Annotated in this window: 53 protein-coding genes and 1 tRNA gene (1 of these 54 running past the window's edge); 25 read left to right on the top strand and 29 right to left on the bottom strand. The window is 58.6% G+C overall.

All coding sequences use genetic code 11. The annotated features are described in order from the left end of the window. Positions 1-192: 192 nt before the first annotated feature. From QE435_RS16825 to chrA, 3 genes are all read right to left on the bottom strand, one after another. A complete protein-coding gene (locus QE435_RS16825; RefSeq protein WP_306931236.1) occupies positions 193-1,173 on the bottom strand; it encodes a bifunctional riboflavin kinase/FAD synthetase in 981 nt (326 codons plus the stop codon). Between the two features lie 10 nt (positions 1,174-1,183). After that, positions 1,184-2,032 (bottom strand): TIGR01459 family HAD-type hydrolase, encoded by an 849-nt coding sequence (locus QE435_RS16820; RefSeq protein ID WP_306931234.1) that lies wholly within the window; start codon positions 2,030-2,032, stop codon positions 1,184-1,186. A 103-nt stretch (positions 2,033-2,135) separates the two neighbouring features. Next, the gene (chrA, locus tag QE435_RS16815; protein WP_349042060.1) at positions 2,136-3,455 is read right to left on the bottom strand and encodes a chromate efflux transporter; all 1,320 of its coding nucleotides are present in this window, start codon (positions 3,453-3,455) and stop codon (positions 2,136-2,138) included. Between the two features lie 170 nt (positions 3,456-3,625). Here chrA and groES point away from each other — a divergent pair, with 170 nt between their 5' ends. The 3 genes from groES (at position 3,626) to QE435_RS16800 (ending at position 6,219) form a co-directional block, all read left to right on the top strand. Continuing rightward, positions 3,626-3,922, top strand: coding sequence for a co-chaperone GroES (gene groES, locus QE435_RS16810; protein ID WP_062425989.1), 297 nt, complete (start codon positions 3,626-3,628; stop codon positions 3,920-3,922). Positions 3,923-3,997: 75 nt separating this feature from the next. Beyond that, entirely contained in the window at positions 3,998-5,632 is a 1,635-nt protein-coding gene (gene groL / locus QE435_RS16805; RefSeq protein WP_296016884.1) for a chaperonin GroEL, read from the top strand. 227 nt (positions 5,633-5,859) lie between these two features. Further along, positions 5,860-6,219, top strand: a complete 360-nt coding sequence (locus tag QE435_RS16800) for a nuclear transport factor 2 family protein (protein ID WP_349042059.1) — start codon at positions 5,860-5,862, stop codon at positions 6,217-6,219. A gap of 58 nt (positions 6,220-6,277) precedes the next feature. On the opposite strand, the gene aac(6') is transcribed toward QE435_RS16800, so the two are convergent. Then, positions 6,278-6,730, bottom strand: coding sequence for an aminoglycoside 6'-N-acetyltransferase (gene aac(6'), locus QE435_RS16795; RefSeq protein WP_349042058.1), 453 nt, complete (start codon positions 6,728-6,730; stop codon positions 6,278-6,280). Positions 6,731-6,935: 205 nt separating this feature from the next. Between aac(6') and QE435_RS16790 the strand changes: the two genes are divergently transcribed. Next, positions 6,936-7,382 carry a DoxX family protein gene (locus tag QE435_RS16790; RefSeq protein WP_306931223.1) on the top strand — a complete coding sequence of 149 codons (447 nt, stop codon included), beginning with the start codon at positions 6,936-6,938 and terminating at the stop codon, positions 7,380-7,382. Between the two features lie 48 nt (positions 7,383-7,430). Here the strand turns inward: QE435_RS16790 and QE435_RS16785 are convergent, their stop codons facing one another. The 5 genes from QE435_RS16785 to hisS are packed head-to-tail and all read right to left on the bottom strand — an operon-like array spanning position 7,431 to position 11,607. Beyond that, positions 7,431-7,838 (bottom strand): GFA family protein, encoded by a 408-nt coding sequence (locus tag QE435_RS16785; protein WP_349042057.1) that lies wholly within the window; start codon positions 7,836-7,838, stop codon positions 7,431-7,433. Positions 7,839-7,882: 44 nt separating this feature from the next. Next, entirely contained in the window at positions 7,883-8,581 is a 699-nt protein-coding gene (gene hisG, locus QE435_RS16780) for an ATP phosphoribosyltransferase (RefSeq protein ID WP_349042056.1), read from the bottom strand. Then, positions 8,578-9,699 carry an ATP phosphoribosyltransferase regulatory subunit gene (locus QE435_RS16775; protein WP_309772477.1) on the bottom strand — a complete coding sequence of 374 codons (1,122 nt, stop codon included), beginning with the start codon at positions 9,697-9,699 and terminating at the stop codon, positions 8,578-8,580. Before QE435_RS16775 ends, hisG begins: the two co-directional genes overlap by 4 nt. Before the next feature lie 16 nt (positions 9,700-9,715). Continuing rightward, positions 9,716-10,084: a VOC family protein gene (locus tag QE435_RS16770; RefSeq protein WP_349042055.1), complete on the bottom strand. Its 369-nt coding sequence runs from the start codon at positions 10,082-10,084 to the stop codon at positions 9,716-9,718. A gap of 5 nt (positions 10,085-10,089) precedes the next feature. After that, entirely contained in the window at positions 10,090-11,607 is a 1,518-nt protein-coding gene (gene hisS, locus QE435_RS16765) for a histidine--tRNA ligase (protein WP_349042054.1), read from the bottom strand. A 152-nt stretch (positions 11,608-11,759) separates the two neighbouring features. Here hisS and QE435_RS16760 point away from each other — a divergent pair, with 152 nt between their 5' ends. The 6 genes from QE435_RS16760 to QE435_RS16735 all read left to right on the top strand — a co-directional run bounded on the left by QE435_RS16760 (position 11,760) and on the right by QE435_RS16735 (position 14,333). Then, positions 11,760-11,987 (top strand): DUF6290 family protein, encoded by a 228-nt coding sequence (locus QE435_RS16760; protein ID WP_309772471.1) that lies wholly within the window; start codon positions 11,760-11,762, stop codon positions 11,985-11,987. Next, entirely contained in the window at positions 11,971-12,234 is a 264-nt protein-coding gene (locus tag QE435_RS16755) for a type II toxin-antitoxin system RelE/ParE family toxin (RefSeq protein ID WP_349042053.1), read from the top strand. Before QE435_RS16760 ends, QE435_RS16755 begins: the two co-directional genes overlap by 17 nt. Positions 12,235-12,421: 187 nt before the next feature. Next, entirely contained in the window at positions 12,422-12,667 is a 246-nt protein-coding gene (locus QE435_RS16750; protein ID WP_309772468.1) for a DUF2798 domain-containing protein, read from the top strand. Between the two features lie 70 nt (positions 12,668-12,737). Next, a complete protein-coding gene (locus QE435_RS16745; RefSeq protein ID WP_349042052.1) occupies positions 12,738-13,502 on the top strand; it encodes a hypothetical protein in 765 nt (254 codons plus the stop codon). Between the two features lie 41 nt (positions 13,503-13,543). Next, positions 13,544-13,906: a hypothetical protein gene (locus tag QE435_RS16740; protein ID WP_349042051.1), complete on the top strand. Its 363-nt coding sequence runs from the start codon at positions 13,544-13,546 to the stop codon at positions 13,904-13,906. 52 nt (positions 13,907-13,958) lie between these two features. After that, a complete protein-coding gene (locus QE435_RS16735; protein WP_349042050.1) occupies positions 13,959-14,333 on the top strand; it encodes a DUF305 domain-containing protein in 375 nt (124 codons plus the stop codon). 47 nt (positions 14,334-14,380) lie between these two features. Here the strand turns inward: QE435_RS16735 and QE435_RS16730 are convergent, their stop codons facing one another. After that, positions 14,381-15,295 (bottom strand): LysR family transcriptional regulator, encoded by a 915-nt coding sequence (locus tag QE435_RS16730; protein WP_349042049.1) that lies wholly within the window; start codon positions 15,293-15,295, stop codon positions 14,381-14,383. An 81-nt stretch (positions 15,296-15,376) separates the two neighbouring features. On the opposite strand from QE435_RS16730, the gene QE435_RS16725 reads away from it, so the two are divergent. Continuing rightward, positions 15,377-16,414, top strand: coding sequence for a putative sulfate exporter family transporter (locus QE435_RS16725; protein WP_349042048.1), 1,038 nt, complete (start codon positions 15,377-15,379; stop codon positions 16,412-16,414). A 5-nt stretch (positions 16,415-16,419) separates the two neighbouring features. Here QE435_RS16725 and QE435_RS16720 read toward each other — a convergent pair whose 3' ends face one another. Together QE435_RS16720 and QE435_RS16715 are read right to left on the bottom strand one after the other, a co-directional pair. Beyond that, positions 16,420-16,863, bottom strand: a complete 444-nt coding sequence (locus tag QE435_RS16720) for a hypothetical protein (RefSeq protein ID WP_306931201.1) — start codon at positions 16,861-16,863, stop codon at positions 16,420-16,422. After that, entirely contained in the window at positions 16,860-17,489 is a 630-nt protein-coding gene (locus QE435_RS16715; RefSeq protein WP_349042047.1) for a DNA-3-methyladenine glycosylase I, read from the bottom strand. The genes QE435_RS16720 and QE435_RS16715 overlap by 4 nt, the downstream gene beginning before the upstream one ends. Positions 17,490-17,671: 182 nt before the next feature. Between QE435_RS16715 and QE435_RS16710 the strand changes: the two genes are divergently transcribed. Beyond that, entirely contained in the window at positions 17,672-18,394 is a 723-nt protein-coding gene (locus QE435_RS16710) for a L,D-transpeptidase (RefSeq protein WP_349042046.1), read from the top strand. 163 nt (positions 18,395-18,557) lie between these two features. Here QE435_RS16710 and glcF read toward each other — a convergent pair whose 3' ends face one another. The 3 genes from glcF to QE435_RS16695 are packed head-to-tail and all read right to left on the bottom strand — an operon-like array spanning position 18,558 to position 22,521. Then, positions 18,558-19,871 (bottom strand): glycolate oxidase subunit GlcF, encoded by a 1,314-nt coding sequence (gene glcF / locus QE435_RS16705; RefSeq protein WP_349042045.1) that lies wholly within the window; start codon positions 19,869-19,871, stop codon positions 18,558-18,560. Positions 19,872-19,873: 2 nt separating this feature from the next. Then, the gene (locus QE435_RS16700; protein ID WP_349042886.1) at positions 19,874-21,088 is read right to left on the bottom strand and encodes an FAD-binding protein; all 1,215 of its coding nucleotides are present in this window, start codon (positions 21,086-21,088) and stop codon (positions 19,874-19,876) included. Then, on the bottom strand, positions 21,088-22,521 hold the full coding sequence (locus tag QE435_RS16695; protein WP_349042044.1) for an FAD-linked oxidase C-terminal domain-containing protein: 1,434 nt from the start codon (positions 22,519-22,521) through the stop codon (positions 21,088-21,090). Before QE435_RS16695 ends, QE435_RS16700 begins: the two co-directional genes overlap by 1 nt. A gap of 112 nt (positions 22,522-22,633) precedes the next feature. Between QE435_RS16695 and QE435_RS16690 the strand changes: the two genes are divergently transcribed. Then, positions 22,634-23,545 carry a LysR family transcriptional regulator gene (locus tag QE435_RS16690; protein WP_349042043.1) on the top strand — a complete coding sequence of 304 codons (912 nt, stop codon included), beginning with the start codon at positions 22,634-22,636 and terminating at the stop codon, positions 23,543-23,545. 23 nt (positions 23,546-23,568) lie between these two features. Here QE435_RS16690 and QE435_RS16685 read toward each other — a convergent pair whose 3' ends face one another. Continuing rightward, on the bottom strand, positions 23,569-24,843 hold the full coding sequence (locus QE435_RS16685; protein ID WP_306931191.1) for a DUF3422 family protein: 1,275 nt from the start codon (positions 24,841-24,843) through the stop codon (positions 23,569-23,571). Between the two features lie 221 nt (positions 24,844-25,064). Between QE435_RS16685 and QE435_RS16680 the strand changes: the two genes are divergently transcribed. The 6 genes from QE435_RS16680 to QE435_RS16655 all read left to right on the top strand — a co-directional run bounded on the left by QE435_RS16680 (position 25,065) and on the right by QE435_RS16655 (position 31,754). Beyond that, complete coding sequence (locus tag QE435_RS16680; RefSeq protein ID WP_309772451.1) at positions 25,065-26,402, top strand: glycosyltransferase family 1 protein; 1,338 nt, start codon at positions 25,065-25,067, stop codon at positions 26,400-26,402. Further along, positions 26,399-27,154 carry an HAD-IIB family hydrolase gene (locus QE435_RS16675; protein WP_349042042.1) on the top strand — a complete coding sequence of 252 codons (756 nt, stop codon included), beginning with the start codon at positions 26,399-26,401 and terminating at the stop codon, positions 27,152-27,154. The genes QE435_RS16680 and QE435_RS16675 overlap by 4 nt, the downstream gene beginning before the upstream one ends. Positions 27,155-27,323: 169 nt before the next feature. Then, positions 27,324-27,797: an NUDIX hydrolase gene (locus tag QE435_RS16670; protein ID WP_349042885.1), complete on the top strand. Its 474-nt coding sequence runs from the start codon at positions 27,324-27,326 to the stop codon at positions 27,795-27,797. Between the two features lie 163 nt (positions 27,798-27,960). After that, complete coding sequence (locus tag QE435_RS16665; RefSeq protein WP_349042041.1) at positions 27,961-29,469, top strand: inorganic phosphate transporter; 1,509 nt, start codon at positions 27,961-27,963, stop codon at positions 29,467-29,469. Positions 29,470-29,502: 33 nt separating this feature from the next. Further along, on the top strand, positions 29,503-30,240 hold the full coding sequence (locus QE435_RS16660; protein ID WP_349042040.1) for a 16S rRNA (uracil(1498)-N(3))-methyltransferase: 738 nt from the start codon (positions 29,503-29,505) through the stop codon (positions 30,238-30,240). A 140-nt stretch (positions 30,241-30,380) separates the two neighbouring features. Beyond that, positions 30,381-31,754 carry a glutamate--cysteine ligase gene (locus QE435_RS16655; protein ID WP_306931182.1) on the top strand — a complete coding sequence of 458 codons (1,374 nt, stop codon included), beginning with the start codon at positions 30,381-30,383 and terminating at the stop codon, positions 31,752-31,754. Between the two features lie 183 nt (positions 31,755-31,937). Here the strand turns inward: QE435_RS16655 and QE435_RS16650 are convergent, their stop codons facing one another. Beyond that, a complete protein-coding gene (locus QE435_RS16650) occupies positions 31,938-32,234 on the bottom strand; it encodes a DUF1127 domain-containing protein (RefSeq protein ID WP_309772446.1) in 297 nt (98 codons plus the stop codon). Positions 32,235-32,433: 199 nt separating this feature from the next. Between QE435_RS16650 and QE435_RS16645 the strand changes: the two genes are divergently transcribed. Together QE435_RS16645 and QE435_RS16640 are read left to right on the top strand one after the other, a co-directional pair. Then, positions 32,434-33,384 carry a LysR substrate-binding domain-containing protein gene (locus QE435_RS16645; protein ID WP_306931178.1) on the top strand — a complete coding sequence of 317 codons (951 nt, stop codon included), beginning with the start codon at positions 32,434-32,436 and terminating at the stop codon, positions 33,382-33,384. A 72-nt stretch (positions 33,385-33,456) separates the two neighbouring features. Continuing rightward, entirely contained in the window at positions 33,457-34,344 is an 888-nt protein-coding gene (locus QE435_RS16640; RefSeq protein WP_349042039.1) for a LysR substrate-binding domain-containing protein, read from the top strand. A 12-nt stretch (positions 34,345-34,356) separates the two neighbouring features. Here the strand turns inward: QE435_RS16640 and QE435_RS16635 are convergent, their stop codons facing one another. From QE435_RS16635 to QE435_RS16625, 3 genes are all read right to left on the bottom strand, one after another. Next, positions 34,357-34,758: an MAPEG family protein gene (locus QE435_RS16635; RefSeq protein WP_349042884.1), complete on the bottom strand. Its 402-nt coding sequence runs from the start codon at positions 34,756-34,758 to the stop codon at positions 34,357-34,359. A gap of 111 nt (positions 34,759-34,869) precedes the next feature. Continuing rightward, entirely contained in the window at positions 34,870-36,375 is a 1,506-nt protein-coding gene (gene guaB / locus QE435_RS16630; RefSeq protein WP_306931174.1) for an IMP dehydrogenase, read from the bottom strand. Between the two features lie 216 nt (positions 36,376-36,591). Then, on the bottom strand, positions 36,592-37,590 hold the full coding sequence (locus QE435_RS16625; protein WP_349042038.1) for an MBL fold metallo-hydrolase: 999 nt from the start codon (positions 37,588-37,590) through the stop codon (positions 36,592-36,594). 193 nt (positions 37,591-37,783) lie between these two features. Here QE435_RS16625 and QE435_RS16620 point away from each other — a divergent pair, with 193 nt between their 5' ends. After that, positions 37,784-39,181 (top strand): MDR family MFS transporter, encoded by a 1,398-nt coding sequence (locus tag QE435_RS16620; RefSeq protein ID WP_349042037.1) that lies wholly within the window; start codon positions 37,784-37,786, stop codon positions 39,179-39,181. Positions 39,182-39,196: 15 nt separating this feature from the next. On the opposite strand, the gene QE435_RS16615 is transcribed toward QE435_RS16620, so the two are convergent. The 3 genes from QE435_RS16615 to QE435_RS16605 all read right to left on the bottom strand — a co-directional run bounded on the left by QE435_RS16615 (position 39,197) and on the right by QE435_RS16605 (position 41,768). After that, positions 39,197-39,919 carry an RlmE family RNA methyltransferase gene (locus tag QE435_RS16615; protein ID WP_306931169.1) on the bottom strand — a complete coding sequence of 241 codons (723 nt, stop codon included), beginning with the start codon at positions 39,917-39,919 and terminating at the stop codon, positions 39,197-39,199. A 1-nt stretch (position 39,920) separates the two neighbouring features. Continuing rightward, positions 39,921-41,468, bottom strand: a complete 1,548-nt coding sequence (locus QE435_RS16610) for a Ppx/GppA phosphatase family protein (protein WP_349042036.1) — start codon at positions 41,466-41,468, stop codon at positions 39,921-39,923. Positions 41,469-41,691: 223 nt separating this feature from the next. Next, positions 41,692-41,768: transfer RNA gene (locus tag QE435_RS16605), tRNA-His, on the bottom strand. 313 nt (positions 41,769-42,081) lie between these two features. Here QE435_RS16605 and QE435_RS16600 point away from each other — a divergent pair. Both QE435_RS16600 and QE435_RS16595 read left to right on the top strand, forming a co-directional pair. Continuing rightward, positions 42,082-45,936 (top strand): ATP-binding protein, encoded by a 3,855-nt coding sequence (locus tag QE435_RS16600; RefSeq protein ID WP_349042035.1) that lies wholly within the window; start codon positions 42,082-42,084, stop codon positions 45,934-45,936. 94 nt (positions 45,937-46,030) lie between these two features. Then, the gene (locus QE435_RS16595) at positions 46,031-47,671 is read left to right on the top strand and encodes an iron ABC transporter permease (protein ID WP_349042883.1); all 1,641 of its coding nucleotides are present in this window, start codon (positions 46,031-46,033) and stop codon (positions 47,669-47,671) included. A 256-nt stretch (positions 47,672-47,927) separates the two neighbouring features. Here QE435_RS16595 and QE435_RS16590 read toward each other — a convergent pair whose 3' ends face one another. From QE435_RS16590 to QE435_RS16565, 6 genes are all read right to left on the bottom strand, one after another. Continuing rightward, a complete protein-coding gene (locus QE435_RS16590; protein WP_349042034.1) occupies positions 47,928-49,880 on the bottom strand; it encodes an acetoacetate--CoA ligase in 1,953 nt (650 codons plus the stop codon). A gap of 27 nt (positions 49,881-49,907) precedes the next feature. Then, positions 49,908-50,720, bottom strand: a complete 813-nt coding sequence (locus QE435_RS16585) for an ABC transporter permease subunit (RefSeq protein ID WP_306931160.1) — start codon at positions 50,718-50,720, stop codon at positions 49,908-49,910. A 3-nt stretch (positions 50,721-50,723) separates the two neighbouring features. Continuing rightward, entirely contained in the window at positions 50,724-51,632 is a 909-nt protein-coding gene (locus QE435_RS16580; RefSeq protein ID WP_309772436.1) for an ABC transporter permease subunit, read from the bottom strand. An 11-nt stretch (positions 51,633-51,643) separates the two neighbouring features. Next, complete coding sequence (locus QE435_RS16575; RefSeq protein WP_349042033.1) at positions 51,644-52,801, bottom strand: ABC transporter ATP-binding protein; 1,158 nt, start codon at positions 52,799-52,801, stop codon at positions 51,644-51,646. Between the two features lie 76 nt (positions 52,802-52,877). After that, a complete protein-coding gene (locus tag QE435_RS16570) occupies positions 52,878-53,975 on the bottom strand; it encodes a polyamine ABC transporter substrate-binding protein (RefSeq protein WP_306931153.1) in 1,098 nt (365 codons plus the stop codon). 185 nt (positions 53,976-54,160) lie between these two features. After that, positions 54,161-55,579, bottom strand: a complete 1,419-nt coding sequence (locus QE435_RS16565) for a short-chain fatty acyl-CoA regulator family protein (protein WP_309772433.1) — start codon at positions 55,577-55,579, stop codon at positions 54,161-54,163. Positions 55,580-55,819: 240 nt separating this feature from the next. Between QE435_RS16565 and aceA the strand changes: the two genes are divergently transcribed. Beyond that, positions 55,820-56,737 carry the 5' portion of an isocitrate lyase gene (gene aceA / locus QE435_RS16560; protein WP_349042032.1) on the top strand. 372 nt of this gene lie beyond the right edge of the window, so the window shows 918 of its 1,290 coding nt (coding positions 1-918); it begins with the start codon at positions 55,820-55,822; the stop codon falls past the right edge of the window.

Here is a 56,737-nt window from a genome sequence, read left to right as displayed (position 1 = left end):
GTCTGACGCATGTCAGGACGACATGCTTGAGACAAGCGCCAAAATCCCGGACCTTCCGGCTCTCAGAGCGGGCGGAAGGCCGGGCCAATAATTCGGGATATGAACGTCGACCGAAATTGGTTCATGGGCGGTTGTTTAGGACGTTTCAGCCTGTTTGAAAAGGGAATAGATCGCAAAGCGCAGCTCGCCCGCTCAAAAAGTAATCTTGGCATCCACGTCGCTGAGCGGCGTCACACCGGCAAGAAGCGCCCTCGCCTCTTCTTCGTCCTGCCTGATCTGCGCGACAAGCGCCTCCAGTCCATCGAATTTCAGCTCGTCGCGCAAGTGGCCGAAGAAGGACACCGAACAGACTTGGCCGTAAAGATCGCCGCTGAAATCGAAGACGAAGGTTTCGAGAAGTGCTGCACCATCATCCGTCACGGTTGGCCGGTAGCCGAAGCTTGCGACACCATCGTGAAGCGTCCCATTCGCCTCCCTGAACCGCACCGCATAGATGCCGGGTTTCAGTTCGGTTTCCGGCGCAAGTGCCATATTGGCTGTCGGGTAGCCGAGCGTGCGACCGAGTTGCTGTCCGCCGATGACCTCCGCCTCCACGGTGAAGCGATAGCCAAGCAGCCCCGCGGCCCCCGCCACATCGCCCTCAGCCAGGCACTCGCGAATACGGCTTGAGGAAATCACCTCTGCACCCTCATCCCGAAAGGAATCCACCAAGGTCACATCGAAGCCGTGGCGCTTGCCTGCCTGCATCAGAAAGGCCGGACCGCCCTCACGACCCTTGCCGAAGTGGAAATCGACGCCGGTAACGACACCGCCCGCACCCAACCAGTCGACCAGAATGGACTTCACGAAGTCTTCTGCCGAGCGCTGCGAGAATGTCCTGTCAAAGGGATATTCGATGACAGACTGAAACCCCTCCGCCTCGAGAATGCGCGCTTTCAAGGGCGCTGGCGTCAGGCGAAAGACCGGCGTCTCCGGCCGGAAGACGGTGCGCGGATGCGGCTCGAATGTCAGAGCGAGAGCGGCGACGCCGCGCGATCTTGCAAGCTCCAGCGCCTGATCCAGAACGGCGCGATGGCCGCGATGAACACCATCGAAATTGCCGATGGCGACCACGCCACCCTTCAATGCATCCGGGAGCGGTTCTTTCTTCTCGTTGCGATGGAACACGGTCATTGGAGACTTTCTAGGCCAGACGCGGCATCCACCAGCCGGGTGCTGCATTCTGGCTCTTCAGGTAGCTGTTGAGCAGCGCTTCATCGATCTCGCCATTCAAGGTGTATTCAGCCGCGTGGATACCGCCGCTGATATAGAGGAGATCGAGACCGGCGGAGATGGCGCCTTTGACGTCGGTCGGCATGCCGTCGCCGATTGCCAGAACGCGGTCCTTGCTGAACTCGCCGCGCACGTCCTTTGCCGCGGCAAAGCAGGCCTCGTAGATCGGCGCATGCGGCTTGCCGGCAATACGGACTTCGCCGCCCAGCTGCTCGAAATAAACCGCCATCGCGCCTGCACAGGGGATGATGCGTTCGCCGCGCTCGACCACAAGGTCCGGATTGGCGCAGATCATGGGTGCGGAACGGGCGACGAAGCCCTTCAGCATCTCGGTATAATCTTCCGGCGTTTCAGTCTCATCATCGAAGAAACCGGTGCAGACAACAGCTTCCGCGTCGCTTTCACCGACGACTGTAACGTCGAGACCATCGAATAGGGGCATATCTCGTTCGGGGCCGAGCAGGAAGACCTTCTTCGGTCCTTCGGCTATCAGTTCCCGCGTCACGTCGCCCGACGTGACGATGCGGTCATAGGCCTCATCTGGCACGCCGAGCGCGCGCAGCTGAGGAATGACGCCGACAGCCGGACGCGGGGAATTGGTGATGAGAACGACAGTCTTGCCGTTCTTACGCGCCTCGGCCAATGCGACACCGGCCGCAGGGAAAGCGGTTACACCATTGTGCAGCACCCCCCACACATCGGAGAGAATGACATCGAACTGGGAGGTGATGTCGCCAAGGGTGGCAATGCGGTGCGCCATGAATCTTCCAACTCTTTCTATCATTTTCAAGCTCGTGACATCGCAAAGGCCGGTTGCGATGGCAAGCGAAAAAGACAACAGGCCAGGGCCAATCGCTGGTGGCTCAACCGAGCCAAAGCCTGATGAAACCCGCCGCGACACAGACGCAAAGAACTGGCACCATGCCGAGTTTCAGGCGAAACAGCATGATGGCCGAGACCACGAAGAGCGCAAGCGATACGAGGTCAAGCGTGCTCCAGTCCGGCAGTGACATGCCGAAATTGATCTGGGGAAGCAGTTCAACCCGATCGACTTTTCCGAAAAGCACATGCAGGCCGAACCAGACTGAAAGATTGAGGATGACGCCCACGACAGCGCCGGTAATAGCAGACAGGGCGCCGGACAAAGCCGCATTGTCTTTCAAACGCTCGACATAGGGCGCGCCGAGAAAAATGAAGATGAAGCTCGGAACGAAGGTTGCCCAGGCGGCAATGCTTGCCCCCAGTACGCCGGCCAGCATGGGATCGAGCATGCCCGGATGCCGGAAGGCTGCAAGAAAGCCGATATAGGAAAGGACCAGAACGAGCGGTCCAGGTGTCGCCTCGGCGAGCGCCAGGCCATCCAGCATCTCGCTTGCCGTCATCCAGCCATGGGTTTCCACCGCAACCTGCGCCACATAGGCAAGAACCGCATAGGCGCCACCAAAGGTGACGACCGCGAGCCGTGAGAAGAACTCCTGCAATTCCAAGAGTGAACTCGGCGCCGCCACAAGCCAGCATAGCAGGAACGGCATCTGCCAAATCAGAATGCCGACCAAGACGCCTCGGAGTTGGCGCAGAAGAGATGGCGACTTGCTGCCCTCGTCAGGTTTTACCGAAGGTCCTCCCCGCGCTTTGAGAAAGCCAGCAACACCAGCGGCGAGAATAACGAGCGGAAAGGGAATGGCGAAAAAGAACAGGGCTATGAAGGCGGCAGCCGCAACACCGACGAGGAAGCGGCTCTTCAAGGCACGCTTCCCCACCCGCAGCAACGCTTCGATGACGATGGCAAGCACGCCCGCCTTCAGCCCGAAGAGGAGTGCGGGGAGCCAGTGTGTATCCTGATAGAGCGCATAAGCCGCTGCGAGCGCCACGATGACGAGAAAGCCGGGCAGGATGAAGAGTGTACCGGCAATGATGCCGCCTCGTCTGCCATGCAGCAGCCATCCGGCATAGGTTGCCAGTTGCTGCGCCTCCGGTCCGGGAAGAAGCATGCAGTAATTGAGCGCGTGCAGGAAGCGCTCCTCGGAGAGCCAGCGTTTCTCATCGACCAGCACGCGGTGCATCATGCCAATCTGCCCGGCTGGTCCGCCAAAGCTCAAAAGGCCGACGCGGCCGAAAACCAAAAAGAGCTCGGACAAGGTCGGATGGATGCAGGATGGTTCACGGCATAAAAAATCTGTCATGCAACCGCAGTAACCATTTTACGTGAAATTTTTCCGACAGGCCGTTCTTGACAGTCCCTGACGCCCTGCTTATCTCACTCTCGCTAGCACTCGGCAAATGAGAGTGCTAACATTAATCCAAGCGTGATCGTATCCGATCCGCGAATGTCATTTGATCGAGGGAATAGACAATGGCAAGCACCAATTTCCGCCCACTGCACGACCGCGTCGTCGTTCGTCGCGTTGAGTCTGAAGCTAAGACCAAGGGCGGCATCATCATTCCTGATACCGCCAAGGAAAAGCCGCAGGAAGGCGAAATCGTCGCCGTCGGCTCCGGCGCACGTGACGAGTCTGGCAAGATCGTCGCTCTCGACGTCAAGGTCGGCGACCGCATCCTGTTCGGCAAGTGGTCCGGCACGGAAGTCAAGCTCGACGGCGAAGACCTTCTCATCATGAAGGAAGCCGACATTATGGGCATTATCGGCTGATTTAGCCGCCTTCCGCATTTCCGTAATCTGAAGCCGGACATTGTTCCGGTCATTCGAAACCAGGAGTTTTGAAACATGGCAGCCAAAGAAGTAAAATTCGGCCGCTCGGCGCGCGAAAAGATGCTCAAGGGCGTCGACGTTCTCGCTGACGCAGTGAAGGTCACGCTCGGCCCGAAGGGTCGTAACGTTGTTATCGACAAGTCCTTCGGCGCACCGCGCATCACCAAGGACGGCGTTTCCGTCGCCAAGGAAATCGAACTGGAAGACAAGTTCGAGAACATGGGCGCACAGATGGTCCGCGAAGTTGCTTCGAAGACCAACGACATCGCTGGTGACGGCACCACGACTGCAACCGTTCTTGCCCAGGCGATCGTTCGCGAAGGCCAGAAGGCTGTTGCCGCCGGCATGAACCCGATGGACCTGAAGCGCGGTATCGATCTGGCCGTTGCTGAAGTCGTCAAGGACCTGCAGGCCAAGGCAAAGAAGATCAACACCTCTGAGGAAGTTGCTCAGGTTGGTACGATCTCCGCTAACGGCGACACGCAGGTTGGCCGCGACATCGCGGAAGCCATGCAGAAGGTCGGCAACGAAGGCGTCATCACCGTCGAAGAAGCCAAGACTGCTGAAACCGAACTCGAAGTCGTCGAAGGCATGCAGTTCGACCGCGGCTACCTGTCGCCTTACTTCGTAACCAACCCTGAAAAGATGGTTGCTGATCTGGAAGACGCTTACATTCTCCTTCACGAGAAGAAGCTCTCCAACCTGCAGGCCATGCTTCCGGTTCTCGAAGCTGTCGTTCAGACCGGCAAGCCGCTCGTCATCATCGCTGAAGACGTCGAAGGCGAAGCTCTTGCAACGCTCGTCGTCAACAAGCTGCGTGGCGGCCTCAAGATCGCTGCCGTCAAGGCTCCTGGCTTCGGCGACCGCCGCAAGGCCATGCTGGAAGACATCGCGATCCTGACCGGTGGTACGGTGATCTCCGAAGACCTCGGCATCAAGCTCGAAAATGTTACCCTCGACATGCTCGGCAAGGCCAAGAAGGTTTCCATCTCCAAGGAAAACACCACGATCGTTGACGGCTCCGGCCAGAAGACCGACATCGAAGGCCGCGTTGCCCAGATCAAGGCTCAGATCGAAGAGACCTCTTCCGATTACGACCGCGAAAAGCTGCAGGAACGCCTTGCCAAGCTCGCTGGTGGCGTTGCCGTCATCCGCGTCGGCGGTGCAACGGAAGTTGAAGTGAAGGAGCGCAAGGACCGTATCGACGACGCTCTGAACGCAACTCGCGCTGCTGTTCAGGAAGGCATCGTTGCTGGCGGTGGTACCGCTCTGCTTCGTTCCGCTCAGAAGATCACCGTCAAGGGTGTGAACGACGACCAGGAAGCTGGCATCAACATCGTTCGCCGCGCTCTGCAGTCGCTGGTTCGCCAGATCGCAGACAATGCCGGTGACGAAGCTTCGATCGTTGTTGGCAAGGTTCTCGACAAGGCTGACGACAACTTCGGTTACAACGCTCAGACCGGAGAATATGGCGACATGATCGCCATGGGTATCGTCGACCCGGTCAAGGTTGTCCGCACGGCTCTGCAGAACGCAGCTTCGGTTGCTTCGCTGCTGATCACCACGGAAGCCATGATTGCCGAGCTGCCGAAGAAGGAATCCGCAATGCCTGCAATGCCAGGCGGCGGCATGGGTGGCATGGACTTCTAATCAGTCCATTCCCCTCTGGAATACGAAAGGGTGATCTTCGGATCGCCCTTTTTGTTTGGGGCATCCACAGTCGCGCGATCAGGTTGCCCTCAGCTCATTCCAAGCATCGCAAGCCGTCCATCGGCAGCAACACTCTAAGTCTGCTTGATCTTGGAACGTGCCTACCGCTAAACAAAGAGGTCGAATAAAGCGTCGCCTCCGATGCGAGCATGTGGAACAGGTGTCCCTTGAACAGTACCGTCGAACTTCCGGTGCAGAAACAGCTCGAGGCCTATAACGCCCGGGACATCGATGAATTCATGCGGTGGTGGGCTGACGACTGTCAGTACTTTGCTTTCCCATCAACGCTCTTGGCGAGCAATTCTCAAGAAATTCGGGAGCGCCACGTCGAGCGCTTCAAAGAGCCAGATCTTCATGGGCGACTGCTCGCGCGTATCGTTCTTGAAGACATGGTCATCGACCACGAGACGGTGACGCGGAATTTTCCGGAAGGACGTGGTGAAGTCGATGTTGTGTGTCTCTACCAGGTCGCTCGCGGCAAGATCGCCAAGGCATGGTTCAAGATCGGAAAACCGAAAAACTTGTGATTTTACCCATAAAGCTCAGCAATAAAGGGCCACGATTGATCGCTTAACTTCGGCTGCATCAGGCCTCAATATCCTTGCGAAAAAAGACCACGCGTTGTGTCTCCGCAAAACCGAGAGCGGCGTGAAACTTTCGGCTCACCTCATTATCAAGCGGGGCGTCGGAGGCGAACTCCGAACATCCGCGGGACCTGCCCCATATACCGATCGCATCGCAGAGCAGCCTGGCGATCCCCATCTGCCTGTGCGAGGACAAGACATAGATGCCTTCGAGGAAGACGACAGGCGAAGACTCGCAGCCGTTGACATAATCGCTGCGCAAACTCCCTTCGGCAAATCCAACGATCTCGCCCCCCTCGCTTTCACTGAGAAAGGCGACGGTCTTATCGGCTCCCTTTAGAAAGGTCTGAACGACATCCTCGCGATGTCGCTCGACGGAGCCATCCGGCCAGAGCGCTGTGCGCAAACGCGCCCATGGATCGACATGGTCGATAGTGCCTCTGACGATCCTCATCTTCTTTCCCCTTATCCTGTTGTGTTCTCGCCTCGCTCCACGCTTAAGCAAACGTCTTTAGCGCTTCAGATCCATTTCCAATTGTTCACTTTTTGAAGACGAACAGTCTTCGTGCGTTTATCTTTCGTCAATTTAAAAAATCCGCCAGAACTGTCTCCAGAGTTCACTCAACGGCTTGAACGAAAGCCTTTAACGGAGACATCGAATGTCCAGCAGTCAGAACGCTCTCGTGCTCGTCGCACGTATCCTTCTTTCTTTCATCTTCGTCTATTCCGGCTTTGGCAAGCTGATGGACCCTGCCGGCACCGCTGGCATGATCACCGGCGCAGGCTTCCCGGCTGCCACTGCGCTTGCCTACCTCGCTGGCCTGTTCGAACTGGTCACCGGCCTTGCCGTTCTCGTCGGCTTCCAGACGAAGATTGCTGCCTTTGCGCTTGCCGCCTTCTGCGTGTTTACCGGCCTTGTCTTCCATAGTGGCACCGTTGCCGTTCCTGGCTGGCCGGATGCGGCTCTCGGCTGGATCAACACGCTGAATGGCATCATGCTGATGAAGAACATCACGCTGGCTGGCGCCTATATCCTTCTCGGAGCCTTTGGCGCCGGTGCGTACTCGGTCGACGCGATGCGCGGCCCGAAGCTCGCCCACGCTTGAGTTAAGCTGATCCAAAAAAGCCGTCGGAGCGATCCGGCGGCTTTTTCTTCATGTGCGTTCTTTGGGATAGGAGGGGATGGCGTCGATATGATCGACCCACGTGGCCTTGGAGCGCGCCCAGATCTGTGCACGCGGCTCCAACGCGGCCCGTTCATTGATCGAGCCCCAACGGATGCCCCAGGTGCCAGTCTCATGCTCTGCACTGCTGAAGAGCGGCGTGCCACAGTCACCGCAGAAATGCATCAAACGGATATTACCGTTCTCCGCCTTCTTTCGATAAAGCGTCGGCTCTGCACCGGCAAGGCGAATGTCTTGACGCTTCGCCCGCAACGTCACGCGGTAGGGCGAGCCGGTCAAACGCTGGCAATCCGTGCAGTGGCAAATCACCACCTGTTCCGGATCGGCTTCTGCTTCATATTGAACGTTACCGCAATGGCACTGGCCTGTGATGCGCATGACACCCTCCTCTATTAGGAGCGCAGCATAGACAAAATATGGCTTCAGCCAAGCGCCGACTTGACGCGCGAGACGATCTCTTTGACGACAACGTCGCCCTCATGCTCTGCCTTGCGGGCCCGCACAAAGCAGGCTTCAGATTTCAAAATGATGCCGTCCGTGAGGATTTTCAGGTGGTTGGCCTTCAGCGTCGAACCGGTGGAGGTGATATCGACAATGATATCTGCCTGACCCGCCGCCGGAGCGCCCTCTGTTGCACCGAGGCTTTCGACGATGCGATAGAGTTGAATGCCGTGCTGGCGAGAGAAGAACTGCTGTGTCAGCCGCCAGTACTTGGTGGCAATGGCCAGCCGCCGACCGTGGCGGGCGCGAAACTCCGAAGCGACATCGCCAAGATCGGCCATGCTGTCAACATCGAGCCAGATTTCCGGCACGGCCACCACCACATCCGCATGGCCGAAGCCGAGGCGGGCGCAGAACTCCACGCGTGTATCGACATTGCTCAGATCTTCGCGCACGAGATCTTCACCCGTCACGCCGAAGTCGACGGTTCCATTGCCGATCTCGCGCGCGATCTCGGACGCCGACAGATAGGCAATCTCGATATCGTCTCGCCCCTCGACCCGGCCGCGATAAGAGCGATCGCTGCCGATCGCGGTGATCTTCAACCCGGCACGCTCGAGAATGGCGGATGAATCATCTTTCATACGACCCTTGGAGGGCAGCGCTATGGTGATGGTCATGCAGCGGCCCTCGCAGCTTCGATACGGTCCAGCCAGAGCGAGAAGCCGACGGCAGGAATGGTGTCGGTGGCGCCTAGTAACGTCATCAGACGGTCGAAACGTCCGCCGCCCGCGAGCACTGCCGTCTGCCCCTTTTGGGTGATTTCGAAGACGAGGCCGGTATAGTAATCCAGGGGGCGGCCAAAAGCAGCACCATAGGTGACAGTGCTAAGATCAACACCACCATTGCCAAGGGCCGCTACGCGGGCGTCGAAATCGGAAATGGCGCGCCCAAGCTTCAGCTTTGCTTTTTCGGCAAAGTCGGAAAGCGTTTTCGATGCCTCGGACAACGGTGCCTGAAGGCTGAGAAACTGCTTCAGCAATTGGAAACTGTCGTCCGGCAGACGGGTGGCGGCAAGTGCCAGCTTCTCGCGAAGACGGCGCGCAATTTCCTGCGGGGAGCGGCTGGCATTGGTGGAGTAGCCGGTCTCCTGCATGACGCTGTCGATATAATCGACCAGAACCTTTTCCTCACCGGTCGCGAGCAGTCCCGCCACGCGGGCATCGAGCCCGGTCATCGGCTTGGGGCTGACAAGGCTTTCCAGCAGCGCATCGAGCTGCGCCATATCGCCAAAGGCTTGCACCAGACGCTTCTGCCAGCCAAGCGGCAGGCCGAGCGCGGCAATCACAGCCTCGAAGACCTTCTGATCGCCCAAACGAGCGGAAAGCGTCTGCCCTGGAAGCAACCGGTTCAGAATACCAAAAGCGTCGCCAATCGCGCGCGCATCGGCAGCGGCGACATCGCCATCGCCCAGATCTTCGATACCGGCCTGATAGAATTCGTTTCCGCCCTCGCGGCGTTGACGAAACACTTCGCCCAGATAGGCGTAACGCTTCGGCGTGCCAGTTGCCGTTTCGATATGGCGAAGGCAGACAGGAATGGTGAATTCCGGCCGGAGGCACAGGCTCTCGCCAGTCTCACTTTCGGTCAGGAAAATACGACGGCGCAAATCCTCGCCAGCCATATCAAGGAACGGCGCGGCAGGCTGGATGACAGGCGTGTTGACCCGCATCGTCTTGCGCGCCGCAAACTCGTCCAGCAACTCTCCGGAAAATTCCGGCATGTCGATCAAGGGCATGAAGCAGTACTTTTCGTCACGGTTCGAGCGGTTGCATCATCTCGATGCGGTTTCCAAAGGGATCATACACGTAGAAGCGGTGATACCCTTCCAGCGGCTCATCCTCAACCACATGGCAGCCTGCGGTTTCAAGTCTTTTTCGAAGCTCTGCAAGATCATCGACGACAAAAGCAGGATGGGCCTTGGCGGCGGCAACGAAATCGGCCGCGACGCCGAGATGCACGCGAACCTCGCCAAGCGCAAACCAGCATCCGCCACGCCCTGCCAGATTGGCAGGCTTCTCAACCTCTTCGAGACCGAGAAGGTCCGCATAGAAAGGGCGCGCCCTTTGCTCCCCGCCTTCAGGCATTGCCAGTTGGACATGATCCAGACGGAGAATGGTCATGGCACTCAGCCTTCTGCCCGGCGCCGGTCTTCAGCCTGTGCTTCAAGGATTTCCTTCACCTTCGCGACCAGATCGGCTTCGGGCACCACTTCCTGAGCCACACGCGCTTCGCGCCATGTCGCATTGTCCTCGATCTCGCCGGAGAGGCGCTTGCCTTCGATCAGGTCCTTGATCTGCACCACGCCTTCTGCACGCTCGTCGCCACCCTGAATGATGGCAATCGGCGCGCCCATGCGGTCGGCATATTTCAGCTGGTTGCCGAACTTCTTCCAGTTGCCCTGATACATCTCGGCGCGAATGCCCTCAGCGCGCAAAGCCTGTGTGAAGCGCTGGTAACGTCCCATGCTTTCCACATCGCCATCCATGACGGTGATGAGCACAGGAGCAAGCGGCTTTGCCTGACCGAGTTTGCCAAGATTCTTCAACGCCGTCATGAGACGCGAGACACCGATGGAAAAACCGGTTGCGGGAACCGGCTGGCCCATGAAGCGCGACACGAGACCATCGTAGCGCCCACCGCCGCCGACCGAGCCGAAAACGACCTTCTCACCCTTTTCGTTGGTGACATCGAATGTCAGCTCGGCCTCGTAAACCGGGCCGGTATAATATTCGAGGCCGCGAACGACCGACGGATCGATCTTGATGCGATCTGCCTCGTAACCGGCGCCTGCAACGAGCGCGCCGATGACATTTAGTTCGTCGACACCTTCTTCGCCCTTGGAGGTGCCGGCGACAAGCTTTGCCAGATCGTCCGCACTTGCCGCATAATCCTTGATGCCGACGAAGAAGAGAACCTTGTCGACCTGCGCCTCGTCCAGCCCAGCACCCTTGGTAAAGTCGCCGGACTCATCCTTGCGACCGGGACCGAGCAAGAGCCTCACGCCTTCCGGGCCGAACTTGTCGAGCTTATCGATGGCGCGCAACACGTTGAGACGACGGCCGGCATTCTCTTGACCGCCGAGACCGATGGCTTCCATCACGCCATCCAGAACCTTCCGGTTGTTGACGCGAATGACGTAATCGCCGCGCTTGATGCCGAGCGCTTCCAGCGTATCGGCCATCATCATGCACATTTCCGCATCCGCCTGAACGCCTGCAGCACCGACAGTATCGGCATCGAATTGCATGAACTGGCGGAACCGGCCGGGACCGGGCTTCTCATTGCGGAAGACGTAGCCCGCTCGGTAGGTGCGGTAAGGCAGCTGGATTTCGTTGAAGTTTTCCGCCACGTGACGGGCAAGCGGCGCCGTCAGATCGTAGCGCAGGCTCATCCACTGATCGTCATCGTCTTGAAGCGAAAAGACGCCTTCATTCGGCCGGTCGCTATCTGGCAAGAACTTGCCAAGCGCATCGGTGTATTCGAACAACGGGGTCTCGACCGGATCGAAACCGTAAAGCTCATAGACCTTGCGGATCTTTTCGATCATCTCATTGGTGGCATGGATATCGGCAGCCGAACGGTCCACGAAGCCGCGCGGCAGGCGGGCTTTCAGTTTCTGAGGCTTTTTTGCTTTTTCGCTCATGATGCCAGTCCGATTGTCTCTTGAAATCAAGCCGGTGTCTTAGAGGATGACGCCCCATGCGGCAAGGCCGGAGGCCAGCGCATTTGCTGGCGTTTGATGCGAAAACTGCCAGATGGGATACATGCATCCCAATCTCTTCCGGAGAGAACCTCATGAGCAAGCAAACCGCCATCCGCCTGCCGGATGAGACCTATGAACGCCTGAAAGCACTTTCTGAGCGCACCGGCCGCACCTCCGCATTTTACATCCGTGAAGCGATAGAAAAACATATTGAAGATATGGAGGATTTGTCTCTGGCGGAAGAGGCGACGCGGCGCATCCAACGCGGTGAATCCAAGGTTATAAGCGCCGAGGCGTTCTGGCGTGACCTGGACAATTGAATACGACATTCTCGTTCATAAACAGATCAAAAAACTCGACCCACAGACAAGACATCGCATCCGCTCCTTTCTGCAAGACAGGCTGCTACAGTTGGAAAATCCGAGGCAAACGGGATCGTCGCTACAAGGCTCGGAACTCGGCAATTTCTGGCGCTACCGTGTTGGCGATTATCGCATCATCTGCGACAGCCAGGATCACAAGCTTGTCGTCATCGAAATCGGTCATCGCCGAGACGTCTATCCCTAACGATCGCGCTTGAGATCGCAGGCGCAACGCAAGAACGCTTGAAAGCTCTCTGCGCCCGTGTTAGCTCGTCTTCGTCGTCGATTTCGACCGTAAGCGTCTAACGTCAAGCAACGCGCCTTACCCCCTCGCTCTTTGAGGGCGCGAACGAGGTGCGCTTTTGAAGACGACGTTTAGAAAGACATGTTTCATGACATTCTCACGCTTACCCGCGCGCTACGGCGCCATTCTCATGCCTATGGTGCTTTCCATCCTGATGACATTTGTCGTTTCGCTCATCGCGACGGTCCGCGCCATCGGCTTTACGGAGGATTTTATGATCCGGTGGCTGCCCGCCTGGGGTCTCTCATGGTTTGTGGCGTTCCCGACGCTGCTTCTTGTATTGCCGCTGGTGCGGCGGATCGTCAATGCTCTGGTCGAACCGCAGCGCAGTTGATACTGCGTTGACCTGTGCAGGCGGGTTAAGCCTGCACAGGTCCCATATTCCCCTTCAGAATGAAGACGCAATGATCCTCGAAGCCCTGAATTACGCCGGAACATATTGGAAAACAGCGCCGGAATTTCGCCCGCATATCCGCTACTCCGTCAATCTGTGGGCACGGGCCAACCGATGTGCGAAAGCATGGGAAGAGCATGAAGAGAACTGTAAGCGCTTCATGCTCTCGACAGCATCGAAATTGAAGCAACGACGCACAGCCGTTATCCTCGGCTCGGGCCTACTGCGGGATGTACCATGGCGGCAGCTCGCCGCAGTGTTCGACACGCTGGTGCTGGTCGATCTGGTGCATCTGTCCAGCATGCGGATGACGCTCTACGGACGGAAGTACCGCAATGTCGTTCTCAATAGCCGCGATCTTTCCGGCTATGATGCATTGAAGACGGGCGGCGCATTCGAGCCGTTGAGTTTCCTCAGGCAGGTTCCTTATCTCGATCTCGTCATTTCCGCCAATCTGCTGTCCCAGATCGGCACAGGCGCACGCCACAGAATGGAACAGGAGGGAGCAAGCGGTTCGCTGGAGGATACGCTCCACCGGTTGATCCAGGCCCATGTCGATGGTCTTTCGGGTCTGCCCTGCAAGGTCTGCCTTCTCACAGATACACGTTTCGACATCATCGACAAAATCGGGAAAGTGCACCAGCAGGAAGACCTGCTGCATGGGGTGCTTGTTCCCAAGGTCGTACAGCAATGGGACTGGCCGGTCGCGCCCTTCGGCGAGGAGAGCAGAGACTATCAGATCATCCACAAGGTCGTTGCCAGCGAAGTGAGATGAGCGCCATTTTATAACCGCGATTGATGCGCTAGAATGACGACATGCGCTTTTTGGTTCGCACATTGATGTTTCTTGCCTGCCTGCTGTACGGCGCCATGCCGGGTACGGCGGCAATGGATGCATCGATGCCTGCAAGCGAGAGCCACGCACATGGCATGGCGAAGACTCATCCGACCGGGCACGGTATGACGGATGGCTCCGAAGAGACGGGCAGACATAGCGCTCCGTGCCCGCATGGAAAGAGCATGACGCACGCACCCTTCTGCGCTGCTTGCCTCGTTCTTCTACCCGACCTTATCTTTGCGGAAAAAGGCCGATCGCCTGACGCCGCTCCCGTGCCGGGCTTGCAAGCAAGTCTCGTTGGCGATGCTCCCGTGCCACCTCTTCCTCCTCCCCGCATCTGATTATTTCGACGTTCAGGCTCAATCGAAATTTCCGACAGAGGAAGGATATCCCATGTCTATCAAGACCATCTCCATCGCTGCAGCAATCAGCGCGTTTCTTACCATGCCAACGCTTGCGCAGGACGCAATGGGCCATGCCGGCCACACTATGCTCAAGCAGGAAGCCACGGACAGCGCCTCGACCAAGGCCTTCATGGAGGTTTCCAAAAAAATGCACACCGCCATGCGGCAGGACTATACCGGCAATGCCGATGTCGATTTCGTCCGTGGCATGATCCCGCATCATCAGGGCGCGATCGATATGGCCAAGGTGCAGTTGCAATATGGCAAGGACCCGGAAATCCGCAAACTGGCCGAAGAGGTAATCAAGGCGCAGGAAGCGGAAATCGCCATGATGAAAGAGTGGCTGAAGTCAAAGGGCTACTAGTCCACGCCTTGGGAAGCGCTCCAGGGCGCTTCCCTTAAAGACCCGCATCAAAGCCCGGTGAGCCCTGCTTTGTAGCTACCAGCGAATTCCCGGCTCAGTCGCTCCAGTTCGAGCGAGGCGCGGCTCGGATGCCTTTCCTTGTGCATGAGAAGTGAAAATTGCCGCGCAGGCAAGTCGATGCCGACGCGGGTAAGCAGCCCCTGACGCAGCATCAAGGCCGCAACGGATGCCGACACCACCGCAGCCGCACCGCCCGCGCGCGCTGCTGCAACGACGGCCTCATTGGATGGCAGCTCCAGCGTCACTTGCAAATCGGCCAGGGACATGCCCATGGCCCTCAAAGCGGCTTCGAAGGCGGAACGCGTGCCAGAGCCCTGCTCGCGCAGCACCCATGTCGTCGAGCGAATGTCCTGCGCCTTCAATTGTCGGCCGTCCGAGAAAGGATGGAGCGGGCCTACCACGACGAGCAGCTTATCCGACACGATGGGTCGAACCGAGAGCGCCGGCTCATCGATATCACCTTCAATGAAGCCGATCTCCGCGACGCCCTTCAGCACCGCTTCCGTCACGGTACGAGTGTTGCCCACCTCAAGCGTCACCGTCACGCAAGGATATAATTGCTTGAACTGCATCAGGATGGACGGCAGCCAGTAGCTGGCAATGGTCTGGCTGGCGAAGACGCGAGTTTCACCACGCGTCAGGCCGCCCATTTCCGAGAGGATCAGTTCGGCGCTGCGCACCCGGTTCAAGGTAGAACGCGCCTCGTCGAGGAAGACGCGACCGCTTTCCGTCAACTCGATGCCGCGGCCGACGCGGTGAAACAGCTCGACATTATAATAGGCCTCCAGCGTCTTGATCGCGGAACTGACGGCAGAGGCTGTCAGGCCCAAAGCCTCGGCGGCGCGGGTCAAATGCTGTCTTTCTGCGACAGCCACGAATATTCTCAACTGTTCGAACGTCATCGGCAATCATTCGATTTTATCGAACGAAACATGCCATATTATTTGATGGAATGGAACGGATATTCGGAAGATGATGCATGCATGGCTCATCATCGTTCATTGACATCGTCTCTGTCACTATCGCGCTTCCCGGCGTTGCGCATGCTTCCGGGCATCCTTCTATGCGGCACCATCAGTTTTGCCGCCATTGTCGTTGAAAGCGCTCAGATACGATTGGCCGGTCATGCCTGGCTTGGCGATCTGGTGATCGCGATTGTCTTTGGCGTTCTTCTTAAAAGCTTTTCCCGGCTTCCGGAAGCAACCACGGCCGGCATCAAATTCAGCGCCAAGACGCTGCTGGAAGTCGCGGTGGTGCTTCTCGGTGCGTCACTCAGCCTTTCCATTCTGAAGGGCGCAGGTGGCTTGTTGATCTTCGGCATCGCCCTCATCGTCGCCCTGTCGCTTGCCGGCAGCTACGCCATCAGCCGTGTAATCGGCCTTGAGCCAAAGCTTGCCATTCTCGTTGCCTGCGGCAACTCGATCTGCGGCAACTCCGCCATTGCTGCGGCAGCACCTGCCGTCGGTGCGAAGGCGCAGGATGTGACCGCAGCCATTGCCTTTACCGCCGTCCTTGGTGTCGCAGCCGTCATCATCATGCCGGCACTGCCGGGCCTCTTTTCCATGGATGCCGTTCATTACGGCATGTTCGCCGGCATGACTGTTTATGCCGTGCCGCAGGTTCTGGCGGCAACGGCACCGGCGGGCGCGGTTGCCGTTCAAACCGGTACGGTGGTCAAGCTCATCCGCGTGCTGATGCTCGGTCCCGTCGTCACCACGCTGTCGATCATTCATGGCCGGGGTGCGAGCGGTCGTCTCGATCTACAGCGCATGGTGCCCTGGTTCATCCTCGGCTTCGTACTGATGATCATGGCGCGCTCCTTCGGCTTGATCCCGAATGGTGCGTTGGCGCCCATCAGCAGCCTTGCCAATGTGCTCACCATCATGTCCATGGCAGCCCTCGGTCTTTCCGTGGATATCCGCTCGCTACGGCATGCAGGCGGCAAGGTGATCGTGGCTGCCACAGCGTCGCTGATGCTGCTTTGCGCGCTGTCGGTCGGGCTGATCGCGATTGCAGGCTGATCCGTTTAGGGTTGGCGCTCAACGGTGATGGTGTAATTGGCACCAAGACCCCGGCGCGACGAACTCAGCACCAGGATAGGCCGGATCAGCCATTCGGTGTCTTCCTTCGGTGTCAGCACCGTGGTGTTGTTGCCGGTATCGCTGAAGAAGATCGCATCGTCGTCCGGTTTGGCGAAATCAAAAATCGCCATGACGACGAACTCGCTACGGCTCACGAGCGAAACCTTCAGCGTTTCACCGGCCTTCACCTTCAGGCGATAGACATCTCCCCTGCCCTGACGGGTCCAGCCATTCAGTTTCAGATTGCCGGAGGCTGGCATTTCTACAGCCTTCAACTGTTCCCCATCGTCGAGCCACATGCCGTCTACATTGCGCTGTTCGGCAACGGCCGGCACGGAAACGGTCGCGATCAGCAAGCAGGCAAGAGCACATCTCAAAAATGTCTTCACGGCCGTATGAACCCCTGCCGCATCGTTTCGATACGAGAGCGACAATGGCAGCCCTCGATGTGGTCGTTGACCATGCCCATGGCCTGCATGAAAGCATAAACGGTGGTGGGGCCGACAAAACTCCAGCCCCGCTTCTTCAGATCCTTGGACAGGCGAATGGAGGCGGGCGTCGTTGGATTGGCGCGCAGGGTGGCATAATCGAAGACATCCGGGCGCTCCTCCTGCTTGGGCTCGAAGCTCCAGAAGTAGCGCGCCAGTGTACCAAACTCCTCGCGAAGAGCGACTGCACGCCTGGCATTGTTGATGGTGGAAACGATCTTGCCGCGATGACGGACTATACCCTTGTCAGCCAGGCACCGCTCAATATCGGTATCATCGAAGGCAGCGACCTTGTCGAAATCGAAGCCGGCAAAGGCGGCACGGAAGCCCTCACGCTTGCGCAGGATCGTCAGCCAGGAAAGACCTGACTGGAACCCTTCGAGGCAGATCTTCTCGAACAGCCGCTTGTCGTCCGTGACAGGGTGGCCCCACTCGTCATCATGGTAGCGGCGGTAATCCTCCAGCCCCTGCTGCCAGAAGCAGCGGACCTTGCCATCCTCGCCCGTCAACAACCCGTCTTCACTCATGCGCCACCGTCTCTTTCAGCACGGTTCTTACCATTGATTCACCCTGTTTTAAAACCGCCTGCTAACCTTATCGAAAGGTTTCAGCAAAATCGCATATTTCACCGAAGCCTCTTTACCATTCGCTGGTCTGCGCATGCGAACGTGACGATCAGTTTCCGGTGTCATGTAAAAGAGTCCACCCGATGTCGATGAAAACCGTCTTCCTAGCTTTGAGCGCCGTTTGTGCCGCTCTCAATCCGGCAATGGCCAATGACCGCTATCGCGAACGTCCGCCGATCGTCGTCAGCCCCGATCTGACGGCGCCCTGGGTGACGCAACTGGGTCGTGGCAATGTGCAACCCGTCGTCTATCCGCAGCCGCCACAGCGCCAGCCACTCTTCCAGCGTCGCGCCGTGCAGCAGCGCCCTCAGGCGGTGGCTGCGCGACCCAATGCCCCAAGAGTGGGAATCGACCCGCAGTTCCTACCCCAGATCGTCGACTACGACACAAAAGAAGCGCCCGGTACGATCGTCATCGATACCCCTGCCCGGCTGCTCTATCTGGTGATGGAAGGTGGCAAGGCACGCCGTTACGGTGTGGGCGTCGGCAAGCCTGGCTTCGAATGGGCGGGCACACATTCCATCACCCGCAAGACGGAATGGCCGACTTGGACGCCGCCAAAGGAAATGATCACCCGCGAAGCCGCGAAGGGTCATTATCTTCCAGCCTTCATGGAAGGCGGACCGGAAAACCCAATGGGTGCTCGCGCCATGTATCTGGGCTCGACGCTCTACCGCATCCATGGCACCAACCAGCCTTGGACTATCGGCAGCAACAATTCGTCGGGCTGCATTCGCATGCGTAACGAAGATGTCACCGACCTTTACGAGCGCGTGAAAGTTGGCACGAGGGTTATTGTGATCTGATAGCAACGCCGGACTATAAGTTTGATGCCGGACACTGTCCTTTTTCATACGAATACTTGCGGCCCTTGCCGGAAACGCTAGATTGCAATCCATCAACTTTGGCGGGGGATGCCAGGGGGCACGGTGAAGCGCTTTTAGCAGCAACCGATGAAAAACGAGCGGCTCAGCCGCTCGTTTTTTGTTTCTGGCGTAACTTCGCCGGTTGTTCACCGCCGTAAACCCACTCCAACAATTCAACCGTATGCAGTATCGGCATAGCCGTGCCGGTGGCGATCTGCGTCATGCAGCCGATATTGCCGGTGGCGATGATATCGGCCCTGGTCGCTTCGATGTTCCTGACCTTGCGCGCCTTTAACTGACCCGAAATCTCCGGTTGCATGATATTGTAGGTCCCGGCCGAACCACAGCAGAGATGTCCCTCAGCCGGATCGCGCACCACGAAACCGGCTGCCTTCAACAGCGTCTTCGGCGCCATGGTTATCTTTTGACCATGCTGCATGGAACAGGCGGAATGATAGGCGACCGAAAGGCCGTTGCGTTCCAGCGCGGGCAGTTCCAGCGTCGCCAGATATTCGGTGATATCCTTGGCCAGCCCGGAGATTTTCGCTGCCTTTTCCGCATAGGCCGGATCGAGCCGCAGCATATGGCCGTAATCCTTGATTGTCGTCCCGCAGCCGGATGCGGTGATGATGATGGCGTCGAGCCCACCCTCTTCCACTGCGCCCATCCAGACATCGACATTGCGGCGGGCAAAGGCGAGCGCCTGCTCTTCACGGCCCATGTGATGAACGAGCGCGCCACAACAGCCCTCGCCTTTCGGCACAACGACCTCAATCCCGAGGCGCGTCAAAAGCCTGATCGTCGCCTCGTTGATGGCCGGATCGAGAACCGGCTGCGCGCAACCGCTGAGGATCGCGACACGACCCCGCCTCTCTGTGACGGGAGCATGAACCGCAGGTCGGTCTACCGCCGGCGCAACGTCGCTCGGCGCAAGCTCGAGCATGGCAGCCAGCGGCTTCAACGGAGCAGCCTTGCGCAAAAGCGGTGCGAGTGGGCGACCGATCTTCGCGAGCTTCAATGCAAGCCGGAAGCGTGCGGGATACGGCAAGACGGCCGCCAGCAGGCTGCGGATCAGCCTGTCCATCAATGGGCGGCGATAGGTCTTCTCGATATGGATGCGCGCATGATCCACCAGGTGCATATAATCCACCCCGGACGGACAGGTGGTGGTGCAGGCAAGACAGGACAGACAGCGGTCGATATGGGTCACCACCTCACGGTCGGCGGGACGGTCGTTCTCCAGCATGTCCTTGATGAGATAGATGCGACCGCGCGGACTATCGAGTTCGTTGCCGAGCGTCACATAGGTGGGACAGGTGGCCGTGCAGAAACCGCAATGCACGCATTTGCGCAGGATCTTTTCGGACTCCGCGACATGTGGATCGGCCAGCTGCTCAGGTGAGAAGGAGGTTTGCATGGTCAGATCCCCATTCTGCCCGGATTGAAGAGCCCCGCCGGATCGAGCTTTTCCTTGATGCGTTGAGATAAAGCCGCCTCGAGCGAATTCAGCGGCTCGAAGGCCGGAACCGTCTCCCGCACAGCATCTGCTGCACGGAGAAGCATCGCATGACCACCGCCGAGTGAGCGGATGCAACCGCGCAGCAACTGCGCGTCCGGATCGGCCTCCATCTGCATCCAGACAAGCCCGCCCTGCCAATCGTAAAAAGCGTCGATGCCCGCTTCCAACCGGAGTGCGGCAACCAGCTTGTGGCCCAACGATGGCGCGACCGACACGCGCCAGAGCGGCTTGGATGGATTGCCGGTATAGGGCGCTACGTCCTTGATGTCTCGCCACAATGCCCGACTCTCGTCTTGCGCAAGTACGATCATGGGACCGAATGCGGACAAAAGCGCTTGGATTTTTTTCGACCGGGCCTCGACCGATGCGGAGAGACCTTCCAGTCGCAACACGGTGGCCGCACCCTCAGGCAGCATCCCGCCCAAGAAACGCGATTTGACGCTTTCCGGCAGATGCGCCGCACCGGACACTTCCAAGCTCGTCGCCATCGCCGCCGCCATGGCGTTGGTGGCAATCTCATCCTCCAGCCCCGAAATGACCATCGTCACTTCTACGGGCGGAACCGGCAGCACGCGGAAGGTCACTTCCGTCAGGAAGCCCAGCGTGCCGTAAGAGCCTGCCAGAAGCTTGACGAGATCGAGCCCGGTGACATTCTTCATCACCCGTCCACCGGCCTTGATCGCCTCGCCCCGGCCATTGACGAAGCGAATGCCGAGCAGGCTGTCGCGCGCGGCACCAGCGACATATCGCCGGGGGCCGGAGACATTGGCAGCAAAAACGCCACCGATGGTGGGCTCACCTGCCGTTCCCATGATCGCACGATGATCCATGGGCTCGAAAGCCATCATCTGCCGGGCATCGGCCAATGCTGCCTCGACCTCGGCGACGGGCGTTCCCGACTTGACCGTCATGACCATCTCGGCAGGATTGTAGGAGACGATGCCGCTCAGGCACCGCGACGACAGCGTTGCATCCGCCTCTACAGCATTGCCCAAGCCAGAGCGGGTGTTGCCGCCGCTAATGGCGAATTTGCGCCCCGCCTCTGCGCTGCCGCGAATGAGACCGCATGCCTCCGCTTCCGTCTGCGGAGTAAAGGTCGGATATGCGGCGTCCATCACGACCGCCCCTCCAGAGGAAAGACCTTGGAGGGGTTCAAGATCCAGCCCTCGTCAAAGGCCGAACGGACTGCCATCTGCTGTGCCAGATCTTCGTCGGAATATTGGTGACGCATCAGGTCGCGCTTTTCGATGCCGACACCGTGCTCGCCGGTCAGGCAGCCGCCCGCATCCACGCAGAGCTTCAATATCTGGTTGCCCGCCTCCTCGGCGCGCGCGGCATCCTCCGGGTCGTTGGCATTGAACAGGATCAGCGGATGCATGTTACCATCGCCCGCATGAAAGACGTTGGCGACGCGAAGGCCAAGCGCGTCGGTGATCTCGCTCGTCTTCTTCAGCACGTAGGAAAGCTGGCTAAGCGGTACCGTGCCATCCATGCAGATATAGTCGGCAATCCGGCCTGTGGCGCCGAAGGCAGATTTACGGCCCTTCCAGATCGCCGCAGCCTCCATGGCGGACTGGCACTCGCGCACCGTCTTGACCGCATGCTTGTGGGCAATCGCGACAATATCGGCCAACATCGCATCCATCTCGTCTTCCGAGCCCTCGACCTCAACGATCAAGAGAGCGCCGGCATCGAGCGGATAACCCGCCTTGGCAAAAGCCTCGCAAATCTCGATCGCCGGCTTGTCCATGAATTCGATCGCGACGGGAATGATGCCGGAGCCGATAATATCGGCCACGCAGGAGCCGGCCTCTTCCGAACTTTCGAACCCGAACAGAACAGGGCGCGCACCTTCCGGCTTGGCGATCAGCCGCACGGTCGCCTCCGTGACGATGCCGAGCTGGCCTTCCGAACCGCAGACGAGGCCGAGCAAATCATAGCCGGACGCATCCAGGTGCTTGCCGCCAAGTTCCAGCACTGTGCCATCCACCAGAACCATCTTCACGCCGAGAAGGTTGTTGGTGGTCACACCATATTTCAGGCAATGCGCCCCACCGGAATTCATGCCGATATTGCCGCCGATGGTGCAGGCGAGCTGCGAGCTAGGATCGGGCGCGTAGAAGAAGCCCTGCGGTCCAGCGGCATCGGAAATCGAGAGATTGGTAACGCCCGCTTGGACGGTGGCGGTGCGGTTGAAGAAATCCAGTTCGAGAATGGAAGACATCTTCGACAGGCCGATCACCACGGCATCTTCCTGCGGGATCGCTCCGCCGGAGAGCGACGTTCCTGCTCCTCGCGGCACCACGGGTATGTCATAGCGGTGACAGTATTTCAGGACGGCCGCGACCTGCGCCGTGGTCTTCGGTAGCGCGACCGCAAGCGGCAGGCGGCGATAGGAGACAAAGGCGTCGGTTTCAAATGGAACGAGCTCTCGCGGCTCATGCACAAGACAGTCCGGCGGAAGCAGGTCTGCGAGGTCGGAAACGATCCGATCCCGATTGGAAAGCACCCCGGCGCGCGGTTTCAAGAATTGAATGGATTGCGACATGGTCTGCCGATGCCTCCCTCATCCACACAATCCTATGCGGCGTTTGCGCCTTGGTGGCAACCCTCGCAAATGCTAGAGATTGTTTCCAATCCGGAAAGAATAGTGGTGACCAATGACGAATCTTGGCGATCTCGAAGTCTTTGCCAGCGTCGCAGCCTCCGGCAGCATGTCAGTGGCCGCCAAGGAGTTGGGCTATTCTCCGGCTGTCATCTCCAAGCGAATCAAGCGGCTGGAGGAGAAGCTTGGTGCGCGTCTGTTTCAGCGCACCACACGGCAAATCTCCCTGACCGAAGCGGGACAGGGGTTTCACCAGAGAATTCTTGCCGTGCTGGAGGGGCTGGAAGAGGCGGAGGATTTCGTTTCTGGCCGGTCGAACACGCTCACCGGAACGCTGAAGGTTTCCGCCTCCACTTCTTTTGGACGCATGCATGTCGCGCCGCATCTGAAAGGTTTCATGGACCAGCACCCGTCGCTCTCCATCAACTTGACGCTCAGCGACGACTTCATCGACATCGTTGCCGGTGGCTACGATCTCGCAATCCGCATCGCTGATCTCTCCGATTCGAGCCTCGTTGCGCGGCGGCTGGCGCCGGTCCGCCGCGTGCTGTGCGCGTCTCGGACCTATATCGAAGCGCATGGGCTACCGCAAACGATCGAGGATCTGAAGAACCATCGCTGCCTGCCTGCCCATAACAACGATCTCTGGCGCTTGGAAGGACCAGAGGGCGCGTTCAATCTACGGCCCGAAGGTCTGCTTGTGACCAACTCGTCAGAGGTGATCCGTGAAGCCGTGATTTCCGGGCTCGGCATTGCGCTGCGTTCCACCTGGGATATCGGGCCAGAATTGAAATCCGGCGCGCTGGTTCAGGTTCTGCCTGCCTATGAAGGATCGAAGAATGTCGCTCTTTCGGCAGTCTACTCCAGCCGCCGCTTCCTGCCCGCCAAGGTTCGCCTGTTCATCGATTACCTCGCGGGCCTTTATGGTCCGCTCCCCTATTGGGACAAGGATGCTCCCACTCTTTGAGTCGGTGCATCCTGCTGTAGACCTCAATGCGTGCCATCGGCATGGCGCTTGCGGATATTGCGCACGACCCACCAGACGCCGAGCACGGCCACCGGGACCGAGGCGCCCGTGACCACCGCCGGATCGATCGGCAGGAGGTCATGTGTGACCGCCTTGACGAGGTATCCGATCAGTCCAACGACATAATAGGAAATGGCGGCAACCGAGAGACCCTCAACCGTCTGCTGCAGGCGCAACTGCATGGCGGCGCGCTTGTTCATGTTGTTCAAAAGCACGGTATTCTGTCGCTCCAGCTCGACATCGATCCAGCTTCGGACCAAAGCGGTGGCGCGGTAGAGCTTGCGCGACAGGTTTGCCTGACGCTCTTCCACCGACTGACAGGTACGCATGGCAGGGGCCAGGCGCCGCTCCAGAAAGGTCGCCATGGTTTCATGACTTTGGATCGGCGTTTCCGCCAGTGTGCGGATGCGCTCGCGCACGATCACGTCATAGGCGCGGCTCGCGCCGAAGCGGTAGAGGCTGAGCGCCGCATTGGCTTCCAGTTCTGCGGCAAGGCGCGTCATTTCGGCCAGAAGCGCATCGGCCTCTTCGCGCGCACCGTTCTTCATCCGCTGCGTAATCGCAGTCAGACCGTCCTCGATCCGGCGAATTTCCGGAGAAAGAGTCTGTGCCAACGGAAGCCCGAGCATCGCCAGTGTGCGATAGGTTTCGATGTCCAGCAGACGCTGCACGATACCGCCGCGCCCCGAATCCGTCAGTCCACGATCGAGCAGAAGAAACTGCGTCAGCCCGTCGCGGTCCTGGCGAAAATCGGTGAGGATGGAAGCCTGCCCTTCGCGGACCGTCGAGTGACAGAGGCTGATCGGATCGAAATGACTTTCCGCATCGACCGTCTCCAACCCGTCAGGGCGGATTTCCAGCCTGACGGCCGAGATCAGCGAGCCGGGCGGCGAAAAGCCGTCGCCGAACGGATCGCCAACGATATCGCCGCCGATCTTTTCCGGTGCCGGCCCATCCCAGAACCAGGTCGAGAATTCGGTGTGTCTCTCCCACCGAAGCGTTCCCAGCCCACATGGCATGGTGTGGTGTCGTGCGTCACGTTCAGGTGGCGCGACACCGCGGCTACGCGACATTTCCGCAATCGCGGAGTGATGGACGGAGGCGCCGCCATCCATCATGAAGGCCAATTGGACGATGATGCGCGAGGGACCGAGCAGCACGGTCGGCCTTGCATGAATTTCCCCTAGCGCCAGCGCCCTTTCAGGTGCGCTGGCAAATGCAAATCGTCCCCTGGCCATCCGGCATTCTCCGTCTCGATCATCCTTATTTATCAAATGACAAGATGCATTGGCAGGTGCCGAGTTGACGCAGGGCAACTGCTAAAATACCCATACACAAAGACAGCGGCTTTGCACTCCTGCAGAAAGAAAAATCCTGATCGGGCAATTTTCCCGGGAACTTTATCAACTTCAAGACGTTCTTGACGGGTTATTGGAAATTTCTACCAAGATGGGACGCGATGACTACCACGAGCGAAACTGAACGCTATCCAAGGATAGCACTCATATCGACGCATGGCTATGTAGCCGCACACCCGCCGCTTGGCGCAGCCGACACCGGAGGACAGGTGGTCTATGTCCTCGAACTTGCAAAGAAACTCGGCCAACTCGGTTACACGGTCGATTTGTACACCCGTCGCTTTGAGGATCAGCCGGAAATCGATGAGGTGGACGATCGCGTCCGCGTCGTTCGCATTCCTTGCGGCGGCAAGGAGTTTATTCCGAAGGAATATCTTCACCGCCATCTGCTGGAATGGTGCGAAAACGCGCTACGGTTCATCAAGAAAAACGACCTTACCTATTCCTTCATCAACAGTCATTACTGGGACGCCGGAGTTGCGGGACAGCGGCTCTCCGAAGCACTGAAAATTCCCCACCTTCATACGCCCCATTCTCTCGGCATCTGGAAAAAGCGCCAGATGGAAACCGACTATCCGGAAAAGTCCGATACGTTCGAACTGGAATTCAACTTCAAGGAACGCATTCAACACGAACTGATCATCTACCGCAGCTGCGATATGGTGATCGCGACGACTCCGGTGCAGCTTGATGTGCTGCTTGAAGATTATGGGCTGAAGCGCAAGCAGGTCCATATGATCCCGCCGGGATATGATGACAACCGCTTCTTCCCTGTATCGGAAGCCTCACGGCAGATGCTGCGTCAGCGTTTCGGCTTCGAAGGCAAGACCGTTCTTGCGCTTGGCCGCCTGGCCACCAACAAGGGCTACGACCTTCTGATCGATGGCTTCTCCGTGCTGGCTGAGCGCGAGCCCGAAGCGCGCCTGCATCTTGCCGTTGGCGGCGAGAATATGGATGCCCAGGAGACGACGATCCTGAACCAACTCAAGGATCGGGTCAGGGAACTCGGCCTCGAAGACAAGGTGGTCTTCTCCGGTTACGTCTCGGATGAGGATCTGCCGGATATATACCGCGCCGCCGATCTTTTTGTCCTGTCCAGCCGTTACGAGCCTTTCGGTATGACGGCGATCGAGGCGATGGCAAGCGGCACGCCAACTGTCGTGACCATTCATGGCGGCCTCTTCCGTGCCGTGAGCTATGGACGTCATGCACTGTTTGCCGATCCTTTCGACAAGGAAGATCTTGGCATCACGATGATGAAGCCGTTCAAGCACGAGCGTCTCTATGGCCGGCTGTCACGCATGGGAGCCCATAAGGCGCGTAGCCTGTTTACCTGGACGGGCATTGCGCAACAACTTCTCTCCGTTGTCGAAGGCCGCACGATGATGCCCGTTCTGGAGGAATCCGATTGGGCCGAACCATGGAATGACGGCGATTGAAACCGGTTCGCCTTTTTTCCACGGATCTGGATGGCACCGTCGTCGGCAATCATGAGGCGACGGCGCGTTTCCGCGATTTCTGGAACGCGCTTCCGGAAGAAAGACGCCCGCTCTTGGTCTTCAACAGCGGACGGCTGATCGACGATCAGCTAGAACTTCTGGATACCGTACCCCTGCCTCGCCCCGATTACATCATTGGCGGTGTGGGGACCATGCTGTCACGCCAGGACGAACCAGGGCTTTCGAAGGCTTACGCCTCGCAGCTTGGCGCGGCCTTCGACGCCGACAGGATCGCCTCGGTCATGAAGGATGTGCCCGGCATCAGCCTTCAGCCGGAGCGATACCAACATGGTCTGAAATCCAGCTGGTACCTTCACAATGCCGATGAAGATGTGCTGGCAGATATCGAGCGGCGGCTGAACGACAATGGTGTTGACGCGCGTATCGTCTATTCCAGCGCACGCGACCTCGATGTTCTTCCCCGCGCGGCGGATAAGGGTGCGGCCATTCGCTGGCTCTGCGATCACCTGAGGGTCGGGCTCGATGAAATCGTCGTGGCGGGGGACACCGGCAACGACCGGGCCATGTTCGAGCTGCCTGATGTGCGTGGCGTGGTTGTCGCCAATGCGCTCGAAGAGCTGCGATCTTTCGCCAGCGATAAACACAATTTGTTCATCGCGCCCAAAGAAGAAGCAGACGGCGTAATATTGGGGCTGAAGCACTGGATCTCTTCTTCCGAGACCCAAAAATAGCCCAGAAATATTGGTGTAAGTGTGGGACATCTGCATTGATCCGCTTTCTTCATAAGCAGACAATGAAACACACCGAACACCTTGTGGTTCGGGCTTTCGCATACCTATACCCCGAAAGGAATATCTCGCGTTGAACCTTCTGAGCCGTCTGGCCAAAGACGTCAGCCTGATGCTACGTCGTCCACCTCGTCAGCAATATGGTGCCATATGCCACCGCCGTAATAAGAAGAACGGCGATGTGGAAGTGCTGCTGCTGACCAGTCGGGATACAGGACGGTGGGTGATCCCCAAGGGTTGGCCGATGGAAGGCAAGAAGGCCCACGCAGTCGCAGAACAAGAGGCTTTCGAAGAGGCTGGTGTCCGGGGAACGGCGCAAAAGGAGCCCTTTGGCTTTTTCCACTACGAGAAAAAGCTGAAGAACGGCGTGAAGGTTACCTGTCTGGTGCAGGTTCACCTTTTGGAAGTGATGGAGCTGACCAAAAATTTTCCTGAGCGTGAGAGCCGTAAGCTGGAATGGGTTTCGCCCGAGGAAGCGGAAAAGCGGGTGAACGAGATCGAATTGAAGCAGCTCTTCGTCGCTTTCAGAAAGCACATGGCAAGAACCGCGCCACCCTTGCCGCAAAAGGCCGCCCATTCGTCATAACGACGCCGTGTCGCGAATACGTCGGCCAAACGCACCCTATGTCGTTTTAGAGTGCTGCGCCTCCTATTGGACGCATAAAGGACTCTTTGTCTTGGCCTGGTCTATGCATCGTGCTTTCCGAAAACCGGTTCCGATTTTCGGGCCGATGCTGTAGAGCGTTTCCATGGCGCAATTACCCGAAAATCGCAAAAAGCCGACGCTCGACAAGGATCTCGACAAGATGACCCGCGTCGAGGAAGCGGTAAACCATCTCGGCCAGCGGTTCGTGGCGCCGGGCGCTGCACTTCTGTTTCTGGTGGTCACCGCTCTGGTCGCCAGCTCCTATGCAGGGGGAACGCCAGGCGCGGTGATCACACTCGCCGCAGCCATCATCGGCGCCTATATGGCGATGAATATCGGCGCCAAGGACGTTGCCAACAATGTCGGACCGGCTGTCGGCTCAAAGGCTCTGCCTCTCACGGCAGCACTGATCATTGCTGCAATCTGTGAAATCTTCGGCGCCCTCATCACAGGCGGGAATGTCGTCGAGACAATTGCCAGCGGCATCGTTGATGTCAGGAAAGTGCCGGACCCGCATGTCTTTGCCTGGGCGATGCTCGGCGCCATCTTGGCGGCGGCTCTTCTTGTCAATCTTTCCAATCTGCTCAAGGCGCCGATTTCCACCACCCACAGCATCGTCGGTGCGGTCGCAGGTGCCGGCACTGCCGCTTTCGGCGTTGGCGCGGTGGACTGGACCTCACTTCTCAGTATTGCGCTCACCTGGGTGCTTACGCCATTCATCAGCGCCTTCTTCGCCGTTGCTCTGCTCGCCTTTATCAAGGAATTCATCATCTATCGCGATGACAAGATTGCCGCCGCGCGCAAATGGGTGCCGGTGCTGCTGGGCGTGATGGGCGGGGTGATGACCTCTTATCTGATGCGCTTCGGTCTGCATCGGGTCATGAATGTTCCAGCGTGGGCGTCTCTGGCAGCGGGCTTGGCTGTCGGCCTCATCGGCTGGCGGCTCTGTATTCCACTGATCCGCAACCAGTCCGAAGGTTTGGAGAATCGCAACCAGTCGCTTCGCACGCTGTTTCAATGGCCGCTGATATTCGCGGCCGCCCTCATGTCTTTCGGTCACGGGGCCAATGATGTGTCCAATGCCATCGGGCCGGTGGTCGCCATCGTGCGTGCGGATTACGGCAACCTTACCGAGGTGTTTGCGCCAGCGCCGCAATGGGTGATGCTGATCGGCGCATTCGGCCTGTCTTGCGGCATATTGCTCTTCGGGCCGCGCCTGATCAGGCTCGTCGGCGAGCAGATCACCAAACTCAACCCCATGCGCGCTTTTTGCGTCTCCACCTCGACGGCACTTACCGTTCTCACCGCATCGCATTTCGGCATGCCCGTCAGCACGACTCATACAGCAATCGGCGCCGTCTTCGGCGTCGGCTTCTTTCGCGAGTGGTACACGCAGCAGGGCCGAAAGCAGCAGGAAGCACTGCGCAAGAGTATCGCTTTAGCCGAAACTCCCAGTGACGAACCGGATGAAAACGCGTCGGAAACGCGGCGGCGCTATCTCGTGCGCCGGTCGCACTTCATGACGATTATCGCCGCCTGGATCATTACGCTTCCGGCAAGCGCGGCACTTGCAGCCGTGCTCTACGCAATCATGCATCTTCTGTTTATATGAGCGGACAGATCACCAACTCATCGAAGTACTCACATGCGTGCCAATTTCAGAATGCAGCGGCTTTTCGTCAACCAGTCCTTGGGGGCAGGAAAGAGTGTCGAGGCCGACGGCGACCAGTTCAACTATCTCGCCAATGTGTTGCGCATGGGCGATGGCGCGGAAATCCTGCTCTTCAACGGGCGCGATGGTGAATGGAAGGCGAGCCTTTCCTTCCCGACACGTAAAAAGATCGTGCTGACGCCTGTAGAGCAGACACGCCCTCAACCGGAAAAGCCGGACCTACACTACATCTTTGCGCCGCTGAAGACCGGGCGCCTGGATTATCTGGTGCAGAAGGCGGTGGAGATGGGGGCCGGCGTTCTGCGCCCGGTGCTGACCCAGCATGTGCAGGGCAAGATCACCAATCTCGACAAGCTGCGGGCCAATGTTGTCGAAGCTGCGGAACAATGCGGTATTCTTGCCGTTCCCGATGTCGATGAACCGGTGCGGCTGAAAGACATGCTGGAGAACTGGTCTCCTTCACGCCGTCTCATCTATTGCGACGAAGGCGACGCAGGACAGAACCCCCTGCCCTCGCTTCAAGCGATTAAGGAAAAGCAACTGGCTCTTCTTGTCGGACCGGAGGGTGGCTTTTCTGAGGAAGAACGACAGTTGCTGCGCAGCAAGGCCTTTGTGACACCTATCCCCCTGGGACCGCGCATCCTGCGAGCCGATACGGCAGCAGTTGCTGCGCTCGCCGTCATTCAGGCCAGCATCGGCGACTGGAAATAATTCAGCGTTTGATGTCGCGCTCGCGCAAATTCGCGGCACGAGTTCATGCTTAAAAGAAATTCATTTGCTTGCGCACGCACGGCACCCTATCAGCGATGGCAATATCGCTGCGCAGGCAGCAACGACAACAAGGTAATTTCATGGCCCGCGACACCACCGACCAGACGCCAATTTCCTCCGTGCAGGAACTGACAGATTATCTGGCCGAAGGCTGCAAGCCGAAAGACAAGTTCAGGATCGGGACAGAGCACGAAAAGTTCGCCTTCTTCCGCGATGGCAACAAGCCGGTTCCCTATTTCGGTGAGGCCAGCATTTCTGCTCTGCTGAAGGGCATGCAGGAAAAGCTCGGCTGGGACCCGATCATGGACGGCGACAATATCATCGGCCTTGGCGAGCCGAGCGGTATGGGCGCGATTTCCATCGAGCCCGGCGGCCAGTTCGAGCTTTCCGGCGCACCTTTGGAAAACCTGCACGAGACCTGCCGCGAATCCAATCAGCACCTGGCGACGTTGCGCGAGATCGCCGAGCCCATGGGTATTCGTTTCCTCGGCATTGGTGGAAGCCCGCTCTGGACGTTGGAAGAAACGCCGCGGATGCCGAAGTCGCGCTATGCGATCATGACCAATTACATGCCCAAGGTCGGCACCAAGGGCCTGGACATGATGTACCGGACCTGCACGATCCAGGTTAATCTGGACTTCTCTTCCGAAGAAGACATGCGCCGCAAGATGCGCGTTTCAATGAAGCTGCAATCCCTTGCCACAGCCCTTTTTGCTTCCTCGCCCTTTACCGAAGGGAAGCCAAACGGGCTGCTGTCCTGGCGCGGCGATATCTGGCGCGATACCGACAATCAACGTTCCGGCGTTCTTCCCTTCACCTTCAATCCGGATTTCGGTTTCAAGGATTATGTCGAATGGGCGCTCGATGTGCCGATGTACTTCATCGTGCGCGACGGCAAGTATCGCGACTGTACCAACATCACCTTCCGCCAGTTCATGGCGGGTGCTCTGAAGGGTGAGATTGCCGAGTGGGAGCCCAATCTCGGTGACTGGACCAACCATCTGTCGACACTGTTCCCGGACGTGCGGCTTAAACGCTTCCTCGAAATGCGCGGCGCCGATGGTGGTCCATGGCGGCGCATCTGTGCGCTTCCAGCCTTCTGGGTGGGCCTGCTTTACGACGACGAAGCGCTGGCGGCAGCCGACCAGTTCACCGCTGACTGGACGGTGGAAGACGTGATGGCGCTTCGCGATGCGGTTCCGGTACAAGGCTTGAAGGCGACGATCGCCGGTCGTGATCTGCTTGATGTCGCGCGTGACGTGGTGGCGATCTCCCGCAAGGGCTTGCAAAGCCGGGCGCGACTGAACCGTGATGGACAGGACGAGAGCGTGTTCCTGTCGCCGCTCGAAGAGGTTCTCGCCAAGAAGTCGACGCTCGCAGAAGACATGCTGGCGCTCTATCATGGCCGCTGGCAGCAATCGGTTCTGCCCGTATTCGAAGAGTACCAGTATTGATAGCGCTGCCCCTAGAGCGTTCCCTTGTAAAATAGAAACGCTCTAGGGGCAGCAGCCCAGCACCCATAATCTGAAGGCAAAAAAGCCCGGTGCGGCTTAGGGCCTGACACCGGGCAAAGGCAGGGCTATTGGCAATCACCCTGCGGGGAAACTTGATGCTGGGCAAAAACCCAGTGGTCGAGATCAGCGGCGGCGAAGATGCGTGAAGCGGGATGCGGCACGCGTCTTGGCGGCGCGCGCCAGAAGCAGGCTCGGATCGTCGAGAAGACCGATCTCAAGCGCGTTCACAACATCGCTGCGCACCAGTCCGATATCGGCAAGCTGCTGATCGGTCATCTCCGTCAGCTTATTCACGGCCAGACGGTTCATGATGGAACGCGCGAATTTCGCCATGCGATTGAGAGCCATGGTCCAACGCGTCTCCATCGAGATCGCGGGGGCTACAATCTGCAATTCCATTTTCCGTTCTGCCGTGCGCATGACAACGTCCTTCCTTTGAGGCACGTGAGGATATTGCTTCGCGCTTCCGCACGAAGACATTGGTGAGGTTGAGGCCGCTGCCCGAAAGCGTTGGCGGTGTTGATCGGATGTCTCGAGTGTCAAAATGTCGCAAGTCTATTGATCAGTCCAACGAATGTTTCTAATGTCAGATATCAATAGCTCTTATGGATGATCTACCATGTCCGCTCCGCTCGATATCGATCAGCTTCACACTTTCATCGCCATTGTTGATACGGGCAGCTTTACCAAGGCCGCAGACCGCGTGTTCAAAACACAATCGGCCGTGTCGATGCAGATGCGCAGGCTGGAAGAGCGCTTGGGCAAGCAGCTTTTCGCCAAGGACGGGCGCGGCAACAGGCTGACGGCTGAAGGCGAGAAGCTGATGCATTATGCCAGGCGGATCATTCGCCTCAACAACGAAGCAGTTGCAGCCTTCGACGACAACCGGTTGGAAGGGACATTGCGCATCGGCACGCCCGATGATTATGCCGACCGGTATATGCCGGAGATCATCGGGCGCTTCGCCAAGACGCATCCGAATGTCGAACTCTACATCGTTTGCGAACCCTCGATCAGCCTTGCGGAGAAGATGGGACGCGGCGAGCTGGACATCGCTCTCGTGACCCATAACCCGCGGGCGCGCACCTCCGATATCGTACGCACCGAGCCGCTCTGCTGGGTCACCTCGGCAAACCACCCGTTGCGTGATGATGCGCCCGTGCCGCTCGCCGTCGGACGGCGTGACTGCCACTGGCGACAGCTTGCATGCTCGGCGCTCGATGCCGACGGTCGCGACTATCAGGTTCTTTTTACCAGCTGGTCCTCAACCGTGATTGCCGCTGCGGTTCTTGCCGGCATGGCCGTATCTGTCCTGCCAGAATCCACACTTCGAACAGGAATGCGGGTGCTGACGTCGGCAGACGGCTTCCCGCCTCTGCCCCCGGTCCAGATCGGCCTGATGAAGCGTCCTGGCCTTTCTCCTTCCCTCGTCAATGCGATTACCGATCATATCACCGCCTGCCTCGACAATATCACGCTCAGCCCTCCTCCGGAGGAACTGGACTCGCGGGTGAAGATGCTGCCTGGCATGCAGAAGCTCAAAGCCAATTATATCGCTCCGGGCTGGTAATTCGCTTGAGCCGGTCCTAGCCGATAATTTCATCTTTCCGAGATGAGCCATGAGTGATAGGAAAAGCCTATCATGCTCACACTCCGACAGATGCGATATTTTGATGCCCTGGCCCGCACCCTGCATTTCGGCAAGGCTGCGGCAGAGGCCCATATCAGCCAGCCAGCACTTTCCGTGCAGATCATGGACATGGAGGAGCACCTCGGCGTCAAGCTTGTGGAGCGCAGCCGTGGCGACATCACCATCACACCCAAAGGCGAGGAAGTTTTGCAACATGTGCGCACGATTCTTCTAGAGGTCGAGCGGCTGGAAGAAGTCGCTCGCAAGACCTCGGGCGCGCTGGAAGGGCTGGTTCGGATCGGCATCATTCCCACCATCGCGCCCTATCTCGTTCCAAAGCTCGTACCGCATCTGCGCGCCCACCATCCACTGATCGAGATCGAACTGAAGGAGACCGTGACCGACCGCCTCCTGGCCGATCTTGCAGCCCGCAAGTTGGATGCGGTAATTGCCGCAATCCCGGTGGAAGGCGAAGGGTTGGAGACGTGCCACCTGTTTACCGATCGCTTCTTCATGGCGACCGCCAAGAGCGACGACAAGGTGCTTGTCTCGCCTGTCAATGAAGGGCAAGTCGACATGGATCGACTGCTGCTTCTGGAAGAAGGGCATTGCCTTCGCGATCAGGCGTTGGCAGTCTGCGATACGGCTGGCAAGCGTAGCCTCGTCAACTACGGTGCGACCTCGATGGCGACGCTTTTGCAGATGGTGTCCCACGACATGGGAATGACGCTGATCCCGGAGATCGCCATTCCGACAGAAACGATGCGCAACAATCTTCGCATCGTTCCTTTTGCCGATCCGGCCCCCGCAAGGGAGATCGGCCTTGTCTGGCGCATGGCGAGCGGTCGTAAAGGGGACATCGCCGCGCTTGCAGATGCCATCAGGCAGTGCATCCGTTAGTATCTGAAGTTCCTATTCCAGCGCGAGCCAGATGAACAACCAACCCCACATCAAGACGAGCGCGACGAACCCCGTGATGAAGGCCGGGCCACGGTAGCGCAGCCGGTTGCTGGTCACGTGAATATAGGAATGGACGATCCGAGAGAGAACGAAAACCCAGCCGAGCACAATGGTGACGATATTGTCCGCATCCGTGATGTAGAGCAGTAGGCACGCCGCGTGGAAGAGCATCGGCAGTTCGAACTGGTTGGCGATGTTCTTGTTGACCAGCTTGCTCTCGCGCGCTTCTTCTCCCGCATCCCGAAAACGACGCACCGCATCGCTATCGAGGAACGTGTATTTTCGGCGACGGTACGCCAGCAGTCCATACAGCCAAAAGACGAGGAAGGCATGGGCGATCATCGGCCAGAACATTGCACTCGTCGAGGACATGCTGCGTTTCTCCTTATTCCAAAAAGACGCTCCCCGAACCGGGTTCGGAGAGCGTGAAATCATCTTTATCGTCTATTCGCAGGAAACGGAATATCAAACAGCGCCGGGATAGTTCGGGCTCTCGCGGGTAATCGTCACGTCGTGGGCGTGGCTTTCACGCAGGCCAGCACCAGAGATGCGAACGAAGGTGGCACGCTCCTGGAAATCCTTGATCGTTCCGCCACCAACGTAACCCATGGCAGCCTTCAGACCGCCGGCGAGCTGGTGCAGGACGCCGGAGACCGGACCCTTGTAGGGAACCTGGCCTTCGATGCCTTCAGGCACAAGCTTCAGCGTGTCGCGTACTTCCGCCTGGAAATAGCGGTCTGCCGAACCACGCGCCATGGCACCAACGGAGCCCATGCCGCGATAGGCCTTGAACGAGCGGCCCTGATAAAGGAACACTTCACCGGGGCTTTCATCCGTACCGGCCAGCAATGAGCCGATCATGACGGCGGATGCGCCGGCGGCAATCGCCTTGGCAAGGTCGCCGGAGAACTTGATGCCGCCATCGGCGATGACGGGAATATCTGCCGCCTGCGCCGCTTCGACAGCGGACATGATGGCAGCCAGCTGCGGAACGCCAACGCCTGCGACGATACGCGTCGTGCAGATCGAGCCCGGGCCGATACCGACCTTGACGGCATCCGCACCGGCGTCGATCAGCGCCTTCGTGCCAGCCGACGTCGCGACGTTACCGGCAATGACGCGAACCGAATTCGACATCTTCTTGACGTGGCTTACCGCATCGAGAACACGCTGCGAATGGCCGTGCGCGGTATCGACCACCAGAACGTCAACACCCACCTCGAGCAGACGCTCGGCACGCTCGATAGCATCGTCGCCCACGCTGATGGCAGCTGCGGCACGAAGGCGACCCTGCGCATCCTTCGTCGCGTTGGGGTTCAGCTGCGACTTCTCGATGTCCTTGACGGTGATGAGGCCAACGCAGTTGCCCTTGCCATCCACCACGAGCAGCTTTTCGATGCGATGCTTGTGCAGAAGATGGCGGGCTTCCTGTTGATCGACGCTGCTTTCCTTGACGGTGACAAGGTTCTCGCGGGTCATCAATTCGTAAATCTTCTGCGCCGGATCGGAGGCAAAACGCACATCGCGGTTGGTCAGAATGCCGACGAGGCGACCGACTTTGTGACCGCCGCTGCCGCCATTTTCGACAACCGGAATGCCGGAAATGCCGTGCGCCTTCATCAGCGACTGAGCTTCGGCCAATGTGGCATCCGGTCCGATCGTAACCGGATTGACGACCATGCCGCTTTCGAACTTCTTGACCTGGCGAACCTCTTCGGCCTGCTCGATCGGTGTCAGATTACGGTGAATGACACCAATGCCCCCAGCCTGCGCCATGGCAATTGCCAGACGGCTTTCAGTGACCGTGTCCATCGCGGACGAGAGAATGGGAAGGTTGAGCTCGATATCACGCGCGATGCGGGTCGCGATGTTCGTCTGGCCGGGCATGACTTCGGAGTGCCCCGGCTGGAGGAGAACGTCGTCGAACGTCAGCGCGTCGAGACCAGTGGGAGTTTCAATGATGCGTGCCATGACCAAATTCCTTCAGTATGAAATGCATGGCCGATCCGGAACGAATGTTCACCCCGGCGGTCCTGCAAAGGATTGCTTGGAAGTTGGCGAGGGCTGGTAACACGGTTATGACGGGAAGGGAATAGAAAAAACCCTGAATGCTGTGCAATGCACCATGTTGCCGACAAGCCGCGGTCTTCTCGACCCCGACTTGCCGGTCTTGTGATGAAACTTCGGTCAGATATCGAACTGGTAGGATTTCGGCACGAACCTGTATCCGGTATCGAGCTTCTCGGCATAACCGACAGACGGGAAAGGCATGTGATAGCCGAGGAACGGAACGCGGTCGGTCGACACCATATCGAAGACCTTTTTGCGCGTTGCAGCCGCTGCCGCCTTGTCCATGTCGAAACGCACTTCCCAGTCCGGGCGCTGCAGCGACAGCACGAAGTGGTTTGCCGTATCGGCCGTGAGGATCAGCCGCTTGCCGCTGGACTCGACATTGAAGATCATATGACCAGGGGAGTGACCGAAAGCGGCCATCGCATTGATCCCCGGCACGACCTCTGCACCATCACCAATGAAGGTCGCCTTTTCCGCCAGTGGCTTCACATTGGCAAGCACCGCCTTGTGACCATTCTCGGCGGGCGTGCCGACGCGCTTTTCGTCGGTCCAGAAATCGTACTCCTTCTGACCGAATACGTAGCGCGCCTTCGGAAATGCCGACTCGCCCTTCTCCATCAGGCCGCCAATATGATCGCCGTGCATATGGGTCAGAACCACGACGGTCACGTCGTCCGGCGTATATCCCGCAGCAGCCAACCCCTCGAGGAGCCGCCCATTGCCGGACTCACGGCCCTGCTCGCCGAAGCCGGTGTCGAACAACACCAAATCGGACCCGGTATTGATCAAGGCGGGTGAGAAGCTGTTGACGAATTGGTCGGTGGGCAAAAAGTTCTTCTGCAGCAACTCGCCGACGGCTTCCGGGCTCTGGTTCGTGCCGAATGTTTCACCCGGCTTGCCGGAGGGACGCGCACCGTCCTTGACGACCAGCACCTCGAAGTCTCCTAGCTTGAAACGATTGGTTTCGGGCGGCATTGCGTGGTTGATCTCCATGGACGTCTGGGGCTGGGTTGTCTGGGCCGTTGCTGTGCGGCTCAGCACAAAGGGGGCCACTGCTCCGGCGCCTGCCGTGCCGAGCAGCACGCGCCGGCTGATGTTCATCCTGTCCGTCATGAATATCTCCGCTTGTTGGGGTACCAAGGGGCTTAACGAGCATCTGCAGCATTCGGTTCATGAGCAAGTCGTCACAGCGTCGTGAGGTGAGAGACAGTTCCATTCTTGCCAAATGTTTAGTTGGCAAGTCCTGGATGCGGGAGTAGTAAGTGGTCCGAACTTTTGTCGATGCGGGGTGGGCCGCAGTCAAGCCATGAACAGAATTATTCCGCTTATCCTCGCCGTCGCCCTCTTTATGGAGCAGATGGACTCGACCGTCATCGCCACGGCTCTGCCGACAATCGCGAGGGATTTGAATGTCGGCCCCATCACCCTGAAGCTCGCGCTGACCGCCTATATGGTGTCGCTTGCCATCTTCATCCCGATCAGCGGCTGGATGGCGGACAAGTTCGGCGCGAAGAAGATTTTCCGCTTTGCCATCGCGGTCTTCGTCGTCGGCTCCATCTGCTGTGCGGTGTCCGGCTCGGTTGTGGAATTCGTCGTATCACGCTTCCTGCAGGGCATTGGCGGCGCGATGATGACGCCCGTCGGTCGCCTCGTTCTGCTTCGCACCACCAAGCGCACCGATCTCGTTTCCGCCATGGCGTTGCTGACCATTCCGGCCCTCGTCGGACCGCTGACAGGCCCACCCATCGGCGGCTTCATCACCACCTATTTTTCCTGGCACTGGATCTTCCTGATCAACGTCCCGATCGGAGTGATCGGCATCTGGCTCTCTACGATCTATCTTCCGGAGATCGAGACCACCAATCCACCGCCCATGGATTTTATCGGCTTCGTGCTGTCCGGCCTTGCCGCATCCGGCGTGGTCTTCGGCTTTTCGGTGGTCAGCCTGCCCGCTCTACCGCCCTTTGTCGGCATTGCCGCCATCATCATCGGCTTTATCTGTGGTGCACTTTATATCCGCCACGCAAAAATTCATCCGGCACCGATCCTGGATTTCAAGATTTTCCAGAATGCCACCTTCCGTACCGCTTCGATCAGCGGAACGGTGTTTCGCATCTCAACGGGCGCCATCCCCTTCCTGATGCCGTTGATGTTGCAGATCGGCTTTGGACTGAATCCGTTTCAATCGGGAATGATCACCTTTGCAGGGGCCATCGGCGCCATCACGACCAAGTTCATGGCGCGCCGTGTCTTTGCCGCAACCGGCTTCAAAGCGACTTTGATCAGCGCTGGCGTGGTCGGTGCCTGTACCACAGCCGCGAATAGTTTCTTCACGCCGGACACGCCCTATTCGCTGATCATGATATGCCTGGTTGTCGCCGGTTTTGCCCGGTCGTTCTTCTTCACCGGCACGAATGCGCTGAGCTATTCCGATATCGATGACCGTCAGGCAAGCCAGGCCACATCCATGGCCTCCGTGCTGCAGCAGATCAGCCTGGCGCTCGGCGTCGCCTTTGCGGCAACGGTGCTGGAGGTCAGCAGTTACTTTTCCGGCGGCCATCTCCAGCTTGCCGATTTCCATCTGGCCTTCGTGGTTGTGGCGTTGGTCTCGCTGTTCGCGACCCTGCCGCTGATCGGGATGGACAGGGCTGCCGGCGCTGCGGTTTCCGGCCACAGAGGCAAGGCCACACAGCCAGCCGAATAATCCTATTCGGGGGTTCTATTCGTCCGCTGCTTCAGCCGGGGCTGCCTTGCGGCCCTTGAAGTGCTTGGCGAGCAGGAACATTTCCACCGACTCAGATCGCGACGAGGCGGGCTTGATGTGAATGACCTGCTTGAAGTTCTGCTTCAGCATATCGAGCAACTGCTTCTCCGTGCCGCCCTGGAAGGTTTTGGCAAGGAAATGCCCGCCTTCTGCCAGAACCTGCACGGCAAAATCGGCTGCGACTTCGCACAGATGCATGGTGCGGATATGGTCGGTCTTCTGGTGCCCGGTCGTGGGTGCCGCCATATCGGAGAGAACGAGATCGGGCGTGCCGCCGACCGCTTCCATCAAAAGCTCAGGTGCCTTTGGATCGAGAAAATCGAGCTGCAGGATTTTCACGCCAGGGATCGGGTCGAGTTCGAGGAAGTCGATCGCCGCGACGCGGATATCGTCTTCGGTCGAATCCGTCACCTTGGCGGCGATCTGCGACCAGCTGCCGGGAGCAGCACCTAGGTCGATGATGCGACGCGCGTCTTTCAAAATCTGATGCTTGTCGTTGATTTCCAGAAGCTTGAAAGCCGCGCGGGCGCGGTAACCTTCCAGCTTGGCGCGCTGCACGTAAGGGTCATTGATGTGCCGCTCCAGCCAGCGGCGGGACGATGCCTTCAGCTTCGTCTTCTTCACCTTCTGGCCGATCTTGCGTCCGGTACGGTTGGTGCTCGTGGGCGCCTTGCTCATATCAACCCTTCCGCTCTATTTTGCCCTGTGTCTGGGCACGGCGTATCTTGTTGCGGCGCCATGCGCCATCATCTGCCATCATATCGGTCAACAGGCCTTCGCGCAGCCCACGATCTGCCACGCGCATGCGCCTTGCGGGCCAGCGTCTGCGGATCGCTTCCAGAATGGCGCAACCGGCCAGAACCAGATCGGCGCGGTCCGGGCCGATACAGGCATTGGCGGCTCGCCCGGCAAAATCCCAGGCCAGAAGCTTGTTCTGCATGGCCGTGACCTCAGCATCGGACAGCCAGAGACCGTCAACCTTGCGGCGATCGTAACGCGGCAGATCGAGGTGGACGCCCGCGAGTGTCGTCACCGTGCCGGAGGTTCCGATCAGATGAAAATCATCAAGGGCCGATTGGTCCGATAGCGGCGGGCAATGGAATGCATCGAGCAGTCCTTCGACTTCCGTCACCATCGCCTCGAATATCTGCGGCGTCACATCGCGACCGCCGTGGCGCTCCGAGAGCGTCACGACGCCGACAGGAAGCGAGGTCCAATGGGTGATGTGGTTGGCAAGCCGGTTCGAACGGTTTTCGTTCAGCCGAATGACGGCAATCTCCGAAGAGCCTCCGCCGATATCGAAGAGCACGACGGAGCGTGCCTCGCGTCCCACCAAGGAAGAGCAACCGGAGACAGCAAGGCGCGCCTCGGTCTCACGGCTGATAATCTCAAGATGAAGGCCGGTCTCACGCGTGACGCGTTTGAGAAACTCTTCGCCGTTGGCAGCCGCACGGCAGGCTTCGGTCGCAATCAGCCGCATGCGGCGAATGGGCCGTCCGGCAAGCTTTGACGCGCAGACCTTCAACGCTTCGACAGCGCGATCCATCGCGTCATCGGATAGTCGTCCGGTCGATACCAGACCTTCCCCAAGACGAACGATGCGCGAAAAGGCATCGACGACCCGGAACTGGCCGGGACGTGTGGGCTGCGCGATCAGAAGGCGGCAATTGTTGGTGCCAAGGTCCAGCGCCGCATACATGTCGGAACCGGGCTCGACAGCCTCCCGCCCGCCTGCATGCCGCAAATGTGCAAAGCCTGCAGGCTCCACCACGACCGCTGCACCATTTGTTGCCTGGCCATTTTGCTTGGCGGCAGGCCGTGGCGTCTGGCTTGGCACCAAAGGTCTGCCTTGCGGATCGCGGTGCGGGCGCTTGCGCTTGCGCGCTTTTCTCTTGCTGGATGGGAGCTGCTCAGTACGCGCCGATAGATCCGGCTTCTGGCCTTCTGCCGCAATGCCTTGAGGTGTTTTTGGGGCGCCCTGCCCGCCGGAACGCCTGCGGCGTTTACGTTTGCGCGGCTCCGTTCCAGGCTCGATACAGCCTGTGGATGGAGGCTCCTGACGGGAGTCGGCAACAAGCAGTTGCGGCAAAGCAGGAGCGGAACGGTTCTTACCGCCTCGCTTGCCCTTACCACGACGGGAACGCTTCGCTTTCCCTTTTTCTGCCACCGACGCCCCTGGTTCCGACGGCTTTACGCCGTTGCCGGGGTCAATCACTGTTTTTTCCATTCCGCCGCGCAAAGGCCCGAAGGCATGCCGCTGGCGTTCATAAGGTTACGTTGAGGTGACCTTACCAGTATGTGACATTCTAGCCAACCGATTTTTGCCGGCGCGAGACATCGCGCGCGCCATTTCGGGTGAGGGTAAGCAGGCCGTAAGGGGAGATCAAAAAGAAAGACTTCTCTTCTCCCCGCAAGTCGGTGTGACGAAATGACTGACGGGGAGAAGAGAATGGTACGGTTGAGTGGGGTCGAACCACCGACCTCAGGTGCCACAAACCTGCGCTCTAACCAACTGAGCTACAACCGCACAAGCGACGCTTTCGCGCCACGGGGGCTCACATACGGGGAGTTTTTCCCTTTTGCAAGTCCTTCTCTAATTTTTGCGAAAAAACATATAGAAAGCAAGCGCGTTTTCGCACATCCATCCAGTACCGGGAACCGCGCGCTCCGGTCTACATGATATTAACTCTATTTCCCAATTCCCTCAGGCGATTATGGACCCGGCGGCTCTGTGAAGTTATTTAAGATTCTGTTAACGTCACGCCGATGCAGGCTGTGTGGTGCCTCATGAGGAGGCCGTGCGGCAGCGAAGGTCACGTAGTGCCAAAGTAGGTTCCGACATGCCCGCCGTTCAATACCCGTTTATCGATATCGCCGTGCATGAGCGTGTTCGGGAAAAATTTGCCAGGGGTGAAGCACTGGCGCTTTTCTCCATGGACCTGAAAAGCGCACTCTGGGCAAATGGACGCGGTGCCGCTCTTTTCGGTACGCCGATGATTTATGATTTTATCGAGCATGGACCGAAGGCGCAGGATGTGACCTTCCGTCAGGTTGCGGGAGCGGCAAGCCGCCTGCACAATATCGGCGACCGCCAGCAATTCATGATCCGCGTTCTGTCCGGCTTCCGCAGCGTTGCGGTCTCCGCTTCACTCGAAGTGATCGAAGTCGAGCGGCAGCAACCGGTGCTGCTCTTTTCCGCGATGCTGGATCAATCCGGCCTGTCGCTGGAAGAACGCGCCTGGCGGATGATCGAAGGCTTCGACGATCCCGATATTCATATGGCCGTGATGGATGACAGCGGCGCGATTATCGCTGCCTCGGCAAAATTTGCCGATCTCGCCATTGCGCCGCAGACCGCGAGAACGTTGATATCCATGGCGGCGCGTCATACCAGCAAGCTGGTGAAGCGTCCTGTTCCGACCGGCAAGGGCTACCTTCCCGCCGCGACGGCGCAACTGACGCAAGAGCCCATCCTGAATCTCGTCTTCGTGGTCGAGACGGCACTCGGCAAACTCGACCCCTCCTCCGATTTCATCGAGGCCCGGCCCGATACTGAGGTCCCGGTCACCGAAGAAAAACCGGAGGCCGTACCCGCATCAATGCCGTCGCAACAACTGGCCTTCGAAAGCGTTCTCGACGCGGTCGCACAGATCGAAGAGACGGATGACGAGCAGCAAGAAGCGGACGGTAACGGCATTGCAGAGGCTATGTCGAATGAGGACCAGTCCGTTTTCCTAGCCTATAAGCAGGACACGGACGAAGAGCTCGAAACCGTTCAGGCGGTATCGCATGCGGACGATTCTCCTTTGGCAGAAGCAGCAGAAGAAGAAGAGCCGACAACGGGACGGCATGACGACACCAGCGATAGCGACCCGGACCGCAAGACCGAAGACGCACAAAGCCTGGAAAACGGTACGTCCGAAGTACAGGAGGCGCATTTCCCCGAGGGGGCCGAGCCCCAGGCCCTGAAGACGGATACGCAAGAGCCCGCCGACGAGCCAACAACCCCGTCCCGTTTCGTGTTCAATCCGAATGGCCGGGCAAGCCGCTTTGTCTGGAAGATCGACGCCGCAGGATGCTTCAGTTCAATTTCGCATGAATTTGCCGAAGCCGTCGGGCCTAAAGCGGCCGCTGTCGAAGGCATGAGCTTTTCCGACCTGGCGGCTCTCTTCAACCTCGATCCTGAAGGCAAGATCGCCGAACTCTTGAAGCGTCGCGACACATGGTCGGGCAAGACCATCTACTGGCCTGTCGAAGGCACGTCTCTTGCCGTGCCGATCGATCTCGCAGCCCTTCCGACCTACACCCGCGCGCGGGAGTTCGATGGCTTCCGCGGCTTCGGCATTGTGCGGATCGCCGATGCGGTGGAAGACCCGCATGCGGCCGGTATTGCGCTGGCTGGCGAAAGCGATCCCGACGATCAGCCAGGGGTTGCGGAGGATCAACGGGATGACGCGGCGACCATAGAACCCGAGGTTTTGGCCGAGGCCAAGCCGGCAAGCATTGAGGAACCCGTTCCATTTTCCTTCGAGGATGGGGACGAGAACGAGGCGGAGGAATTCGAAGCCGCTTCCACGCCAGATGAGACCGGGCCGCAGCATTTCCACCAGCCGCCGGAGCATGAGGTTCCGGTGCTGAAGATCGCCGAAAAGCCTGTTCAATCCTATTCCGACAAGGTCGTACATATTGATGACCACCGCAATCGACGCGACGGCCTGACGGCGAGCGAACAGGCGGCATTTCGTGAAATCGGCCGGACGTTGAAGCCGGCCGAAGACCAGAACGCGACGCCGGCTGTGTCTGAACCCACGTCGTCGGACGATGTCACAGACGAAATCTCGGTCGAGGCGGAAGCCGAGGACGCTGTCAAGGATGCAATTCAGACAAACGATGCCAAGGTCGAAGGCGAAGAGCTGGTTGTCCCCACCACTACTGTCGATGCTGACCATCCGGCACTGCAGACCGACGACGACGCGTTTCACGCCTATACGCGCGGCGACGAGCCCGTTGCCTTCACCCATCCGCCCATTGGCAACCGCATGGAAAGCGGCAACGATGACAAGGAAGATGAGGGTCATCAAGACGCCGCGGCTGCTAGCGAAGAACCGGCTAGGCTGGAAGAGGATGGCAATCACGCCATCAAGGTTGAGGATGCCGTACTTGCTCCATCCCCGCGTCTTTCGACTGGATTGTTGCCCGAAACCGTAGACCAGATGCCGGTTGCGCTTCTCATTCACAGCGGCGATCGTCTGATCCATGCGAACCCTGAGTTCCTGCGCCTGACCGGCTATACCGATCTCGACGAACTCGCAGCGCTTGGCGGTCTGGATGCGCTGTTGCAGCGCGACGAACTGGAGAATGTTTCCGAGCGCAGCGGCGGCATGGTCGCGGTCAGCGCCGAAAACGAACTCATTCCTGTGCGGGCAAAGCTTCAGTCGGTTCGCTGGGAGGACTCAAGCGCCCTGATGCTGTCGCTTATCCCGACGGAACCGGCGCGTGATGCTGGCCCTGTTCACTTGGCTGATACCGCGAGTGAAGAGCCGGCCACTGAAGCCGCAGAAGACGCCACGCGGATGAAGGGCGAGATCGAGGAGCTTCACTCTATTCTGGAGACGGCGACCGACGGCGTGGTTCTGTTGGACGAGGACGGCAATATCCGTTCGCTCAACCGCTCGGCCAGCGCGCTTTTCAACTACGACAATGCCGAGATCGCCAACAAACCCTTCGTGACGCTGTTTGCGCATGAGAGCCAGCGCGCCGTGCTGGATTATCTGTCGGGCCTGGCCAATAATGGCGTCGCGAGCGTTCTCAATGACGGGCGCGAGGTGATCGGTCGTGAAGCCTCGGGTGGCTTCCTGCCGCTGTTCATGACGATCGGTCGGTTGAAATCCACCAACGGTTATTGCGCCGTAATCCGCGACATCACGCAGTGGAAGCGCACCGAGGAAGATTTGCGCAATGCCAAGCGGGCGGCGGAGACTGCCAACGCTCACAAGACCGACTTCCTGGCCCGCGTCAGCCACGAAATCCGCACGCCGCTCAACGCCATCATCGGCTTTGCCGATATGATGGCGACGGAACGCTTCGGACCGATCGGTCACCCGCGCTACATCGAATATTCCAATGATATCGTCCGCTCCGGTCGCCATGTCCTCGATATCGTCAACGATCTTTTGGATATTTCCAAGATCGAAGCCGGCCAGATGGATGTGGATTTCAAGGCGGTGGCGCTGAACGAGACTATCGCTGAAGCGGTCTCGCTCGTGCAGCCGCAGGCGAACAACCAGCGGGTGATTATCCGCACCGCGCTGTCGCAATCGGTGCCGCCGGTCGTTGCGGATCTACGTTCGATCAAGCAGATCCTGCTCAACATCCTGTCCAACGCCATCAAGTTCACACCTTCCGGCGGCCAGATCGTCGTATCGACCGCCTATGAGGCGAATGGCAGCGTGGTGCTGAGGGTACGGGATACCGGCATCGGCATGACGCGTTCGGAGCTGGAGCAGGCAATGAAGCCATTCCGCCAGGTCTCGGCTTCCAGCAGCCGGGTGCGTGGTGACGGGACTGGTCTCGGGCTACCATTGACGAAGGCGATGGTGGATGCGAACCGCGCCAACTTCTCCATCACCTCAACGCCGAATGAAGGAACGTTGGTCGAAATCAGCTTTCCATCGCAGCGGGTTCTTGCGAACTGATCGGCTCAGCTGTTAGCAACATCCGTGGCCGACACGTAACGGTCACGGGAGGATAAACGCCTTGCATCCAGCCGAACATCCAACCGCCGCATCAATGCGGGCAGGATTGCGCGTCAACCCCCTGACAATAGCGGCCATCCTGCTGTCCGCACTGGTCGCCATGCCGCTGATTGCCATCTTCGTCATCGCTCTGACGGGAGGCACAAATGGCTGGCAGCATCTTCTCGTCAATGTCCTGCCGCGGTCCGGCGCACAGACGCTGCTTCTGCTGGTTATGACCGGCGCCTTTACCACGATCACCGGTGTTACCACGGCTTGGCTCGTCACCATGTTCGAGTTTCCGTTCCGGCGGCTACTGTCCTTTGCTCTGGTGCTGCCGCTGGCAATCCCATCCTATCTTGCAGCCTATGCTTTCGGCGAGTTTCTGGATTTTGCCGGCCCGGTGCAGAGCGCGTTACGCGCGCTCTTCGGCTACCAGACCATTCGCGATTACTGGTTTCCCGATATCCGTTCGCTTGGCGGCGCCGTGCTGATTCTAGGCTCGGTTCTTTATCCTTACATCTATCTCTCCACCCGCGCGGCCTTTGGGTTGCAGGGGCGGTTTGCCACCGATGCAGCCAGGACGCTCGGCGTCGGGCCCCTTCGCCTGTTCCTCTCCGTCCAACTGCCGATGGCGCGTCCTGCAATCATCATCGGCCTTGCACTGGTGATGATGGAGACGCTGAACGACATCGGCGCGGTGGAGTATCTCGGCGTTCATACGCTGACCTTCACCATTTACGAGACATGGCTCAACCGCGGCAATCTTGCTGGCGCCACGCAGATCGCCGCTTGCCTCGTCCTCATCGTTGCGGCTCTGATCGTCATCGAGCGGAGAGCCCGCAGACGACAGCGATTTGCCGCGGGTAAAGCAACGGCGATGCATCAGCGATCGGCGAGAGTGACGCTTTGCTCAGCGGGTGGATGGCTTGCGACGCTCGCCTGCGCCCTCCCCTTTCTCTCCGGCTTTGCGATCCCCGTTCTCGTGCTTGGTAGCTACGCTCTCAAACGGCTGAATGGGCTTGCCGATCCAAAACTCTTCAAAGCGCTGCTCCACAGTCTCGAAGTGTCCCTTCCTGTCGCGCTCGTCACACTACTCGGCGGCTTTCTGCTGGCCTATGCGCAGCGGGAGCAGCCCTCATGGCCGACGCGTTTTGCGGTCAGGGTGGGATCGCTCGGTTACGGTATTCCCGGCACGGTGCTTGCCATCGGCGTGTTGCTTCCGCTTGCCGGTCTCGACAATGCTGTCGACGGCGTGATGCGGACCCATCTTGGCCTCTCCACCGGGCTTCTTTTGTCGGGCACGGCCTTTGCGATCATCTATGCGCATAGCGTGCGCTTCATGACGCTCGCGGAAGGCACGGTCGATGCCGGCTTCCAAAAGCTGTCGCCCCATCTCGACATGGCCTCGCGCACACTTGGCCGAACCCGGCTTCAGACGCTGGTTGGCGTGTTGCTGCCCAATATCCGACCCGCCGCCATTACGGCATCGCTGCTGGTGTTCATCGAATCGCTGAAGGAACTTCCGGCCACCATCATGCTGCGGCCTTTCAACTTCAATACGCTCTCAACGATGGTTTATGAAAGTGCGTCGCGCTCCCGCGTGCAGGATGCAGCACTTCCCGCGCTCGTCATCATTGTGGCGGGGCTGGTGCCGGTCATCCTCGTCTCCCACTCCTTGGACAACAACGCATAAAAAAAGAGGCAGCTGACGCTGCCACTAAATTTGTGCTTTTAACGAGAGTAGGATCGAAAATACATCATGTCTTTTTGGAGCCACCGGCTCTCCATCCGGTCATTGAATGGACCCGCGTTGAATTCATTTTTGGACAATTCACTTTAAGAGAAGGTTAAAACCGCCTCCCACCTTTGACGGGCGACAATTCCTATAGGGCATCACGCGATGGTGAATCGCAGGTGGGAATCATTGGCCTCATCCACGCTTGAAACGGTTACTCCTGAAGCGCCGCAAGCCGTTCGAAAAAGGCAAGAGCCTCCGGATTGGCCAGCGCCTCCTTGTTCTTGACCGGACGCCCATGCACCACGTCGCGAACTGCAAGTTCAACGATCTTGCCGGATTTCGTTCGCGGGATATCGGCGACGGCGATGATTTTTGCCGGAACGTGGCGGGGCGATGCACCCCTGCGGATCCGGTCCTTGATGCGTGAGATCAGCGCATCATCCAGGCTCGCACCATCCTTCAGGCGCACGAACAGCACGACGCGCACATCGCCGTCCCAGTCCTGCCCGATGCAAAGCGCCTCCAGCACCTCGTTGATCGTCTCGACCTGGTTGTAAATCTCTGCCGTGCCGATGCGCACGCCGCCGGGATTCAAGGTGGCATCCGAGCGCCCGTGAATGATCAGCCCGCCATGGGGCGTCCATTCGGCAAAATCGCCGTGGCACCAGACATTGTCGAAGCGACTGAAATAGGCGGCGCGATATTTTTCGCCATCCACATCGTTCCAGAACATGACCGGCTGGCACGGAAAGGGTGTCGTGCAGACAAGTTCGCCTTTCTCGCCGCGCACCGGCCTGCCTTCATCGTCCCATACGTCCACCGCAAGACCAAGACCCGGCCCCTGGATCTCGCCTTTCCAGACCGGCTTCACCGGATTGCCCAACACGAAGCAAGAGACGATATCGGTTCCCCCCGAAATGGACGCCAGCTGGACATCGCTCTTGATGCCATCATAGACGAAGGAGAAGCCTTCCGGCGATAGCGGCGATCCGGTGGAGGTGACGAGCCTCAGCGCCGAGAGATTATGCGTCTTGCCCGGTTCCAGACCGGACTTGCGGACCGCATCGATATATTTGGCCGAGGTGCCGAAAACGGCGAAGCCTTCTTTTGCCGCATAGTCGAACAGCACATTGCCATCCGGCGCGAATGGCGATCCGTCATACAGGCAGAGCGTTGCGCCCGAAGCGAGGCCGGTCACCAGCCAGTTCCACATCATCCAGCCGCAGGTGGTGAAGTAGAAGAAGCGCTCGCCCTCTTTCAGCTCACAGTGAAAGCGATGCTCCTTCAGATGCTGAAGCAGCGTTGCGCCCGCCGAATGCACGATGCATTTCGGCACGCCGGTGGTGCCGGACGAGAAGAGAATATAGAGCGGATGGCTGAATGGTTGACGGACATAATGCAGCGGTTTTTGCTGGAATGGCTGAATGAAATCATCGTAGTGAACGATGCCGGTTTCACTCTCCTGATCGGTTCCCCTGGTTCCCGCGTAGGGCACCAGCAGCAGCGGAACGCCAAGCTTTTCGGCAACCGCCTTGGCCTTATCCGCCACCTCCTGCCGCTTGCCATTGTACCAATAGCCATCGCAGGCGATGAAGAGTTTCGGCCCGATCTGCCCGAAACGGTCCAGTACGCCTTGTTCGCCAAAATCGGGGGAGCATGAGGACCAGACGGCGCCCAGCGATGTGGCAGCCAGCATCAGCGCCACGGTTTGCGGCATGTTCGGCATCATCGCAGCGATGCGGTCGCCAGGCTCGATGCCCCGCTCGGCAAAGGCCTGCTGCAAGCGAGAGACCTCCTCACGCAGCCTATTCCAGGACCAGCGCGCCTCGACCTTGTCTTCACCGCGGAAGATTATCGCATCATCCGGCCCGCTGCGGCTCAGCAGATTTTCGGCAAAATTCAACTCGGCATCTGGGAAGAACCGCGCATTGAGCATGTCGTCACGGTCGATAAGAACGCGTTCCCCCGGCTCTCCGATCACGCCGCAATAGGTCCACACCGCACTCCAGAAGTCTTCGCGCGCATCCACCGACCAGCGGTGGAAGGCATCGTAATCGGAAAATGTTACGCCATAGCGGCTGGCGCACCAGTCGATGAAATGCGTCATCGGCGATTGCGCGACGCGCTCAGCCGACGGCGTCCAGAGCGGCTTGTTGTCAGTCACGGTGGCCTCCTCCTGCCCCGAATGTTTTTAGCCCTTGGCGGCCGCGTGCTCATCCCTCATGCGCTGAAGCTCTGTCCGCTTGGAGGTGATCGAGGCGCAAATCACGCCGATGGTCACCAATGCAATCAGAATGGTGCAGATCGCGTTGATCTCCGGCGTAACACCAAGACGCACCTGGGAATAGATCTTAATCGGCAGTGTGGTGGCGCCCGGTCCCGTGGTGAAGCTTGCAATCACCAGATCGTCAAGCGACAGGGAAAAGGCCAGCATCCAGCCTGCGACGACCGCTGGAAGGATCAAAGGCAGGGTGATGCGGAAGAAGGTTTTGACCGGCGGGCAACCGAGATCGAGCGCCGCCTCTTCCAGGCTGCGGTCGAAGGTCAGCAGCCTGGATTGCACGACGATCGCCACATAGCACATGGTGAAGGTCGTATGGGCAATGACGACTGTCCAGAAGCCGCGGTCGACGCCGATAGAGACAAAGAGCAGTAGCAGCGACAGACCGGTGATGACTTCCGGCATGACGAGCGGTGCGTAGATCATCCCGGAAAACAGCATACGTCCGGGGAAACGGGCAAAGCGTGTCAGTGACAGTGCTGCCAGCGTTCCGAGGATCGTGCCGATGGTGGCGCTCAGCACCGCAACGCGCACGGTGATCCAGGCCGCATCCATCAGTCCTTGGTTGGACCACATGGACTGATACCAGTGCAGTGAAAAGCCGCCCCAGACCGTGACCAGCTTGGAGGCGTTGAAGGAGTAGATCACCAGAATCAGGATCGGGATATAGAGAAATGCAAAGCAGATGGTGAGGATGGTCGTATCGAACTTGCCGCGTTTCATGGCTCACCCCACCTTTTTCTGCTGGTTCTGGAAGATGGCGATCGGCACCACCAGCAACAGCAAGAGCAGCACGGCAACAGCCGAGGCGAGCGGCCAGTCACGATTGCCGAAGAACTCGGTCCAGAGCGTTTTGCCGATCATCAGCGTCTGAGCGCCACCGAGAAGATCGGGAATGACGAACTCGCCGGTGATCGGGATAAAGCAGATCATCGAGCCCGCAATGACACCCGGAAGCGACAGGGGGAACGTGATCTTCCAGAAGGCCTTCCACGGCGGGCAGCCAAGATCGGCAGCAGCTTCCAGCAGCGTGTTGTCGAGCTTTTCCAGCGCCGAGTAGAGCGGCAGCACCATGAAGGGAAGATAGGAATAGACGATACCGATGAAGACGGAAATTTCGGTGCGGAAGATGTTCACCTGCTCGTCAGGCCCAAGAATGCCGAGTGACTGGAACAGCACGGTCAGCAGCCCCTCCGGCTTTAGAATACCGATCCAGGCGTAGACTCGGATGAGAAATGACGTCCAAAACGGCAGGATGACGAGCATCACCAAGGTCGGGCGAATGTGATTCGGCGCTCGCGCCATGGCCAGTGCCATCGGATATCCGATCAGAAGCAGCAGCAACGTCGAGATGAGGGCAATCCGTAGCGAAGAAAGATAAGCCTCAATGTACAGCGGGTCTTCCGTCAGGAACAGGTAATTGTCGAAATCGAGCTGCGAGAAGAACTCACCGATCCGGCTGAAGCCCTCAAAGACCGGTACATAGGGCGGCATGGCGATCGCAGTATCGGAGAGCGATATCTTGACGATGATGAAGAAGGGGGCTGCGAAGAACAGCAGCAGCCAAAAGTAAGGAACAGCCACCACCAGCCATTGTAGTGGGCTTCGGCGGCTTTCAGGAGAAGGGATCGCCATTTGTCGCTCTCCTATCGGGTGAGAACCAGGCCGGAATCGGCTTTCCAGGTGAGCCAGACCTTGTCATCGAAGGTGATGGGGCGATCGACAAGGCGCGAGACATTGGCCTGGGCGGCGCGCATGATGCGACCGTCATCGAGCTTGACGATGAAGATGGAGAAATCCCCGAGATAGCCGATATCCCAAACCTCGCCATGGGCGACGTTCACCGTTCCATCGGCCGGCGCATCGAGCGAGATGCGGACCTTCTCCGGTCGAACGGCAAAGGCCACCTGGCTACCGATGGCGGCTTGGCATTCCTGCTCCACCGTCACCTTCAGCCCCTGGCAATCGAGCACAACTTGTGCAGGCTTGCCGTCAGCAGGCGTCTTGCTGTCGATCCTCGCTTCGAAAATATTGATATCGCCGATGAAGTCTGCCACGTAACGGCTGTTCGGTGCTTCGTAGATTTCGGCAGGTGTTGCCACCTGCACGACGATGCCCCTGTCCATCACCGCAATGCGATCCGAGACGGTCATGGCCTCTTCCTGATCGTGGGTAACGATCAGGAATGTAAGGCCGAGTGTCTGCTGAAGATCCATGATTTCGAATTGGGTTTCTTCGCGCAGCTTCTTGTCGAGAGCACCGAGCGGCTCATCGAGGAGCAACACCTTGGGGCGCTTGGCGAGCGAACGGGCAAGCGCCACGCGCTGACGCTGACCACCGGAAAGCTGGCTTGGTTTGCGTTTGGCAAACTCGGTCAGCTTGACGAGGCGCAGCATCTCCGCGACGCGGTTTGCAATATCGGCTTTCGGCAGGCCGTCCTGCTCCAGACCAAAGGCGATGTTCTTCTCCACCGACATATGGGGGAACAGTGCGTAAGACTGGAACATCATATTGGTCGGACGCTTATAGGGCGGCACGCCGGAAATGTCTTTTCCCTGCAGCAGAATGCGGCCCGAGGTCGGCTCCTCGAAGCCTGCCAGCATGCGCATCAGCGTGGTCTTGCCGCAACCGGATGGCCCGAGCAGGGAAAAGAATTCGCGCTCGTAAATATCCAGCGTGAGATTGTCGACGGCGGTGAAATCACCAAACCGCTTGGTCACGTTTTCGAACCGGATGAAGGGGACCGAGGATGGATCTGTCCAAGGAGAGAATGTGCGTTTTACCGGGCCGAGTGATTTCGCCATGACCTGCTCTGTTTGTTTGCGAAAGTGCCGAACGTAAAAGGGGCAGGTGTTTTGCCCGCCCCTTTTTAAAGCCCGATCAGCTGCCGGTTTTTATCTGGGTCCAGACGCGGTTCAGAACGCGCTGCTCACGCGGCCCATAGGGCGAGATGGTGAAGAGCTTCTTCATCGTCGCCTCATCGGGATAGACAGAAGGATTTTTCGCAACCGCCGGGTTCATCAGCGCCTGGGAAGCGAGATTGCCGTTGGCGTATTGAACAAAATCGGAAGCCTTGGCGGCCACTTCCGGCTTCATCATGTAATTGATGAAGGCATGTGCCTCATCGACATTCTTGGCGTCAGCTGGAATGGCAAAGGAGTCCATCCAGATATAGGTGCCTTCCTTCGGGATCACATAATTGACCTCGACGCCGTTCTTGGCTTCCTCGGCACGGGTCTTGGCCTGCAGCACGTCACCGGACCAGCCGATGGTGATGCAGCTGTCGCCATTGGCAAGCTCATCGATATAGGCGGAGGAATTGAATGTCTTCACATAGGGGCGGATGGCTTCGTAGACTTTGCCGCCAGCCTCAAGATCGGCTGTTTCCTTGCTGTCGGGGTTCTTGCCGACATAATTCATGGCAATTGCAAAAGTCTCGTCAGAGGCATCGAGAATATTGATGCCGCAGGACTGCAGCTTCTTGGCGTTTTCCGGCTTGAACAGAATGTCCCAGCTATCGACCTTCACGTCACCGAGTGCGGCTTTAACCTTGGCGACATTGTAGCCAATGCCGGTGGTTCCCCACATGTAATTGACGGCGTATTCGTTGCCAGGGTCATATTGCGACAAACGCGTGGTGATTTCCGGCCACATGTTCTTCAGGTTGGGCAGTTTGGACTTGTCGAGCTTCTGATACACACCTGCCTTGATTTGGCGCGCAAGGAAAGGCGATGTGGGCGCAACCACGTCATAACCGGAATTCCCCGCCAAAAGCTTGGTTTCCAGAACTTCGTTGCCGTCATAAACGTCGTAGACGACCTTGATACCCGTTTCCTTGGTGAAGTCCTCAAGGATGGAGGGGTCAATATAGTCGGACCAGTTATAGACGTGGACGACCTTTTCCTGGGCAAAGGCAGCGCCGGCAGAGAGAACGGCCGTGGCAAAAGCCAGAGTGAAACGAAGCGATCGGTAACCCATGATTTCTCCTGATATGGCGCATGACGAGAAACTGCGCAAACCCCTTTGTTTTCGCAGAGACTAAGAAGGAAAATCGGCCTCCGCAAGCAGAAATGTGCAGTGCGAAAATTTCAGGCAGATGACATTTTGGCGAGGAGACGTGAGACCTGTGCGAAACCCCGGTGACGCGAGATCTCCAAGCCAAGCTATTGAAAATCGAAGACGCTGAGGCCTGTCACCATTTCGTCGAGACCCAGCGGACGCGTCAGCGGCGCCTCCGCCCGTGACAGACAGCCCTGCCTTTCGCACAGTCGACAGGACGGGCCGATCGCAATCGCACTGGCCGAGCCAGTGAGCGCTTCGCCATAGACCATATCCTTCGCGTGGACCGCCTCGGTGACGATCATCAGGGCTGTACGGCGCACCCGTTCTCCGAACCCGGCCTGCGGTCCTTCCAGTGTACGTGAGATTGTGATGTAGGCGGCGCCATCTGGCATTTCGGCGCTCTCAACCAGCACCTGCCCCGGCTGGGCGAAGGCCGCGTGAATGTTGAGCCTTGGACAGAGTCCGCCGAACTTTGCCTGCGGGAAGCCTAGCGCCCCGGCCTTGCGAAAGCGGTTTCCGGCACTGTCTGTCTCCATCATGAAGAAAGGGACTGCGGACGATCCCGGCTTTGCCAGCGAAACGAGGCGATTGGCCGCCTGTTCGAAGGAGACGTTGAAGCGTGCGCGCAGCACATCGATATCGTAGCGTGCGCGCTGCGCCGCAGCCAGGTAAGCAGCATAGGGCATCATCAAAGCGTGGGCGGCATAGCGTGCGAGTTCAAAACGAGCGATGCGCTTTGCCTCTTCGTTTGAAAGCGCCAGCGCCTCCAGTTCCTGCGAGATTTCCGCGGTCAGCGCCAGTAATGAAACCTCCATGGCCAGTTCGCGAAGCTGATCATGCGTCGACAAACGCTCGGAGAGAAACAAGCGCATGGAGTGCCGGTCATAGCGGCGGCGAAGGTTTGGCATAGCATGGACCGGCAGACTGCGGACGATGATGCCATGGTTTTTTTGCAGCCAGGATTTCAAGGCAGATGCCAGATCGTCGCTGGCTCCAAGTGCTGCGTGAAAGCTCTCCGCCGCGCTATCGAGAAGGGCGAAATGCGCTGGCCTGCTTTCGAACACCTGCCTAACCTCATCGATCGGTAGCCGCGCCGCCGACAGGGTCGTCTGATGGCCCTCGCGTGCCAGAAGGTCGGAGAGATCGCTAAGACGCTTGGCCTGTTCGCTATAGGCGCGGTAGAGCTTAACCACGCCCATGGCGGCGTTTGGTGCTGCTTCCGCCACCTCGACGAGTTCTTGCGGTGACGGAATCTCCCCTGCCAGCAATGGATCTGCGAAGACCTCCCGCAACTGGCTGGCGGTGCCACCACTTTCGCCCTGCAGGTCGTCGAGATCGACCTTGTAGACGGAAGCGAGTTTCAGCAGCAGTTGAACCGTCAAAGGCCGCTGATTGCGCTCGATGAGATTGAGATAGGATGGCGAGATGGACAGCGCTTCCGCCATGGCGGTCTGCGTCAGGCCCAAGCCGTTTCGCACCCGGCGCACGCGCGGCCCTGCAAAGATCTTTGTTTCCGCCATCGCCCCTCCCCTTTGACAAAGGCTAACACAATATGAGCACTTGCCACTTTTACAAAATTTACATTTTTACAAGTTGGTTCTGTCAAAGACGATACAGCATAACCCGTTTCAAGTCACTGTTTTTCCTTTTCATCTAGTCATAGAAAATCGAGAAATGTAAATTCAGTCACATCAGATCGCTGCTACCGATCCAATTCAGAAGCAGCGGGAAGTGGCAGCACATAGACATGGGAGAGAGATGTGACTGATTTTTACAAACTTGTTCCAAATGCTCCAAAGGGACGCTTCGACGGCATCGAGCGCACCTACACGGCAGAAGACGTTTTGAAGCTGCGCGGCTCGGTCGATATTCGCTATTCGCTTGCCGAAATGGGCGCCAACCGCCTGTGGCAGCTGATCAACGAAGAGAACTTCGTCAATGCGTTGGGTGCGCTTTCCGGCAACCAGGCCATGCAGATGGTCCGGGCCGGTCTGAAGGCCATCTATCTCTCCGGCTGGCAGGTTGCAGCCGATGCGAATACGGCGTCGGCCATGTATCCGGACCAGTCGCTCTATCCGGCAAATGCCGCGCCCGAACTTGCCAAGCGCATCAATCGCACGCTTCAGCGCGCCGACCAGATCGAAACCGCCGAAGGCAATGGCCTTTCGGTTGACACATGGTTTGCCCCAATCGTTGCCGATGCCGAGGCTGGCTTCGGTGGTCCGCTGAACGCCTTCGAAATCATGAAGGCCTTCATTGAGGCGGGTGCTGCCGGCGTTCACTATGAGGATCAGCTGGCATCGGAAAAGAAGTGCGGCCACCTCGGTGGAAAGGTTCTGATCCCGACGGCGGCGCATATCCGCAACCTGACGGCAGCGCGCCTTGCAGCAGACGTCATGGGTGTTCCGACGCTGGTCATTGCCAGAACCGACGCGGAAGCGGCGAAGCTTCTGACATCCGATATCGACGAGCGGGACCGCCCCTTTGTCGATTACGATGCCGGTCGCACCGTCGAAGGTTTCTATCAGGTGAAGAACGGGCTTGAGCCCTGCATCGCCCGCGCCAATGCTTACGCGCCCTATTGCGATCTGATCTGGTGCGAAACATCCAAGCCGGATCTGGAGCAGGCCCGCAAATTTGCCGAAGGCGTCCACAAGGTTCATCCGGGCAAGAAGCTT

This window comes from Agrobacterium sp. SORGH_AS 787 (genome assembly GCF_030819035.1).
Taxonomy (GTDB): Bacteria; Pseudomonadota; Alphaproteobacteria; order Rhizobiales; family Rhizobiaceae; genus Agrobacterium; species Agrobacterium larrymoorei_B.
Note: the sequence above shows the minus strand (reverse complement) of the source record. Positions and strands in the feature narration are given on the sequence as shown.

Coding starts and splice junctions, on each gene's coding strand:
- QE435_RS16820 (WP_306931234.1), bottom strand. CDS start 2,032: ATGGCGCACCGCATTGCCACCCTTGGCGACATCACCTCCCAGTTCGAT.
- QE435_RS16570 (WP_306931153.1), bottom strand. CDS start 53,975: ATGGGTTACCGATCGCTTCGTTTCACTCTGGCTTTTGCCACGGCCGTT.
- QE435_RS16715 (WP_349042047.1), bottom strand. CDS start 17,489: ATGAGTGAAGACGGGTTGTTGACGGGCGAGGATGGCAAGGTCCGCTGC.
- QE435_RS16620 (WP_349042037.1), top strand. CDS start 37,784: ATGAACAGAATTATTCCGCTTATCCTCGCCGTCGCCCTCTTTATGGAG.
- QE435_RS16695 (WP_349042044.1), bottom strand. CDS start 22,521: ATGTCGCAATCCATTCAATTCTTGAAACCGCGCGCCGGGGTGCTTTCC.
- QE435_RS16575 (WP_349042033.1), bottom strand. CDS start 52,801: ATGGCGAAATCACTCGGCCCGGTAAAACGCACATTCTCTCCTTGGACA.
- QE435_RS16640 (WP_349042039.1), top strand. CDS start 33,457: ATGCTCACACTCCGACAGATGCGATATTTTGATGCCCTGGCCCGCACC.
- groL (WP_296016884.1), top strand. CDS start 3,998: ATGGCAGCCAAAGAAGTAAAATTCGGCCGCTCGGCGCGCGAAAAGATG.
- QE435_RS16690 (WP_349042043.1), top strand. CDS start 22,634: ATGACGAATCTTGGCGATCTCGAAGTCTTTGCCAGCGTCGCAGCCTCC.
- QE435_RS16685 (WP_306931191.1), bottom strand. CDS start 24,843: ATGGCCAGGGGACGATTTGCATTTGCCAGCGCACCTGAAAGGGCGCTG.
- QE435_RS16775 (WP_309772477.1), bottom strand. CDS start 9,699: ATGCCCTTGATCGACATGCCGGAATTTTCCGGAGAGTTGCTGGACGAG.
- QE435_RS16615 (WP_306931169.1), bottom strand. CDS start 39,919: ATGAGCAAGGCGCCCACGAGCACCAACCGTACCGGACGCAAGATCGGC.
- QE435_RS16730 (WP_349042049.1), bottom strand. CDS start 15,295: ATGACGTTCGAACAGTTGAGAATATTCGTGGCTGTCGCAGAAAGACAG.
- QE435_RS16610 (WP_349042036.1), bottom strand. CDS start 41,468: ATGGAAAAAACAGTGATTGACCCCGGCAACGGCGTAAAGCCGTCGGAA.
- QE435_RS16635 (WP_349042884.1), bottom strand. CDS start 34,758: ATGTTCTGGCCGATGATCGCCCATGCCTTCCTCGTCTTTTGGCTGTAT.
- QE435_RS16770 (WP_349042055.1), bottom strand. CDS start 10,084: ATGACCATTCTCCGTCTGGATCATGTCCAACTGGCAATGCCTGAAGGC.
- groES (WP_062425989.1), top strand. CDS start 3,626: ATGGCAAGCACCAATTTCCGCCCACTGCACGACCGCGTCGTCGTTCGT.
- QE435_RS16750 (WP_309772468.1), top strand. CDS start 12,422: ATGACATTCTCACGCTTACCCGCGCGCTACGGCGCCATTCTCATGCCT.
- guaB (WP_306931174.1), bottom strand. CDS start 36,375: ATGGCACGCATCATTGAAACTCCCACTGGTCTCGACGCGCTGACGTTC.
- QE435_RS16670 (WP_349042885.1), top strand. CDS start 27,324: ATGCTACGTCGTCCACCTCGTCAGCAATATGGTGCCATATGCCACCGC.
- QE435_RS16680 (WP_309772451.1), top strand. CDS start 25,065: ATGACTACCACGAGCGAAACTGAACGCTATCCAAGGATAGCACTCATA.
- QE435_RS16725 (WP_349042048.1), top strand. CDS start 15,377: ATGGCTCATCATCGTTCATTGACATCGTCTCTGTCACTATCGCGCTTC.
- QE435_RS16710 (WP_349042046.1), top strand. CDS start 17,672: ATGTCGATGAAAACCGTCTTCCTAGCTTTGAGCGCCGTTTGTGCCGCT.
- QE435_RS16565 (WP_309772433.1), bottom strand. CDS start 55,579: ATGGCGGAAACAAAGATCTTTGCAGGGCCGCGCGTGCGCCGGGTGCGA.
- QE435_RS16760 (WP_309772471.1), top strand. CDS start 11,760: ATGAGCAAGCAAACCGCCATCCGCCTGCCGGATGAGACCTATGAACGC.
- QE435_RS16785 (WP_349042057.1), bottom strand. CDS start 7,838: ATGCGCATCACAGGCCAGTGCCATTGCGGTAACGTTCAATATGAAGCA.
- QE435_RS16650 (WP_309772446.1), bottom strand. CDS start 32,234: ATGCGCACGGCAGAACGGAAAATGGAATTGCAGATTGTAGCCCCCGCG.
- QE435_RS16745 (WP_349042052.1), top strand. CDS start 12,738: ATGATCCTCGAAGCCCTGAATTACGCCGGAACATATTGGAAAACAGCG.
- QE435_RS16600 (WP_349042035.1), top strand. CDS start 42,082: ATGCCCGCCGTTCAATACCCGTTTATCGATATCGCCGTGCATGAGCGT.
- QE435_RS16740 (WP_349042051.1), top strand. CDS start 13,544: ATGCGCTTTTTGGTTCGCACATTGATGTTTCTTGCCTGCCTGCTGTAC.
- QE435_RS16655 (WP_306931182.1), top strand. CDS start 30,381: ATGGCCCGCGACACCACCGACCAGACGCCAATTTCCTCCGTGCAGGAA.
- QE435_RS16625 (WP_349042038.1), bottom strand. CDS start 37,590: ATGACGGACAGGATGAACATCAGCCGGCGCGTGCTGCTCGGCACGGCA.
- QE435_RS16660 (WP_349042040.1), top strand. CDS start 29,503: ATGCGTGCCAATTTCAGAATGCAGCGGCTTTTCGTCAACCAGTCCTTG.
- QE435_RS16595 (WP_349042883.1), top strand. CDS start 46,031: ATGCGGGCAGGATTGCGCGTCAACCCCCTGACAATAGCGGCCATCCTG.
- QE435_RS16790 (WP_306931223.1), top strand. CDS start 6,936: ATGTCCAGCAGTCAGAACGCTCTCGTGCTCGTCGCACGTATCCTTCTT.
- QE435_RS16700 (WP_349042886.1), bottom strand. CDS start 21,088: ATGGACGCCGCATATCCGACCTTTACTCCGCAGACGGAAGCGGAGGCA.
- QE435_RS16825 (WP_306931236.1), bottom strand. CDS start 1,173: ATGACCGTGTTCCATCGCAACGAGAAGAAAGAACCGCTCCCGGATGCA.
- glcF (WP_349042045.1), bottom strand. CDS start 19,871: ATGCAAACCTCCTTCTCACCTGAGCAGCTGGCCGATCCACATGTCGCG.
- QE435_RS16580 (WP_309772436.1), bottom strand. CDS start 51,632: ATGGCGATCCCTTCTCCTGAAAGCCGCCGAAGCCCACTACAATGGCTG.
- QE435_RS16735 (WP_349042050.1), top strand. CDS start 13,959: ATGTCTATCAAGACCATCTCCATCGCTGCAGCAATCAGCGCGTTTCTT.
- hisS (WP_349042054.1), bottom strand. CDS start 11,607: ATGAGCGAAAAAGCAAAAAAGCCTCAGAAACTGAAAGCCCGCCTGCCG.
- QE435_RS16665 (WP_349042041.1), top strand. CDS start 27,961: ATGGCGCAATTACCCGAAAATCGCAAAAAGCCGACGCTCGACAAGGAT.
- QE435_RS16645 (WP_306931178.1), top strand. CDS start 32,434: ATGTCCGCTCCGCTCGATATCGATCAGCTTCACACTTTCATCGCCATT.
- chrA (WP_349042060.1), bottom strand. CDS start 3,455: ATGACAGATTTTTTATGCCGTGAACCATCCTGCATCCATCCGACCTTG.
- hisG (WP_349042056.1), bottom strand. CDS start 8,581: ATGACCATCACCATAGCGCTGCCCTCCAAGGGTCGTATGAAAGATGAT.
- QE435_RS16585 (WP_306931160.1), bottom strand. CDS start 50,720: ATGAAACGCGGCAAGTTCGATACGACCATCCTCACCATCTGCTTTGCA.